Source organism: Roseomonas sp. HF4 (assembly GCF_005222755.1).
Taxonomy (GTDB): domain Bacteria; phylum Pseudomonadota; class Alphaproteobacteria; order Acetobacterales; family Acetobacteraceae; genus Neoroseomonas.
Genome location: NZ_STGD01000006.1, coordinates 1 through 55,248 on the forward strand (window position 1 = coordinate 1; position 55,248 = coordinate 55,248).

The 55,248-nt window shown below is 73.5% G+C and carries 50 protein-coding genes (1 of these 50 only partly in view); 19 read left to right on the forward strand and 31 right to left on the reverse strand.

Annotated features, from left to right (window positions below; translation table 11 throughout):
• The first annotated feature begins 434 nt into the window (after positions 1-434).
• Positions 435-2,405, forward strand: a complete 1,971-nt coding sequence (locus E8M80_RS10800; RefSeq protein WP_137125706.1) for an elongation factor G — start codon at positions 435-437, stop codon at positions 2,403-2,405.
• Positions 2,406-2,417: 12 nt separating this feature from the next.
• On the opposite strand, the gene E8M80_RS10805 is transcribed toward E8M80_RS10800, so the two are convergent.
• Entirely contained in the window at positions 2,418-4,079 is a 1,662-nt protein-coding gene (locus E8M80_RS10805; RefSeq protein ID WP_137125707.1) for an AMP-binding protein, read from the reverse strand.
• A 135-nt stretch (positions 4,080-4,214) separates the two neighbouring features.
• A complete protein-coding gene (locus tag E8M80_RS10810; RefSeq protein WP_170979332.1) occupies positions 4,215-5,870 on the reverse strand; it encodes an AMP-binding protein in 1,656 nt (551 codons plus the stop codon).
• A gap of 119 nt (positions 5,871-5,989) precedes the next feature.
• On the opposite strand from E8M80_RS10810, the gene E8M80_RS10815 reads away from it, so the two are divergent.
• Entirely contained in the window at positions 5,990-7,666 is a 1,677-nt protein-coding gene (locus E8M80_RS10815; protein WP_137125709.1) for a thiamine pyrophosphate-binding protein, read from the forward strand.
• Positions 7,667-7,825: 159 nt separating this feature from the next.
• Here the strand turns inward: E8M80_RS10815 and E8M80_RS10820 are convergent, their stop codons facing one another.
• The 4 genes from E8M80_RS10820 to E8M80_RS10835 are packed head-to-tail and all read right to left on the reverse strand — an operon-like array spanning position 7,826 to position 12,100.
• Positions 7,826-9,001, reverse strand: coding sequence for a Bcr/CflA family multidrug efflux MFS transporter (locus E8M80_RS10820; RefSeq protein ID WP_240789986.1), 1,176 nt, complete (start codon positions 8,999-9,001; stop codon positions 7,826-7,828).
• Positions 9,002-9,032: 31 nt separating this feature from the next.
• Positions 9,033-10,421 carry a M20/M25/M40 family metallo-hydrolase gene (locus E8M80_RS10825; protein ID WP_137125711.1) on the reverse strand — a complete coding sequence of 463 codons (1,389 nt, stop codon included), beginning with the start codon at positions 10,419-10,421 and terminating at the stop codon, positions 9,033-9,035.
• 42 nt (positions 10,422-10,463) lie between these two features.
• Positions 10,464-11,285 carry an enoyl-CoA hydratase gene (locus E8M80_RS10830; RefSeq protein WP_137125712.1) on the reverse strand — a complete coding sequence of 274 codons (822 nt, stop codon included), beginning with the start codon at positions 11,283-11,285 and terminating at the stop codon, positions 10,464-10,466.
• 44 nt (positions 11,286-11,329) lie between these two features.
• Positions 11,330-12,100: an enoyl-CoA hydratase/isomerase family protein gene (locus tag E8M80_RS10835; RefSeq protein ID WP_137125713.1), complete on the reverse strand. Its 771-nt coding sequence runs from the start codon at positions 12,098-12,100 to the stop codon at positions 11,330-11,332.
• A 69-nt stretch (positions 12,101-12,169) separates the two neighbouring features.
• On the opposite strand from E8M80_RS10835, the gene E8M80_RS10840 reads away from it, so the two are divergent.
• Complete coding sequence (locus E8M80_RS10840; RefSeq protein ID WP_137125714.1) at positions 12,170-13,705, forward strand: acyl CoA:acetate/3-ketoacid CoA transferase; 1,536 nt, start codon at positions 12,170-12,172, stop codon at positions 13,703-13,705.
• A gap of 14 nt (positions 13,706-13,719) precedes the next feature.
• Positions 13,720-14,634 carry a branched-chain-amino-acid transaminase gene (ilvE, locus tag E8M80_RS10845; protein WP_137125715.1) on the forward strand — a complete coding sequence of 305 codons (915 nt, stop codon included), beginning with the start codon at positions 13,720-13,722 and terminating at the stop codon, positions 14,632-14,634.
• A 51-nt stretch (positions 14,635-14,685) separates the two neighbouring features.
• Here the strand turns inward: ilvE and E8M80_RS10850 are convergent, their stop codons facing one another.
• Entirely contained in the window at positions 14,686-16,071 is a 1,386-nt protein-coding gene (locus E8M80_RS10850; RefSeq protein ID WP_206035615.1) for a Do family serine endopeptidase, read from the reverse strand.
• 160 nt (positions 16,072-16,231) lie between these two features.
• Here E8M80_RS10850 and E8M80_RS10855 point away from each other — a divergent pair, with 160 nt between their 5' ends.
• Positions 16,232-16,909 (forward strand): response regulator transcription factor, encoded by a 678-nt coding sequence (locus E8M80_RS10855; protein WP_137125717.1) that lies wholly within the window; start codon positions 16,232-16,234, stop codon positions 16,907-16,909.
• Positions 16,902-18,236 (forward strand): HAMP domain-containing sensor histidine kinase, encoded by a 1,335-nt coding sequence (locus E8M80_RS10860; protein WP_137125718.1) that lies wholly within the window; start codon positions 16,902-16,904, stop codon positions 18,234-18,236. Before E8M80_RS10855 ends, E8M80_RS10860 begins: the two co-directional genes overlap by 8 nt.
• A 138-nt stretch (positions 18,237-18,374) precedes the next feature.
• Here the strand turns inward: E8M80_RS10860 and E8M80_RS10865 are convergent, their stop codons facing one another.
• From E8M80_RS10865 to E8M80_RS10880, 4 genes are all read right to left on the reverse strand, one after another.
• On the reverse strand, positions 18,375-19,178 hold the full coding sequence (locus E8M80_RS10865) for a crotonase/enoyl-CoA hydratase family protein (protein ID WP_137125719.1): 804 nt from the start codon (positions 19,176-19,178) through the stop codon (positions 18,375-18,377).
• Positions 19,175-20,185: an acyl-CoA dehydrogenase family protein gene (locus E8M80_RS10870; RefSeq protein WP_137125720.1), complete on the reverse strand. Its 1,011-nt coding sequence runs from the start codon at positions 20,183-20,185 to the stop codon at positions 19,175-19,177. The genes E8M80_RS10865 and E8M80_RS10870 overlap by 4 nt, the downstream gene beginning before the upstream one ends.
• Positions 20,185-21,324, reverse strand: coding sequence for an acyl-CoA dehydrogenase family protein (locus E8M80_RS10875; RefSeq protein ID WP_137125721.1), 1,140 nt, complete (start codon positions 21,322-21,324; stop codon positions 20,185-20,187). The genes E8M80_RS10870 and E8M80_RS10875 overlap by 1 nt, the downstream gene beginning before the upstream one ends.
• A 169-nt stretch (positions 21,325-21,493) precedes the next feature.
• A complete protein-coding gene (locus E8M80_RS10880; protein ID WP_137125722.1) occupies positions 21,494-22,702 on the reverse strand; it encodes a CaiB/BaiF CoA-transferase family protein in 1,209 nt (402 codons plus the stop codon).
• Positions 22,703-22,821: 119 nt separating this feature from the next.
• Here E8M80_RS10880 and E8M80_RS10885 point away from each other — a divergent pair, with 119 nt between their 5' ends.
• A complete protein-coding gene (locus E8M80_RS10885; protein WP_137125723.1) occupies positions 22,822-23,526 on the forward strand; it encodes a lysozyme inhibitor LprI family protein in 705 nt (234 codons plus the stop codon).
• Between the two features lie 48 nt (positions 23,527-23,574).
• Here E8M80_RS10885 and E8M80_RS10890 read toward each other — a convergent pair whose 3' ends face one another.
• Genes E8M80_RS10890 through E8M80_RS10910 form a run of 5 tightly spaced genes read right to left on the reverse strand, consistent with a single transcriptional unit; the run spans position 23,575 to position 28,479 of the window.
• Positions 23,575-25,179, reverse strand: a complete 1,605-nt coding sequence (locus E8M80_RS10890; RefSeq protein ID WP_137125724.1) for an AMP-binding protein — start codon at positions 25,177-25,179, stop codon at positions 23,575-23,577.
• A 5-nt stretch (positions 25,180-25,184) separates the two neighbouring features.
• Positions 25,185-25,520 carry a DUF6285 domain-containing protein gene (locus tag E8M80_RS10895; RefSeq protein WP_137125725.1) on the reverse strand — a complete coding sequence of 112 codons (336 nt, stop codon included), beginning with the start codon at positions 25,518-25,520 and terminating at the stop codon, positions 25,185-25,187.
• Positions 25,510-26,496 carry a phosphotransferase family protein gene (locus tag E8M80_RS10900; RefSeq protein ID WP_137125726.1) on the reverse strand — a complete coding sequence of 329 codons (987 nt, stop codon included), beginning with the start codon at positions 26,494-26,496 and terminating at the stop codon, positions 25,510-25,512. Before E8M80_RS10900 ends, E8M80_RS10895 begins: the two co-directional genes overlap by 11 nt.
• Positions 26,489-27,700, reverse strand: a complete 1,212-nt coding sequence (locus E8M80_RS10905; protein ID WP_137125727.1) for an acyl-CoA dehydrogenase family protein — start codon at positions 27,698-27,700, stop codon at positions 26,489-26,491. The genes E8M80_RS10900 and E8M80_RS10905 overlap by 8 nt, the downstream gene beginning before the upstream one ends.
• A gap of 11 nt (positions 27,701-27,711) precedes the next feature.
• Positions 27,712-28,479 (reverse strand): SDR family NAD(P)-dependent oxidoreductase, encoded by a 768-nt coding sequence (locus E8M80_RS10910; protein WP_137125728.1) that lies wholly within the window; start codon positions 28,477-28,479, stop codon positions 27,712-27,714.
• A gap of 88 nt (positions 28,480-28,567) precedes the next feature.
• Here E8M80_RS10910 and E8M80_RS10915 point away from each other — a divergent pair, with 88 nt between their 5' ends.
• From E8M80_RS10915 to E8M80_RS10935, 5 genes are all read left to right on the forward strand, one after another.
• Positions 28,568-29,311: an SDR family NAD(P)-dependent oxidoreductase gene (locus E8M80_RS10915; protein ID WP_170979333.1), complete on the forward strand. Its 744-nt coding sequence runs from the start codon at positions 28,568-28,570 to the stop codon at positions 29,309-29,311.
• 58 nt (positions 29,312-29,369) lie between these two features.
• Entirely contained in the window at positions 29,370-29,687 is a 318-nt protein-coding gene (locus E8M80_RS10920) for a cytochrome c (protein WP_170979334.1), read from the forward strand.
• 67 nt (positions 29,688-29,754) lie between these two features.
• Positions 29,755-30,816 carry an NAD(P)-dependent oxidoreductase gene (locus E8M80_RS10925; RefSeq protein WP_137125731.1) on the forward strand — a complete coding sequence of 354 codons (1,062 nt, stop codon included), beginning with the start codon at positions 29,755-29,757 and terminating at the stop codon, positions 30,814-30,816.
• 47 nt (positions 30,817-30,863) lie between these two features.
• The gene (locus tag E8M80_RS10930; RefSeq protein ID WP_206035616.1) at positions 30,864-32,030 is read left to right on the forward strand and encodes an MFS transporter; all 1,167 of its coding nucleotides are present in this window, start codon (positions 30,864-30,866) and stop codon (positions 32,028-32,030) included.
• Between the two features lie 64 nt (positions 32,031-32,094).
• Positions 32,095-32,568 carry a DUF1203 domain-containing protein gene (locus tag E8M80_RS10935; protein ID WP_137125733.1) on the forward strand — a complete coding sequence of 158 codons (474 nt, stop codon included), beginning with the start codon at positions 32,095-32,097 and terminating at the stop codon, positions 32,566-32,568.
• A 142-nt stretch (positions 32,569-32,710) separates the two neighbouring features.
• Here the strand turns inward: E8M80_RS10935 and E8M80_RS10940 are convergent, their stop codons facing one another.
• The 11 genes from E8M80_RS10940 to E8M80_RS10985 form a co-directional block, all read right to left on the reverse strand.
• Positions 32,711-33,637 (reverse strand): 3-keto-5-aminohexanoate cleavage protein, encoded by a 927-nt coding sequence (locus tag E8M80_RS10940; RefSeq protein WP_137125734.1) that lies wholly within the window; start codon positions 33,635-33,637, stop codon positions 32,711-32,713.
• Between the two features lie 172 nt (positions 33,638-33,809).
• A complete protein-coding gene (locus E8M80_RS10945; protein ID WP_240789987.1) occupies positions 33,810-34,556 on the reverse strand; it encodes a TlyA family RNA methyltransferase in 747 nt (248 codons plus the stop codon).
• A gap of 13 nt (positions 34,557-34,569) precedes the next feature.
• Complete coding sequence (locus E8M80_RS26595; RefSeq protein WP_240789988.1) at positions 34,570-35,391, reverse strand: hypothetical protein; 822 nt, start codon at positions 35,389-35,391, stop codon at positions 34,570-34,572.
• Positions 35,392-35,580: 189 nt separating this feature from the next.
• Entirely contained in the window at positions 35,581-36,720 is a 1,140-nt protein-coding gene (locus E8M80_RS10950) for a mandelate racemase/muconate lactonizing enzyme family protein (protein ID WP_137125736.1), read from the reverse strand.
• A gap of 4 nt (positions 36,721-36,724) precedes the next feature.
• The gene (dxs, locus tag E8M80_RS10955; protein WP_137125737.1) at positions 36,725-38,644 is read right to left on the reverse strand and encodes a 1-deoxy-D-xylulose-5-phosphate synthase; all 1,920 of its coding nucleotides are present in this window, start codon (positions 38,642-38,644) and stop codon (positions 36,725-36,727) included.
• A complete protein-coding gene (locus E8M80_RS10960) occupies positions 38,645-39,517 on the reverse strand; it encodes a polyprenyl synthetase family protein (protein WP_137125937.1) in 873 nt (290 codons plus the stop codon). It abuts the gene before it with no gap.
• A 43-nt stretch (positions 39,518-39,560) separates the two neighbouring features.
• Positions 39,561-39,818, reverse strand: a complete 258-nt coding sequence (locus tag E8M80_RS10965; RefSeq protein ID WP_137125738.1) for an exodeoxyribonuclease VII small subunit — start codon at positions 39,816-39,818, stop codon at positions 39,561-39,563.
• Positions 39,819-39,853: 35 nt separating this feature from the next.
• Positions 39,854-40,822, reverse strand: a complete 969-nt coding sequence (locus tag E8M80_RS10970; protein ID WP_137125739.1) for a tripartite tricarboxylate transporter substrate binding protein — start codon at positions 40,820-40,822, stop codon at positions 39,854-39,856.
• Between the two features lie 71 nt (positions 40,823-40,893).
• The gene (locus E8M80_RS10975) at positions 40,894-41,634 is read right to left on the reverse strand and encodes an NYN domain-containing protein (RefSeq protein ID WP_137125740.1); all 741 of its coding nucleotides are present in this window, start codon (positions 41,632-41,634) and stop codon (positions 40,894-40,896) included.
• Positions 41,635-41,666: 32 nt separating this feature from the next.
• A complete protein-coding gene (locus E8M80_RS10980) occupies positions 41,667-42,596 on the reverse strand; it encodes a histone deacetylase family protein (protein WP_137125741.1) in 930 nt (309 codons plus the stop codon).
• Positions 42,593-42,829 (reverse strand): sulfurtransferase TusA family protein, encoded by a 237-nt coding sequence (locus tag E8M80_RS10985; protein ID WP_137125742.1) that lies wholly within the window; start codon positions 42,827-42,829, stop codon positions 42,593-42,595. The genes E8M80_RS10980 and E8M80_RS10985 overlap by 4 nt, the downstream gene beginning before the upstream one ends.
• Positions 42,830-42,920: 91 nt before the next feature.
• Here E8M80_RS10985 and E8M80_RS10990 point away from each other — a divergent pair, with 91 nt between their 5' ends.
• From E8M80_RS10990 to E8M80_RS11000, 3 genes are read left to right on the forward strand one after another with little or no spacing between them, the layout of a single operon-like run.
• Positions 42,921-43,811 carry an ROK family protein gene (locus E8M80_RS10990; RefSeq protein WP_137125743.1) on the forward strand — a complete coding sequence of 297 codons (891 nt, stop codon included), beginning with the start codon at positions 42,921-42,923 and terminating at the stop codon, positions 43,809-43,811.
• Positions 43,808-44,212 carry a hypothetical protein gene (locus tag E8M80_RS10995; RefSeq protein ID WP_137125744.1) on the forward strand — a complete coding sequence of 135 codons (405 nt, stop codon included), beginning with the start codon at positions 43,808-43,810 and terminating at the stop codon, positions 44,210-44,212. The genes E8M80_RS10990 and E8M80_RS10995 overlap by 4 nt, the downstream gene beginning before the upstream one ends.
• Entirely contained in the window at positions 44,193-45,458 is a 1,266-nt protein-coding gene (locus E8M80_RS11000) for a DNA polymerase IV (RefSeq protein WP_137125745.1), read from the forward strand. The genes E8M80_RS10995 and E8M80_RS11000 overlap by 20 nt, the downstream gene beginning before the upstream one ends.
• A gap of 194 nt (positions 45,459-45,652) precedes the next feature.
• Here the strand turns inward: E8M80_RS11000 and E8M80_RS11005 are convergent, their stop codons facing one another.
• Positions 45,653-47,275: an ABC-F family ATP-binding cassette domain-containing protein gene (locus tag E8M80_RS11005; RefSeq protein WP_137125746.1), complete on the reverse strand. Its 1,623-nt coding sequence runs from the start codon at positions 47,273-47,275 to the stop codon at positions 45,653-45,655.
• A gap of 113 nt (positions 47,276-47,388) precedes the next feature.
• Between E8M80_RS11005 and E8M80_RS11010 the strand changes: the two genes are divergently transcribed.
• Positions 47,389-48,636 carry an MFS transporter gene (locus E8M80_RS11010; protein WP_137125747.1) on the forward strand — a complete coding sequence of 416 codons (1,248 nt, stop codon included), beginning with the start codon at positions 47,389-47,391 and terminating at the stop codon, positions 48,634-48,636.
• A 159-nt stretch (positions 48,637-48,795) separates the two neighbouring features.
• Here the strand turns inward: E8M80_RS11010 and E8M80_RS11015 are convergent, their stop codons facing one another.
• From E8M80_RS11015 to E8M80_RS25900, 3 genes are all read right to left on the reverse strand, one after another.
• Complete coding sequence (locus tag E8M80_RS11015; RefSeq protein ID WP_170979335.1) at positions 48,796-49,437, reverse strand: M35 family metallo-endopeptidase; 642 nt, start codon at positions 49,435-49,437, stop codon at positions 48,796-48,798.
• 162 nt (positions 49,438-49,599) lie between these two features.
• On the reverse strand, positions 49,600-50,316 hold the full coding sequence (locus E8M80_RS25895; RefSeq protein WP_170979336.1) for a Crp/Fnr family transcriptional regulator: 717 nt from the start codon (positions 50,314-50,316) through the stop codon (positions 49,600-49,602).
• Positions 50,313-52,034 (reverse strand): tetratricopeptide repeat-containing protein, encoded by a 1,722-nt coding sequence (locus E8M80_RS25900; RefSeq protein ID WP_170979337.1) that lies wholly within the window; start codon positions 52,032-52,034, stop codon positions 50,313-50,315. The genes E8M80_RS25895 and E8M80_RS25900 overlap by 4 nt, the downstream gene beginning before the upstream one ends.
• A 145-nt stretch (positions 52,035-52,179) precedes the next feature.
• Between E8M80_RS25900 and E8M80_RS11025 the strand changes: the two genes are divergently transcribed.
• The 3 genes in view from E8M80_RS11025 to ggt are tightly spaced (at most 59 nt apart) and all read left to right on the forward strand, a layout consistent with a single transcriptional unit that may run on beyond the window.
• The gene (locus tag E8M80_RS11025; protein WP_170979338.1) at positions 52,180-53,469 is read left to right on the forward strand and encodes a toll/interleukin-1 receptor domain-containing protein; all 1,290 of its coding nucleotides are present in this window, start codon (positions 52,180-52,182) and stop codon (positions 53,467-53,469) included.
• A 59-nt stretch (positions 53,470-53,528) separates the two neighbouring features.
• Positions 53,529-53,777 carry a hypothetical protein gene (locus tag E8M80_RS11030; RefSeq protein WP_137125750.1) on the forward strand — a complete coding sequence of 83 codons (249 nt, stop codon included), beginning with the start codon at positions 53,529-53,531 and terminating at the stop codon, positions 53,775-53,777.
• A gap of 14 nt (positions 53,778-53,791) precedes the next feature.
• A protein-coding gene (ggt, locus tag E8M80_RS11035; RefSeq protein ID WP_137125751.1) for a gamma-glutamyltransferase crosses the window boundary here: on the forward strand, positions 53,792-55,248 show its 5' portion. It continues 241 nt past the right edge of the window; the window shows 1,457 of its 1,698 coding nt (coding positions 1-1,457); the start codon lies at positions 53,792-53,794; the stop codon falls past the right edge of the window.

A 55,248-nucleotide genomic window follows, 5' to 3' on the forward strand; every position in this document is an offset into this window, starting at 1 on the left:
TTCGCACCACCGCCGAGGCCCACGTAGAAGCCCTGAACGCGCGGGTCCCAGCCCTGCGCGTTCGCGGCCATCGGCAGCGACAGCAGCGTCGCGGCCAGAAGCGTCTTCCTGAAGCTCATGCTCGATTCCTCGTGCTGATCAAAGCATTGCTGTGAAGCAATGCTCTTCGGTTCCTGAAACCGTTGGATCATCGATAAATCATCAGGCCGGTCGGGCGAAACGCTCATGATGCCGCAAATCGGCATATTTAGCGCGCTGTGGCGCCGGAGCAACACCAGGCCATCCCGGCACGGCGCGGCGCACCCCGTCCATCCGCAAAGCTTTTCCTGCGCCGAAGTGCCTCGCCCGTCTAGACTTCGCCCTGGCGGCCCCCCGCCGAGGCCGCCGCGAAACGCGGCCGGACCACGGCCGGACAGCAAGGGAGGCCGACCACAATGCCCGATACCGCGTCGAGACAAGACGGGCGCGCCGCCCCGCGCGCGATCGCCCTCATCGGGCCGCAGGGCAGCGGGAAGTCCTCGCTGTTCGAGGCCCTGCTCACCGCCGCCGGCGCGCCGCCGCCCCGGCGGGCCAACGAGTCCCGCAGCCGCACCATGGGAACCGAGACCCGAATCGGCCATTGCACGATGCAGGGGGAGGCCTGGGCCCTGCTCGATTGCCCGGGCTCGGTCGAATTCGCGCACGAGACCGCAGCGGCGCTCGCCATCGCCGACCTCGCCCTGCTGGTCTGCGAGCCCTCCCCTGCCCGCGCGCCCGCCCTCGCGCCCGCCTTCCGCGCGATCGAGCGGGCCGGGCTACCGGCCATGGTCTTCCTCAACAAGGCCGACACGCTCGGCGACCAGCATGTCCGGGATACGCTCGCCGCGCTGCAGGCGCATTCGCGCCGCCCCCTGGTGCTCCGCCAGGTGCCGATCCGCGAGAACGGGGAGGTCACGGGCTACGTGGACCTGGTCAGCGAGCGCGCCTATCGCTGGCGCCGCGGCGAGCCGTCGGAACTCATCCGCATGCCCGAGCAGGTCCATGCACGCGAGGCCGAGGCCCGCGCCGCGCTGGCCGAGACGCTGGCCGACCACGACGACGCCCTGCTCGAGAAGGTGGTGGAAGACGCCGTTCCCACGCCCGAGGACCTCTATCGCCCGCTGCACGCCGACATCGCCTCCGGCGCGCTCGACCCCGTGCTGTTCGGCGCGGCCGAGAAGCGCCACGGCGTCGCGCGCCTGTGGAAGGCGCTGCGCCACGACGCGCCGGGCCCGGCCGAATCGGCCGCGCGCCGCGGCATCGCGCCGGAGGGCGAGCCGGTCGCGCAGGTCTTCCGCACGATCCATGCGGGGCATGGCGGCAAGCTCTCGCTGGCCCGCCTCTGGCGTGGCGGGCTCAAGGACGGCGCCACGGTCAATGGCCTCAGGATCGGCGGCATCATGCGCTTTCCGGGCGGCGAGCCCACCAAGGACACGGAGGCCGGCTTCGGGGAGGTCGTCGCCCTCGGCCGGCTGGAGGCGGTGCCGAGCGGGGCCACGCTCTCGCCGTCCGGCACTGCGCCCGCCCTGCCCTTCCCGGACCCGCCGCCGCCGGTCTATGCGCTCGCGATCGCGACGGAGGACCGCAAGGACGATGTCCGCCTGTCCGGCGCCTTGCAGCGGCTGACGGAGGAAGACCCCTCGCTCGGCGTCGTGCACGACGCCGAATCGGCGCAGATCCTGCTGACCGGGCAGGGCGACATCCATCTCGGCCACGCGGTGGCACGGCTGGCCGAGGCCCATGGGCTCAAGGTCTCGACCGCGCGGCCGCGGATCGCGTTCAAGGAGACGATCCGCCAGGCGGCGCGCCACCATGCGCGCCACCGCCGCCAGACCGGCGGCCACGGCCAGTTCGCCGACGTGACGCTGGAGGTCGCGCCGCGCCCGCGCGGAGAAGGCTTCGTCTTCGAGGACCGCATCGTCGGCGGCGCCATCCCGCGCAAGTTCATCCCCGCCGTCGGCGAGGCGGCGGAGGAGGCGGCCGGCAAGGGGCCGCTCGGCAATCCCGTGGTGGACATCCAGGTCACGCTGCTCGACGGCGCTTTCCATTCCGTCGATTCCTCCGACATGGCCTTCGCCACCGCGACGCGCATGGCGATGCAGGAGGCGCTCGGGAAGGCGGAGCCCGTGGTGCTCGAGCCCGTGGACCAGGTGACGGTGCTGGTGCCGCAGGATTCCACCGCCGCCGCGCAGCGCCTGCTGAGCGGCCGGCGCGGCCAGATCCTGGGCTATGCGGAAAAGGAGGACTGGCCGGGCTGGGACGAGGTGCAGGCACTGGTGCCCGAGGCCGAGTTGCACGACCTCATCATCGAGCTGCGGTCGCAGACCATGGGGCTCGGCACCTATACGCGGCGCTTCGACCATCTGGCGGAGGCGCGCGGGCGGTAGGGCGCCGCGGGCTCAGCCTTCCAACAGCCGGGCCAGCGCCGCGTCGTCGCGCTTGCCGCCCGGCAGCAGGGGCAGAGCCTCGATCAGGAGGATGCGCGCCGGGCGCATCGCCTCGGGCAGCGCGGCCGCAAGCCGCGCGCGCAGGCGCTCCTGGAGTCCCCCCGGGGCGATGCCCGCGACCGGGACCACGAAGGCGACAAGGACAGCACGGCCGCCGGCCTCGCGCGCGATCACCGCGGCGCCGGCAACCTCCGGACTGCCGCGCAGCACCGTCTCGACCTCGGCGGGCTCGACGCGCCAGCCCTTCACCTTCACCATCCGATCCTTCCGGCCCAGCACGACGAAGGCGCCATCCGGCGCGAGGCGCGCGAGATCTCCGCTGCGGTAGATCCGGAGCGAGGGATCGGACAGGTCGGGCTCAAGCCGCCCCGGCACGAGGCGCCCGTCCTGCCATTCGCCCAGCGCCGCGTGGCGCGCGCGCAGCCAGAGCTCGCCGACCTCGCCCGGTGGGCAGGGGTTGCCGTCCGCATCGACGATCTTCGCCTCGGTACCGGGGTCGAGAAAACCGGCGGCAACGCGGACGGTATCCTGCGCATCGCCCGGCCGCGCGACCCAGGCGGTCCCCGACAATTCTGTCGCGCCGTAGCCGTTGACGATGAGGCATGCCGGCGGAAGCACGGCGCGGAGCGCCTCGACATCGGCATGCAGCAGCGGCTCCCCCGTGCTGCGCAGCACCCGCAGCGTGGCGAGCAGCGACGGTGCATCCGGCAGGCGCGCCAGGAGGCGGAACAGCGACGGCCCCCCGCGCAGCACCGTCACCGGCGGCCCTCGCAAAGCCGCGCGCAGCCCCTGCAGCCCGACGTCGTCGAGCGCGACGAGGCGCAGCGCGCAGCCCGACAGCAGCGCGAACATCGTCCAGAGCCCGGCGATGGTCGCCCCGGACGTGACGAACAGGAAGCGATCGCGCGCCGACAGATGGAGCGCGTCGATCAGCCCGCCCGCCTGATGGAGCAGGCCACGCTGACTGTAGACGACGGCCTTGGGGCGGCCCGTGCTTCCCGACGTGCAGACGACGAAGGCCGGCATGTCCTGCCCCATCCACCCCGAAGGCGGCGGGAAGGGATCGCCGGCCTCCGTCAGCGCCACCTCCGCCGCCAGGAAAGGCAGGCCGCAGGCCGAAGCCGTGTCGCGCATCCCGGCCGCCGCCAGCATCAGCCGCACGCCGGTCAGGCGGATCAGCTCGGCGTTGCGCGCCTCGGGGTAGGAGGCATCGAGCAGCACCGCGATGCGGCCTGCCGCGAGGCAGGCCAGCACCGCGACCGGATAGAGCACGCCGTTCGGCAGCAGGATGCCGACCGGACCCCGCACCTTCGAGCCCCGCAGGAGGGTCGCGAGGCGGGCCGTCGCGCGCCACAATTCGTGGAAGGTGAGCGTGCGCGCATCGTCCTGGCAGGCCACGGCATCGGGCGAGGCGGCGACGACGCGCCGGAGGCTCTCGAGCGCCGGCCGGCCGCGCCCGGCATCCCCGAAGGCCTCATGCGGCACGTGGCAGGGGCCGCGATAATCCCAGGGGAGTTCGGGGGTGGCGAGCCAGCCGCCTGTCGCTGCCGCTCGGGCCAGCGCGCGCTGCATGGCAAGGCTGTGCGCGGCAGGTGCCGCGGCATCTTCGGCCATGCGCCCTCCTTCACGCCGCGGCCAAGTATCGGCAGCACGTGGCAGGGGCGCAATCCGCCGCCGGCTGGGATGCGGTGCGGGCCGGAGGAGCGGCGACCGCCGGCAGCCAGGACACGCTGCCCGGACGCGGGCGGCTCAGGCGGCGCCGATCATCCCGCACAGCGCAGCCTCGTCCCGCTTGCCGCCGGGCAGCAGCGGGATGGCGCCGATGGCGATGATCCGGGCCGGGCGCATATGCGCGGGCAAGACGTGGACGAGGTCCTCGCGCAGGCGCCCCTCGAGCCCCGCATGCGCCGCATCGGCCGGGACGACGAAGCCCACGAGCAGGACGCGCCCGCCGGCCTCGCGCGCGACGACAGCCGCCTGCGCGACCTCCGACGAACGGCGCAGGGCGGCCTCCACCTCGGCGAGTTCCACCCGCATGCCGTTGACCTTCACCATGCGGTCCATGCGCCCGAGCACAACGAAGGCGCCGTCGGGCGTGAGGCGCGCGAGGTCGCCGGTGCGGTAGACCCGGAGCGACGGGTCGGACGGATCGGGCTCGAGCCGGCCGGGCACGAGGCGGCCCTCCTGCCATTCGCCCAGCGCCGCGAAGCGGCTGCGCATCCACAATTCGCCGACCTCGCCCGGCGGGCAGGGCCGGCCATGCCCGTCGACGATCTTCGCCTCGGTGCCGGGATCGAGGATGCCGGCCGCGACCCGAACAGGGTCCTGCGCATCGCCCGGATGGACGAACCAGCCGGTGCCGGACAGCTCCGTCGCGCCATAGGCGTTGTTGATCATGCAGCCGGGCGGCAGGCAGCCACGCATCACCTCCACGTCCGCGTGCAGCAGCGGCTCCCCCGTGCTGCGCAGGATGCGCAGCCCTGCCAGCATCGCGGCCGCATCCGGCAGGCGGGCGACGATGCGCATGAGGGACGGCCCGGCGCGCAGCACGGTGACGGGGCGCGTCGTCAGCGCCTCCCGCAGCGCCGGCACGCCGCCGCGGCCAAGCGCCACCAGGTGCAGCGCCGACCCGCCGAGGATGGTCAGCAGCGTGAACAGCCCCGCCGTCGTGGCGGCGGAGGTCGCCATCAGGAATCGGTCGCGGGACGAGAGGTGGAACTCGTCGATCAGCCCCGCGACCTGATGCAGCACCGTCCGCTGGCTGTGCACCAGCGCCTTGGGCTGCCCCGTGCTGCCCGAGGTGCAGATGATGAAGGCCGGCGCATCCTGCCCGAGCCAGGCCTCCTCCGGCGGGAAGCCAGCTGCGCCCGACGCGAAGGCCGCAGCCGTGCCGATGCAGGGCAGGCCGAAGCCCACGCCCTCGGCAGCGTCCTCGGCCAGGATCAGCCCGGCGCCGACCTGGCGCAGGATCGCCTCGTTCCAGGCGGGCGGCGCGGCCGATTCCAGCAGCAGCCCGACCCGCCCTGCAGCGAGGCAAGCGAGCACCGCCACGGGATAGTCGACCGTGTTGGACAGCAGCAGCCCGATGGGGCCCGCGGTGCCGCTGGCGCGGATCGCCGCGGCCAGGCGGCCGACGGCGGCCCGGAGCGCACGGAAGTCGAGCGCTCGGACGGCATCCTCGCAGGCCGGGGCATCCGGCATCGCGGCGACGATGCGCGCCAGCGTCGCGAGCGCCGGGCGGTCGCGCCCCGCCGCGCCGTAACGCACATAGGGGATGTCGCGCGGGCCGCGGTAGTCCTCCGGCAGGTCCGGCGTCTCGAGCCAGCCATCGCGCAGCGGCGCGCGCGCGAGCGCCGCCTGCATGGCGCGGGTGTGGTCGGGCAACGCCAGGTCGGTCTCGCGCATCGCATCGTCCCCGTTTCCGGCATCGGCCATGTTCCACGCGCGGCAGGCGCGAACAAGGTCCGGCCTTTCCACCCGCCCCCGTCGTGGCACACTCCGCCCGGGACGGAGGAACGCCAGCCATGGACAGCCACTACACGGTCGCCGACCTCGTCGCCGACATCCTGCCGCGGATGGGCGTCTCGACCGTCTTCGGCATCGTCTCGGTGCACAACATCCCGATGCTGGACGCGATCGGCCGGCGCAACGCGCTGCGCTACGTGATGTGCCGGGGCGAGATGGGCGGCGCGCACATGGCCGATGCCTATGCGCGCGTGTCGGGGCATCTCGGCGTGCTGTTCACCAGCACCGGGCCGGGCATGGCGAACGCGATCCCGGGGCTGGTCGAGGCGCGCTTCGCGGGCAGCCCGGTGCTGCACATCACCGGCCAGACGGCGACGCAGCACATCGACCGCGACGCCGGCACAGTGCACGACGTGCCGGGCCAGACGGCGATGCTGGCGGCCGCATGCAAGGCGGCGTATCGCGTGCGCAGCGCGAACGAGGCCTTCGGCGTGCTGGTCCGCGCGGCGGCCGAGGCGCTCTCCGCGCCGCGCGGGCCGGTCAGCGTGGAAATCCCGATCGACCTGCAGCGCGCCGCCATCGCGCGGCCGGCGGGACTCGACGCGCTGGCGCTGCCCATCGCCGCGGCCCTGCCGCCCGGCCCGGCGGAACTCGACGCGGCGGCCGAGATCCTGGCGGCGGCGAAGCGCCCGATGCTCTGGCTCGGGAATGGCGCGAAGCAGGCGGGCGCGGCCGCGCTCAGGCTGATGGACCTCGGCTTCGGGGCGGTCTCCTCCTGGAACGGGCGCGGCATCGTGCCGGAGGACCATCCGATGACCCTGGGCGGCCTGCACGGCAACGGCAGTCCGCGCGTGCAGGAGTTCTACGGCACGGTCGATGCCATGCTGGTCGTCGGATCGCGGCTGCGGGGGCACGAGACCGGGGATTTCTCCCTGAAGCTGCCGAAGACGCTGATCCACGCGGATTGCGACGCGACGGCGAACGGGCGGACCTATCCGAACAGCCTGTTCGTCCATGGCGACGCGGCGCTGGTCATGGAGGGCATTGCCGACCGGCTCGCCGGCACGGCCACCGTCGATCCGGGCTACAGTGCCGACTTCGTGGCGATGCGCGCGCGCGCGCGGGCGGATTATCTCGCGACCCTCGGCCCCTATGGCGGCTTCCCCGAGGCGATCCGCGCCGCCCTGCCGCGCGACGGCGTCTGGGTGCGCGACATCACCATCGCGAACACGACCTGGGGCAACCGCGTCTTTCCGATCTACGACCCGCGGACGGCGGTGCACCCGGTGGGCGCGGCGATCGGGCCGGGGCTGGCGCTCGGCATCGGCGCGGCGATCGCGGCGCAGGGGCGCAAGACCCTGGCCATGGTCGGCGACGGCGGCTTCTCGCTCGGCATGTGCGAGCTGTTCACCGTCGCGCAAGAGAAGCCGGACCTCGTGACCATGGTGATGAACGACGGCGGCTACGGCGTGATCCGCCAGATCCAGGACGCCGTGGCGGATGGCAGGCAATTCGGCCACGACCTGCTGACGCCGGACCTCGCGGGCCTCGCGGCGCTCGCAGGGCTGCCCTTCTTCCGGATCAGCAGCGCGGAGAGCGTGGGCGAGGTGCTGGCGCAGGCGTTGGCCGTGAAGGGGCCGGCCCTGGTGGAGGTGGAGATGCGCGCGATCGGCGCGGTGCCGCCCTATGCGCCCTATGCCAGCATGGGCAAGCACGCGGAACGGGCGCGGCAGTAAGGGCGGGGGGAGAAGGGAACTTCTCCCCCCGCGCCCCCCTCAACCTTCTTTGCCATCTGGCGCCGGGCCTCTGAGGACGGGTGCCAGAAGACACGGAAGGGAGGGGATTTGGGGGAGGTTCACCTCCCCCGACCTGCCATCACAGGCGGACCACCCGCGTCATGCAGCCAGCACCCGCCGCACCGCCCACCCCGCAACGCCGCAGGCCGCGATCACCGCGGCCATCGGCAGTGCCGTGCCGTCCTGCAGCAGGCCGAGCAGCCCGCCCACCACCGCGCCGATCCCGAATTGCAGCGTGCCGATCAGCGCCGAGGCATTGCCCGCGATCCGCCCATGCGGCCCCATCGCCAGCGCGACCGTCAGCGGCAGCACCGCGCCGATCGAGGCGACATAGAGGAACAGCGTCGCGACGATGCCCTGGAAGCCGCCGAGACCGGTCGCCGTGGTGACCACCAGCGCGAGGCCCGCGGCGCCGGCGCCGGCCAGCGCGAAGGGCAGCAGCCGCGCGGGCTCGACCCGCTGCGCGAGGCGCGAGGCGACCTGGCCCGCCCCGATGATGCCGATCGCGTTCGCGCCGAAATAGAACCCGAAATGCCCGGGCTGCACGCCATGCAGGTCCATGAACACGAAGGGCGCGCCGACGATGTAGGCGAACATGCCGCCGATCACGAAGGCGCCGGCCAGCGCATGCCCCATGAAGCGCCTGTCGCCGAGCAGCCCCGCCCAGATGCGGAGCGTCGCGCCGATGCCGTCCCGCCGTCGGCGGTCGCGCGGCAGCGTTTCCGGCAGGAACAGCGCCACGACCACGAGCAGCGCCGCGCCATAGAGCGCCAGCACGACGAAGATGCCGCGCCAGCCGAAGACCGGCAGCAGCGCCCCGCCCACCAGCGGCGCCAGGATGGGCGCCACGCCCATCACCAGCATCAGGGAGGCCATCAGCCGCACCGCGCCGCGTTCGTCCGTCACGTCGCGCACCACCGCGCGCGCGATGACCATCCCCGAGCAGCCGCCCAGCGCCTGCGCCAGGCGCGCGGCCATCAGCGATTCGATGCTGGGCGCGAGCGCGCAGAGCGCCGAGGCGAGCGCAAACAGCCCGAGCCCCGCGAACAGCGGCAGCCGGCGACCGAACCGGTCGGCGAGCGGCCCGTAGAACACCTGCCCCGCCGCCATGCCGAGGAAGTACACGGCCAGCGTCGCCTGCACCGCGCCGGGACTGGCATCCAGCGATGCACCAAGCGCCGGGAAGGCGGGCAGGTACATGTCGACCGAGAACGGCCCCATGGCCGCCATCGCGCCCAGCACCAGCGCGAGCGTGCGGTGGCTCGGCGTGCTCACGCCGCGCGGGCCGCCCCGTCGGGCCCCGGCCTCATCCGCGCGCCAGCGCGTCGAGCAGCCGGATATGCGCGTCGATGCCGCGCTCGAAGCAGGCGAGGTCGAATTTCTCGTTCGGGCTGTGCACCTGGTCATCCGCCAGCCCGAAGCCGACCAGCAGGCTGTCCATGCCGAGGATCTGCTTCATGTGCGACACGACGGGGATGGAGCCGCCGCAGCCGGCCAGCACCGGCGCCCGACCGAAGGCGGCTTCCAGCGTGCCGCGCGCGGCCGCGACATGGCGGCTGTCGGACGGCACCTCGATGCCCTCGCTCATCGAGAAGACCTGGATCTTCACCTGCGCGTCCTCGGGCAGCCGCGCCACGATGAAGTCCCGGAAGCCGGCCAGGATCTTGGCCGGCGACTGCCCCGGCACGAGGCGGAAGGAGACCTTCGCATGCGCCTCGCCGGGGATGACTGTTTTGGAGCCATCCCCCGTGTAGCCGCCCCAGATGCCGTTGATGTCGGCGGTCGGCCGCGCCCAGAGCCTTTCCAGCGCGCCGCGGCCCATCTCCCCGGCCGGGACCGACAGGCCGACGCCGGACAGGAAGGCGGCTTCGTCGAAGCCGAGCGCATCCCATTGCGCGCGCAGCGCCGGCGGCAGCTCGGGCACGTCCTCGTAGAAGCCGGGGATCAGGATCTCGCCGGCCTCGTCCCGCAGGTCGCCCAGGATGCGCGCCAGCAGGTTGATCGGGTTGAGCGCCGAGCCGCCGAACAGGCCCGAATGGAGGTCCCTGTCCGCGGCGCGGATATCGACCTGCGTGTACAGCATCCCGCGCAGCCGCGTCGTGATGGCCGGCGTCCGCGCATCCCACATGTTGGTGTCCGAGACGACCGCGACATCCGCCCGCAATTCCTCCGCATGGGCCTCGAGGAATTCCGGCAAGTTGCGCGACCCGATCTCCTCCTCGCCCTCCACCAGCACGGTCACGCGGCAGGGCGGGCCGCCCGCCGCCTCGTGCCAGAAGCGCAGCGCCTCGAGCCAGGTCATGGTCTGGCCCTTGTCGTCCACCGCGCCGCGCGCGACCACGCGCGGGCCGTTCGGGCCCTCGGCCAGCACGGGCTCGAAGGGCGGGCTGGTCCAGAGCTCGAGCGGCTCGGGCGGCTGCACGTCGTAGTGGCCGTAGAACAGCAGGTGCGGCCCGGTGCCGGTCGGCCCGGGATGCTGCGCGACAACGACGGGATGCCCCGCGGTGCCCCGGACGTTCGCGGTGAAGCCGACCTCGCGCAGCCGCGCCGCGACCCATTCCGCGGCGCGGCGGCAATCCGGCGCGTGCTGCGGCTGCGCGGAGACGGAGGGGATGCGCAGCAGCTCGAACCAGCGCGCGCGGGACGCCTCGCGCGCGGATGCCGCGCGGGCCAGGACGGCCTCGACCTCGTTCATGCGTCCCTCATCCGGCCGTGGCCACCATGCTGCGTCGTCACGTCAACGGTCTTCCCAGACGGGCCTGCGCTTCGCGACGAAGGCGCCGATGCCCTCGGCCGCGTCATGCGCCATGAGGTTGTCGGTCATGACGCAGGCGGCTTCGCGATAGGCCTCGGCCAGCGGCAGGTCCACCTGGCGGTAGAAGGCGCGCTTGCCGAGCCGGACCGTGAGCGCGGACCGCGCCGCGATGCTCCGCGCGAGGCCGAGCGCCGTCGCCATCACCTGCCCCGCCGGCACGACCCGGTTCACGAGCCCGATGCGATGGGCCTCGATGGCCGGCACCATCTCGCCCAGCAGCAGCATCTCCATCGCCGCCTTGCGCGGCACGGTGCGGGCCAGCGGCACGGCGGGGGTCGAGCAGAACAGCCCGATATCGACGCCCGGTGTCGCGAAGCGCGCCTCCTCCGACGCCACGGCCAGGTCGCAGGTCGCGACCAGTTGGCAGCCCGCCGCCGTCGCCACGCCGTGGACGGCGGCGATCACGGGCTGCGGCAACGCGGTGATCGCCTGCATGACGCGCGCGCAGGTGTCCATCGCGCGGTCGTAGAAGCCGCGCCCGCCGTCGGCATCCGCGCGATGCGCCACGATTTCCTTGAGGTCGTGGCCGGCGCTGAAGACCGGCCCCTCGGCCGCCAGAACGAGGCAGCGCACGCGGGCATCCTCGCCGATCGCGGCGAAGGCGGTCTCGAGCGTCTCGAGCATCTGGAGCGACAGGGCATTGCGGGCCCCAGGTCGGTTCAGCGTCAGCACCGTCACGCCGTCCGCGCCGTCCTGGCGCAGCAGCAGGGGCGCATCGCCTGCCGGGTCCTTCGCCGCGCTCATGGCCTCGTCCTCCTGTCCGCGTGCCGCATCCTAGCGCGGCCGGACTACCGCTTGAAGGCAGCCTCGCGCTTCTCGGCGAAGGCGCGGATGCCCTCCAGGTGGTCGCCCGCCGCGAAGCAGAGCACGTTCATCTCGTTCTCATAGGCGAGGCCGGCCTGGAGCGGCGCCTGCATCGCCATGCGCACCGACGCCTTCACGCTCTGTGTCGCCACCGGGCTGAACCCCGCGATGCGCCGGGCGACGGCGCGAGCGACCTCCTCGTGCCCGGCATCCTCGGCCAGGATCTCGACCATACCGAGCGCACGCGCTTCCTCCGCCCCCACATTCTCCCCGGTCAGCAGCAGGCGCATCGCCTGGCCGTACCCGATGAGCCGGGGCAGCATCTGGCTGGCGCCCCCGCCGCCGACCCAGCCGCGCGTGACCTCGGGGAAGCCGGCCTTGAGGCTCATGCCCGCCACGCGGATGTCGGCGGCCAGCGCCATCTCGAACCCGCCGCCGAGCGCCCAGCCCTTCATCGCGACCACCACGGGCTTGCGCATGTTCCGCACGCTCGTGCTGTATTCCACCCGGTTGCGGAACGCCCAGGTGTCGGGATAGGCGGCCAGGGCGTTCAGGTCCGTGCCGGAACAGAAGGCGCGGTCCCCGGCTCCGCGCAGCAGCAGGCAGCGCACCGCCGGATCGGAATCGACCGCCGCGGCATGGGCGGCAATGGCGGCGGCCATCTCCGGCGTCACGGCATTGTGCTTGGCGGGGCGGTCCAGGACCAGTTCCGCCACGCCGTCCTCGCCCTTCAGCAGGTGCACCTGGCCGTCCATCGCGTTCCTCCCCTTGCCGCGCCGCCGCGCCCCGCTAGCCTAGGGCGGGCAAGGAATCGAGGAAACGCCATGCGCCGTGCCACGGCCGAGGAAGCCGCCGCGCTGGTCCGCGACGGCGACACGCTGCTGATCGGCGGCTCGGGCGGCGGCCATGCGGTGCCGGATGCGCTGCTCGCCGCGCTCGGCCGGCGCTTCCGCGACAGCGGCGCGCCGCGCGCCATCACCGCGCTGCATCCGGTGGGCGTGGGGGACGGCGCGGATCGCGGGCTCGGGCACCTCGCGCAGCGCGGCATGCTGAAGCGCAACGTCGCCGGGTCCTACGTCAACAGCCCGCCGGTCGCCGCCATGGCGCTCGCCGACGAGATCGAGGCCTGGTCCCTGCCCCAGGGCGCGCTGTCGCAACTGATGCGGGAGATGGCCGCCGGCCGCCCGGGGCTGATGACGAAGACCGGCCTGCACACCTTCGTCGACCCGCGCATGGGCGGCGGCGCGCAATCCCCCTCGGCGACCGAGGCGCTGGTCGAGGTCGTGCAGTTCCGCGGCGAGGAATACCTGTTCTACAAGCCCTTCCACGTCGACGTCGCCTTCCTGCGCGGCACGACGGCGGACGAGGACGGCAACGTCTCCATGGAAAAGGAGGCCGTGACGCTCGAGATGCTGTCCGAGGCGCAGGCGACGAAGCGCTGCGGCGGCCTCGTGGTGGTGCAGGTCGAACGCATCGCGCGGTCCGGCTCCATCCACCCCAAGATGGTCAAGATCCCGGGCATCCTGGTCGACCTCGTGGTCGTCGAGCCCGGCCAGTGGCAGACCTTCGAGACCTTCTATTCACCGGCCTATTCCGGGGAGTTCCGCATCCCGGTGGACGACATCCCCCGCCTCGGCCCCGGGCCGCGCCGCGTCGTCGCGCGGCGCGGCGCCCTGGAATTGTTCCGCGGCGCGATCTGCAACCTCGGCTCGGGCATCTTCACCGGAATCGGGAATGTCGCGGCCGAGGAAGGCGTCCTCGACGCCGTGTGCCTGACCAACGAACAGGGCAACATCGGAGGCGCGCCCGCCTCGGGCGGCGAGGCGGGCGCCGCGATGAACCCGCAGGCCCAGGTCGACCAGCCCTACCAGTTCGACTTCTACGACGGCGGCGGGCTCGACCTCGCCTTCCTCTCCTTCGCCGAATTCGACGCCGAGGGGAACGTCAACGTCTCCCGCTTCGGCAACAAGCTGATCGGCCCCGGCGGCTTCATCAATATCAGCCAGGGGGCGCGAACCTGCATCTTCGGCGGCACGCTGACCGCGGGCGGCAAGCCCAAGGCGGTCGCGCAGGTCGAGCAGGTCACCTTCTCCGGCCGCTATGCGCGCGACCGCGGGCAGCAGGTGCTCTACGTGACCGACCGCGCGGTGTTCCGCCTCGGCGCCGAGGGCCCGGTGCTGGTCGAGATCGCGCCCGGCCTCGACGTGGCGCGCGACATCCTGCCCGCGATGGGCTTCCGCCCCGCCGTCGCGCCGGACCTCCGCGTGATGGACGCGCGGATCTTCGCCAATGCGCCGATGAACCTGGCCGCGGTCCTCGCGGCGAAGCCACCCCGGCCTTCCTCCCCCCGCCTCGCCTGAAGGATCCCACGCCGATGCCCTGGACCGCCCACACCATCATCCACAACGGCCGCGCGATCCCCTTCGAGGATGCGAAGGTGCATGCCCTGTCGGTCGGGATCGCCTATGGCGCCGCGGTCTTCGAGGGCATCCGCGCCTACATGAACCCGGCGACAGGCACGCTCTCGGTCTTCCGGCTGGAGGAGCACCTGGTGCGGCTCGACCAGGGCATGAAGTTCATGCGCTTCGACGGGGCGCCGTCGCGGGACGTGATGCACCAGGCGGTGCTCGACGCCGTGCGGCTCAACGCGCCCGACGACGATTGCTACATCCGCCTGCAGGTGCAGATCGAGGAGCGCGGCAGCATGGCCAGCACCGGCGGCGTCGGCTGGGTCTGCGCCGCCATCCCGCGCGAGCGGTCGCCCAAGCGGGAAAGCGGCGTCGCCGCCGGCGTCTCCTCCTGGACGCGCATCGCCGACAACACGATGCCCGCGCGCATCAAGGCGACGGCGAACTACCACGCCGGCCGCATCGCGACCCTGCAGGCCAAGGCGGACGGCTACGACACGCCCATCATCCTGACGCGGGACGGCAAGGTCAGCGAGACGGCCGGCGCCTGCCTGTTCCTGGTGCGCGACGGCGTCGTCATCACCCCGTCGCGCGAGAACGACATCCTGGAATCCGTGACGCGCGACACGGTGCTGACGCTCGCCGCCGAGCACGGGATGCCGACGCAGGAACGCCGCGCCGACCGCACGGAGCTCTACGTGGCGGACGAGGTCTTCGTCTGCGGCACCGGCCAGGAACTCATGCCGGTCACGAGCGTGGACCGCCTGCCCGTCGGCGACGGTCGGCCGGGGCCGGTCACGATGCAGCTGCAGGCGGCCTACGAGGCCGTGGTCCGAGGCACGACGAACGCGCACGCGGCCTGGCGCACGCCGGTCGCGTGACGGCGGCGAGGGGCCTTTCGGCCCCTCGCGTTTTCGGGCGACCGCGCGTGGTCAGCCCGCCTGGACCGGCAGGGCCACGAAGCGGCGCCCGCCGTCGCGCTCCACCTGCAGCGCGACGGCGCCACGCCCGGCCGCGCGGGCGGCCTCGACCGCCGCGACCACGTCCTGCGGCGCGCGCACTTCGCGGTCGCCGGCGCGCAGCACGACGTCGCCCTCGCGCAGGCCGCGCTCGGCCGCCGGGCTGCCCGGCGCGACGCCGCTCACGACGACGCCGCCGCCGGCGGGGTTCGGCGCCAGGCTGATGCCGAGCGAGGGCCGCTCAGGCTTGCCCGCCGCGGCGCGGTTGGACGGGTGGCTGCCGAGCGCCACCGCCTGCTCCATCGTCGCGCCCTCGCGCAGCAGCGCGAGCCGCGCCGTGCCGCCCGGGGCCACCGCCGCGACACCCATGGCGAGGTCGCGCGGTCCCTCGACCGCGCGGCCGTCGATCGCGGTGATGACATCGCCCGCGCGCAGCCCGGCGCGTTCGGCCGGGCTGCCGGGCTCGACGCCGGACACCAGCGCGCCCTTGGCCTCGGCCACGCGCAGCGCGGCGGCCAGGTCGGCATCCATCCGCTGCAGCGAGACGCCGAGCCAGCCGCGCTGCACCGAGCCATGTTCGCGCAGCTGCGCCACCACCTGCGTCACGATCTTCGACGGCACGGCGAAGCCGATGCCGATGTTGCCACCGGAGGGCGAATAGATCGCGGTGTTCACGCCGACGACCTCACCCGCCGCGTTGAACAGCGGACCGCCGGAATTGCCCGGATTGATCGACGCATCGGTCTGGATGAAGTCGTCATAGGGCCCGGCGCCGATCTGCCGCCCGCGCGCCGAGACGATGCCCGCCGTCACGCTGCCGCCGAGGCCGAAGGGGTTGCCCATGGCCATGACCCAGTCGCCGACGCGCGCGCGGTCGCTGTCGCCGAAGCCGAGGGCGGGCAGGGCCGCGCCGGATTCGACCTTGAGCAGCGCGATGTCGGTCGCGGCATCGGCACCGACCACGCGCGCCACCAGGTCGCGGCCGTCATGCAGGCCGACCGTGACGCGCTCGGCGCCCGCGACGACGTGTGCGTTGGTGACGATGTAGCCGTCCGCGTCCACGACGAAACCCGAGCCCTGGCCCGCACGGCGCTGGCCCGGCTGGCCCGGCAGGCCGCGGCCGAAGGGGGGCCTGCCGGGGGCCTCGGCCGCGGCGCCTTCGCGCGCGGTCACGCGGACCACGGCGGGGGCCACGCGCTCCACCACGTCGGCGAAGGACGGGCCGGGCAGGCGCGGGGCCGCGACGGGCGGCTGGGTCTGCGCGGTGCCCGGCAGGGCGGTCAGCGCGGTGGTGCCGAGCGCGGCGGCGAGCAGCCCCGCGGCAAGGGCGGTGCGGCGGATGGTCCTGGGCAGGGTCATGGCGGTCTCCGGAAGGCTGCGCCCCGCCATTGCGGCGGGGCCTTCCGGTGCAGGAAGCGACATCCCCCCTGCCCGCCCCCTGTCGCGCCCCTTACCGATCCGTATGTTGAGGGCGCCCCGCCCGGGGCGGCATGGACGCACCATGATGGAGGCGGCGCGCGTGAGGATCCTGCTGGTCGAGGACGATGCCGAGACCGCCGCCTATGTCGCGCGCGGGCTGGAGGAGGCCGGCCACGTCGTCGACCGCGCCGCGGACGGCCAGGACGGGCTGTTCCTCGCGACCGGCGGCGGCCACGACGTGCTGGTCGTGGACCGGATGCTGCCGAAGCTCGATGGCCTTTCCATGGTGCGGGCGGTCCGCGCCGCAGGCATCGCCACGCCCGCGATCTTCCTAACGGCGCGCGCCGGCGTCGGCGACCGCGTCGAGGGGCTGGAAGCCGGCGGCGACGACTACCTGGCCAAGCCCTTCGCCTTCGCCGAACTGCTGGCCCGCATCAACGCGCTGGCGCGCCGCCCGCCCTTGCAGCAGGAGGTGACGGTGCTGCGCGTCGCCGACCTCGAGATGGACCTGATCCGCCGCACCGTCACGCGCGCCGGCCAGCGCATCGAGTTGCAGCCGCGCGAGTTCCGCCTGCTGGAATTCCTGATGCGCCGCGAAGGCCAGGTCGTGACGCGCACCATGCTGCTGGAAGGCGTCTGGGACTTCCATTTCGACCCCAGGACCAGCGTGGTCGAGACCCATGTCAGCCGGCTGCGCGCCAAGCTCGACCGCGGCTTCGGGCGGGACCTGATCCACACCGTCCGCGGCGCCGGCTACGTCATCCGCGCCGATGGCTGAACCGCATCCGCGCTGGGCCTTCGCGCGCACCACGGCGTTCCGCGTCACGCTCTGGCACCTGCTGCTGACGCTGGCCGGCACGGCGCTGACCGGCGGCGTCGCCTGGTGGACCACCGCCGGCTACGCCGCCCGCCAGGCGGCGCAGGAGATCGAGCGCGGCATGGGCGTGCTGCTGCAGTCGGGCGCGCTGTCGGGCCCGCGCGGCATCGCGCTGTCGATCGAGGCGCGCCTCGCCGCCGATCGCAGCGGCACGGAGTTCTACCTCCTTGCCGCGCCGGACGGGCAGCGCGTGGCGGGCAACCTCTCCGGGGTCCCGCGCGACGCCGGCTGGCGGGAGGCGACGGTGCGGCAGCCCGACGGCAGCGACGCTCCGGTCCTGGTGCTGGCCGCACCGCTGCCGGGTGGCGGCGCGCTGGTGGTGGGGCGGGATCTCTCGGCCGTGCGCGCGCTGGAACAAAGGCTGCTCGGCGCGGCGCTCTGGGTGGGCGGCGTCGTGCTGCTGCTCGGCCTCGGCGGGGGGCTGCTGATCGGGCGGAGCGTCGCGCGGCGCGCGGCGGGGATGGAACGCGCGCTGGCGGCCGTCGAGGCCGGCGACCTCGCGCAGCGGCTGGCGGAGCGCGCGGGCGGCGACGAGTTCGACCGCCTCGCGCGGCGTATCAACGCGACGCTCGACCGGCTGCAGGCGCTGATGGCGGCGCTGCGCGAGGTGACCGACGACATCGCGCATGACCTGCGCACGCCACTGACGCGGCTGCGCCAGCGCCTGGAAGCCGCGGCGCGCGCGCCGGCGGCCGAGGCCATCGCCGCAGCCCAGGCCGAGGCGGACGCGCTACTCGACATCTTCGCCGCGCTGCTGCGCATCGCGCAGGTGGAGGCCGGCACCCAGCGCGCGGGCTTCGCGCCGCTCGACCTGTCCGCCATTGCGCAGTCGGTCGCCGAGGTCTATGCCCCCGCGGCCGAGGAGCGCGGCCAGGTGCTGGACGTGTCCATCATGCCCGGCGTGGCCTTCACCGGCGACGCCGCGCTGCTCACGCAGATGCTGGCCAACCTGGTCGAGAACGCCGTGCGGCACGGGCGGGCCGGCGGGCGCGTCGCGCTGTCGCTGACGCCGCGGGACATCGTGGTCGAGGACGACGGCCCCGGCATCCCGGAAGCCGAGCGCGAGCGTGTCTTCCGCCGCTTCCACCGGCTCGATGCCGCGCGCGCGACGCCGGGCAGCGGGCTCGGCCTCGCGCTGGTGCGCGCGGTGGCGGGGCTGCACGGGATCACGGTCGCGCTGGAGGATGCGGGGTCCGGGCTGCGGGTGCGGCTGGGGCTGGCGGCGTAGGGCGGGGGAGGGGAACCTCCCCCGAACCCCCTCCCTTCCTTGTCATTCGGTTCCCGTCCTGCGCGGTCGGGCGCCAGGTGCCAAACAAGGTTGAGGGGGGTTCGGGGGGAGAAGTTCCCTTCTCCCCCCAACTTGGTGTCACCGCCCCTCGAAGGACGGCGCCCGCTTCTCCAGCATCGAATCGACCGCCTCCCGGTGGTCACGCGTGCCGTGCGCCAGCGCCTGGTAGGCAGCCGACATCTCCAGCAGCGTCGACAGGCGCATGTGCTGGCTCTCGCGCAGGAGGCGCTTGGTCAGCCGCACCGCCTGGGGCGGGTTGACGGCGATGCGCGCGGCCATGTCCTTCGCCGCAGCCAGCAGCTGGTCGGGCGCCACGACCTTCGAAACGAGGCCGCAGGCCAGCGCCTCCGCAGGGCCGATCGCATCGCCCGTGAGCGACATCTCGAGTGCCTTCGACATGCCGACCACCTTCGGCAGCAGGTAGGCGCCGCCGTCGCCTGGCACGATGCCGACCTTGACGAAGGATTCCGCGAAGCGCGCGGTCTCGCTCGCGATGCGGATGTCGCACATGCAGGCGAGGTCGAGCCCCGCGCCGATGGCCGGTCCGTTCACGGCCGCGATGGTCGGGATGTCCATCTCGTACAGCGCGAGCGGGATCATCTGGATCCCCCGCCGGTAGGATTCGCGGATCTGCGCGCCCGTGTCGCCGCCGGTGATGCCGGTCTTGTCGCGCATGCCCTTGAGGTCGCCGCCGGCGCAGAAGGCGCTGCCGGCGCCGGTCACGATCACGACGCGGATCGAATCGTCGCGGTTGAGCGCGCGGCAGGCCTCGGCGACCTCGGCGCATTCCGCGGCGGTCGAGATGGCGTTGCGCTTCTCGGGCCGGTTGAGCGTGAGGGTGACGACATGGCCGTCGCGCTCGGTCTTGAGGAAGTCGGTCATGCGGCAGGTTCCTGGTCGCGGGAGGTGAGGAAGCCCCAGAGCGGCCCCTGCGCGCCCTGGACGATGGTGCCGATGCGTGCGGCCCAGAAGCGTTCGCTGCCGCCTTCCTCCCGCCACGACCAGAGCCGGCGCGTCAGGTGGTGCAGCGCATGCTCCTCCGTGATGCCCATGGCGGCGAGCACCTGGTGCGCGACGGCGGCGCCCTTCGCCGCGGCCTCGCCGCCCGCGACCTTGGCGCAGCCGATCTCGAAGGCGGCCTCCGCCAGGCCCCGGGCATCGGCGGCGCGCGCGGCGGCGGCGGCGGCGACCGAGGCGGCGGACGCCTCCGCCGCGAAGACCGCGAGCTGCTGCTGCACCGCCTGGAAGGCGCCGATCGGCCGGCCGAACTGCTTCCGGGTGCGGGCGTGCTCGACGGCGAGCGCGAGCGCCGCCTGCAGCGCGCCGGCGATCTGGGCGCTGCGGATCACGGCGGTCAGCGCGCGCGCGGCGTCGTGGCCCCAGACATTCGGCAGCGTGCCCTCGGCGATGGGCACGCCAGCCGGCGCCGGTGTATCGCGCGGTTCGCGCGCGATGTTCGCGGCCTCGGTCCAGCGCAGCGACCCCGCCGCGTGCAGCGCGACCCGCGCGCCGTCCACGAGCGCGACATGCGCGGCGTGCCGGCCCCAGGGCACGGGCGCGCCGGCGGCCGCGAAGGTCAGCACGCCGTCGGGCGGCGCGATGCCGGCGGCAGCGAGCAGGGCCGCGGCACCGATCCCCTCCGCGAGCGGCACCGGGGCCCCGGCATGGCCCAGCGCTTCCAGCAGCGGGACCACATCGGCCAGGCCGAGCCCCGCGCCGCCCTGCGCTTCCGGCACCAGCGCGGTGGCAAGGCCGAGCCCGTCCAGCGCGGACCACGCCGCGTCCGGGAAGGCGCCGGCTTCGAGCGCACGGAGCGTCGCGACGTCGGCCACGCCCGACAGCGCGCGCGCGACCTGGTCCGCGAGCTCCGCGCCGATGGTCGCGTCCATCAGCGCAGCCCCAGCTCGCGGGCGATGATGCCGCGCATGATCTCCCGCGTGCCGCCGCGCAGCGAGAAGGTGGGGGTGATCTGCGTGAGGTAGGCGTGCATGCGGCGCATCTCCTCCGGCATCGCGTCGGTGTCCATCAGCGCGCGCATCGCGCCGGGCAGCGCCTGCTCGAAATCATTGCCGAGGTCCTTGACCAGCGCGGCCTGGCGCACCGGGTCTGCGCCGTCCTGCAGCATGCCGGCGACCGCGGTCGACATCGCGCGCAGCGTCCAGAGCCGCGCGACCTCCCGCCCCAGGGCGGGCGCGGCGGCGGCGTCCTCGCGCAGCGCGTCCCGCCCCGCCTCCAGCAGCGGGTGGGAGGAGAGGTAGCGGTCCGGTCCGCTGCGCTCGAAGGCGAGTTCGCTGGTCGCCTGGGCCCAGCCGGCGCCTTCCTGGCCGACCAGCGCGTCCTCCGGCAGCAGCACGTCGTCGAAGGTGATCTCGTTGAAGCCCTGCTCCCCCACCAGGTCGCGGATGGGGCGGATCGTCACGCCCGGCGCCTTCAGGTCCACCAGCACCTGCGACAGCCCCTGGTGCTTCGACCCGCCCTCCGGCGCCGGCGAAGTGCGCACCAGCGCGATCATCCAGTCGCAGAGATGGCCGAAGGTCGTCCAGATCTTGCGGCCATTGAGCTTCCAGCCGCCGTCCACGCGGTCCGCCCGCGTGCGCAGGCTCGCGAGGTCCGATCCGGAATCGGGCTCCGACAGGCCGATGCAGAAGGCGAAGTCGCCGCTCGCGATCCGCGGCAGGAATTTCTCCCGCTGGGCCTCCGTGCCGAGGCGCAGGATCAGCGGGCCCGATTGCCGGTCGCCGATCCAGTGCGCGCCGACCGGCGCGCCGGCGGCCAGCATCTCCTCCAGCACGATATTGCGCTCGAGGAAGCTGCGTTCCGCGCCGCCGTAATGCTTCGGCCAGCACATGCCGATCCAGCCGCGCGCGCCGACGGCGCGGGAGAAGTCGCGGTCGAAGCCCATCCAGGACCGCGCCCGCACTTCCGGCGTCCAGCCCGGCGCATGCCCGGCGAGGAAGGCGCGGACCTCGGCGCGCAGCACGGCGGCGCCGGGCGGCGGGTCGCGGAGGTCGAAGCGGAGGGTGGTCATGGGGTTCCTCCTCGGAAGGGCGGGGGGAAGGGAAGTTCCTCCCGCACCCCCCAGCCTTCTGTGTCATTCGGAGACCGACAGCAGCGGTCTGCGCCAGATGGCAAAGAAGGTTGAGGGAGGCTCGGGGGGAGAAGTTCCCTTCTCCCCCCGATCTTGGCTGGCCGGCGCATCACACCACCCCCGCTTTGCGCGCCGCCATGATCTCCTCCGCCGTCATGCCGGCGAAGTCGGCCAGCACGTCGTCGGTATCGCCGCCCGGGGCGGGAATGCCGTGCCGGTAGGTCGGCGGCGTCGCCGAGAGATGGAGCGGCGAGCCCACCACGCGCACCGTCCCCGCCGCATGGTGCGGGACCTCGCGGATCATGCCGCGCGCGGCGATGTGCGGGTCGGCCTCGACATCCGCCGCAGTGTTCATCGGGCCGCTCGTGATCTTCGCGGCCTCCAGTCGTGCCAGCCATTCAGCGCGCGGGCGCGTTCGCAGCAGCGTGCGCATTCGGTCGAGCAGCGCGGCGCGATGCTCGACGCGGTCGCGCGCGCGCTTGAAGCGCGGGTCCTCGGCCCATTCCGGATGGCCGAGCGCCTCGGCCAGGCGTACGAATTCGCGGTCGTTCAGCACGCCGATCACGAAGCGCGCATCCGAACCTTCGAAAACGCCGTAGGGCACGGCCACGGGGCTGTCGTTGCCCGTGCGCGGCAGCAGCTGCCCGGCGTTCAGCCAGGACGCCATCGGCGCCTGCATCAGCGACGCCATGGTCTCAAACAGGTTCACGTCGATGCGCTGGCCCTCGCCCGTCGCCTCGCGGTGGCGCAGCGCGGCGAGGATGGCGATGGCGGCGGCGAAGCCCGTGAACATGTCCGCGACCGGCACGCCGACGCGCTGGGGGCCGCCGCCTGGCGTGCCGTCGGCCTCGCCGGTCACCTCCATCAGCCCAGCCATGGCCTGCGCCACGAAGTCGTAGCCCGAGCGCCCGGCATAAGGCCCGTCCTGCCCGAAGCCCGTGATCGAGCAGTAGATGAGCCGCGGATTGACCGCGCGCAGGTCATCGTAGCCGAGGCCGTAGCGTGCCAGCGTGCCGGGGCGGAAATTCTCCAGCAGCACGTCGGCGCCGGCCGCCATGCGCTTCAGGATCGCCGCGCCCTCCGGCTTCGCGAAATCCACCGAGACCGAGCGCTTGTTGCGGTTGAGCGAGACGAAATAGGTGCTGTCGTCCCCGCCCGGCACGAAGGGCGGGCCGAGCGCGCGCAGGTCGTCGCCGTCGCCGCGGCGCTCGACCTTCGCGATCTCGGCGCCGAGGTCGCCCAGCGTCTGCGCGCAGAGCGGCCCCGCCACCACCCGCGTCAGGTCCACCACGCGCAGCCCATGCAGCGCCCCGGCCATGTTTCCTCCTGCAATCGACGCCGCGCAGGGTGGCGCAGGATGGCCCGCGCGGAAAGCCCGGGCGTGGCGGGTGACCTTGGTCCTGGACGGGTGGGCCGGCCGTGTGCTGGCCTGCCGGCATGATGCGCTACATCCTGCCTCTCCTCGTCCTCGCATGGCCAGCCTTCGCGCAGCAGGCGGCTGGCCCGTCCTTCGACTGCACGCGGGCGCGGGCCTGGGACGAGCGCACCATCTGCGCCTTCGCCGACCTCGCGGCGCTCGACCGGCAGATCGCGGAGGCGTGGCGCAGCCTCATGGAGCGCCTGCCCGCAGAGGAGCGCACGCGGGTGCAGGGCGAGCAGCGCGCCTGGCTGGCCGAACGGCGCGGCTGCGAGGGGCCGGTGGCGCGCGAGGCCCTCTCCTGCCTGCGCCGGACGCTGCGCGCCCGCGCGCGCGACCTGACGGCGCTGGCCGCGGCGGGCACGGGGTCTTCCGCATCCTCCGCCGCGTCGCCCCTGGCGAAGCCGCCACCGGCCGACGCCGCGCCGGCCACGGCGCTGCGTGCGGCGGATTGTGCCCGCCCCGCCGGCTGGGCGGCGACGCGGATCTGCGCCGTGCCGGGCATGCCCGCACTGGACGCGGCCGTGGTCCGGGACGTCGCGGCGGCGCGCACGCGCTTCGCGGCGCAACCCGCGGTGCTGGCCGGGATCGAGGCCGCGGTCGCGCGCTACCTGGCTGAGCGCGAGGCCTGCACCGGCGCGGCCGGCCGCGTTCCGGTCGATTGCCTGCAGGAGACGATGGAGGACATGCGCGCGGCGTTGCGGCAGCGGATGACGCGACCCTAGAGCACGTTCCGCCGCGGCGGACCCGGCGACGGCCGCGCGAGGGACGCGCTACCGCAGCCCGCGCCGCAGCTCGAACTTCTGGATCTTGCCCGTCGCCGTCTTCGGGAGCGGCCCGAAGGTGACATGCCGCGGCGCCTTGAAATGCGCGAGCGTCGTGCGGCAATGGGCGATGATCCCGGCTTCGGTCGTGGCGGCACCGGGCTTGAGCGTGACGAAGGCGTGCGGCACTTCGCCCCATTTCGGATCGGGATGCGCGACGACGGCGGCCTCCATCACGTCGGGGTGGCGGTACAGCGCCTCCTCGACCTCGAGGCTGCTGATGTTCTCGCCGCCCGAGATCACGATGTCCTTGGCGCGGTCCTTCACCTCGATGTAGCCGTCCGGGTGCAGCACGCCGAGGTCGCCGGTGCGGAACCAGCCATCCACGAAGGCGGCGGCATTGGCGCGTGGGTTGCGGAGATACCCCTTCATCACAGTGTTGCCGCGCAGCGCGATCTCGCCCAGCGTTGCGCCGTCCGGCGGCACGCGCGCGCCGGTCTCCTGGTCGAGCACCGTCGCATCCTCCAGCGTCGGCAGCGGCACCCCCTGGCGCGCCATGAAGGCGGCCTTGTCCGGCAGGGCGAGGTTCGCGAGTTCCGGCTGCCAGGCACAGAGCAGCGACGGCCCATAGCATTCCGTCAGGCCATACAGGTGCGTGACGTCGAAGCCGAGCCCGTCCATCGCCGCGATCACCGGCGATGGCGGCGCGGCGCCGCCGGTGGCGATGCCGACGCGATGCGCGAAGGCACGCTTTTCGTCGGCCGGCGCATGGATCAGCATGGTCAGCACCACCGGCGCGGCGCAGAGATGCGTCACGCCGTGCTCCGCGATCAGCGCGAAGATGCGCGCGGGCTCGACGCGGCGCAGGCAGACATGCGTGCCCCCCTGCAGCGTCACGGCCCAGGTGTAGGTCCAGCCGTTGCAGTGAAACATCGGCAGCGTCCAGAGATAGACGCTGGTCGGCGCCAGCCCGAAGGCCAGCGCATTGCCGCAGGCGTTGAGATACGCGCCGCGATGGTGCACCACGACGCCCTTCGGGTCCCCCGTGGTGCCCGAGGTGTAGGACAGCGAGATCGCGGCCCATTCGTCCGCCGGCGGCTCCACCGGGAAGGCGGCATCGCCGGTGGCGAGGAAGTCCTCGTAGGGCATGGCGTCGATCGCGGGCCCGCCGGGGCCTTCCGGATCGTCCACGAGCACGACGCGCAGCGGGCTGGCGGCGCCCTCCAGCGCGGCGGCGGCGAGTGCGGCGAACTCCCGGTCCAGCAGCAGCACCCGCGCCCCCGAATGCCCGAGGATGAAGCGCACCGTCGCCGCGTCCAGCCGCGTGTTGATCGGGCACAGCACCGCATGGGCCATCGGCACGGCCATGTGGGCCTCGAGCATCTCGGGGATGTTCGGCAGCAGCGCCGCCACCGCCTCGCCCGGCGCGACGCCCGCGCGGCGCAGCGCGGAGGCGAGGCGCCGGCTGCGGTCGAGGTACTGCGCGTAGGTCACGCGCCGCGCGCCATGGACGATAGCGGTGCGCCCCGGCCAGATGCGCGCCGCGCGCGCCAGGAAGGAGACCGGCGAGAGCGGGACGTGGTTGGCGGCGGATTTCGGGAGGTCGTCGTCCATCGTCCTCATGCCTTGCCGAGCGCCCGCGGCGCGCTGACGGTGCAGCGTGCGCGCGTGATGTCGTCGAGCAGCGCCGCGGCCTCCGCATGGCCGGCGGTTCCCGGATCGAAGCGGCCTTCGCGGATGGCGGCCGCGAAGGCGCACGGGCCGCCGGCCATCCGGGCCAGGGCGTCGTCCTCCCAGGCCGGCTCAGCGGCGGCGCGCGTGGCGATCGCGATGGCGTTCGCCACCATGCGCACGGCCAGCGCCTTCCCGGGCGGCAGGGCGGGCAACAACTCGTTCAGCAGCACCTCGCGCGCGGTCGCCAGCAGGTCGGGCGGGAGCGGTTCCTCAGCGAGCATCGCGGGCCTCCACCATGCGCAGGATCTCCCATTCCAGGCCCGGGACCATATGGCCGGTCAGCGCCAGTTCCAGGTTGCGCTCGACACCCGAGATGTGGCGCTCCGCCTGGTCGACAGCGATCGAGGCCCAGCGGACATGGGCGGCGAGTTCCCACCAGCGCACGCGCGCATCCTCCACCTGCCCGTAGCCGTCGTAGAGCGCGGCACGCGGGCCGATGCCGCCGGCCTCCTGCGCGTCGTTGCCGAAGCGCCAGCATTTCGCGCAGAGCCAGCCGAGATCCGCATGCGGGTCCGACCAGACGGAGAATTCCCAATCGAGCACCGCCGTCACGCCGTGGTCGTCCAGCATGATGTTGCCGGTGCGGAAGTCGTTGTGGACCAGTACGGGGGGCACCGGCGGCGGCGCGGTGCGTTCCAGGTGGCGCAGCCCCCATTCCAGCGCCGGGCGTGGGGTGCGCTGGCGGTCGAGCGCCGCGCGCTGGTCCGCCACGAAGGCGCCGCACGGATCGGCAGGCGGTTCGCCGAGGAAGGCAAGGGCCGCGCGCGGCGGCGTGATCGCATGGATGCGCGCCAGTTCCCGCCCGAGCGCGCGCACGCAGGCCTCCCGCCCGCCGCCGAGCGTGTCGCTCCGCACCACGCGGTGTGCGGCGGCCGTGCCGGCGACGCGGCGCATGACGAAGAAGGGCGCGCCCGTCACGCCGGCGTCCCCGCACAGGAACAGCGGCTCGGGCACCGTCACGCCGGCGGCATGCGCCGCACGGAGCAGGGCGAATTCCTGCGCGCGGCCGTGGCTGACCGCGAGCGTCGCCGCATTGTCCGTGCGCAGCACCCAGGCGCGCCCGCCGCTGACATCCAGCGCCCAGTTCTGCTGGATCGCGCCGCCCGAGAGCAGCGCCATGCCCTCGATCGCCAGCGCCGCGTCGCCGGATGCCGCGCGCAGCCACGCCGTCAGGCGGGCGCGGCGCGCCTCATCCATGCCCGGCCTTGCCCCAGCGGAAGAAGCCGTCGCCCTCGGCGCGCAGCAGGTTCGCCAGCACCATGCGGTGCACTTCCGACGCGCCATCCACCAGCCGCGCCTGGCGGGCGTAACGGTAGATCCACTCGATCACCGTGTCCTTGGAATAACCGCGCGCACCGAGCAGCTGCAGCGCCGTGTCCACCGATTTCTGCAAGGCGTCGGCGACCACGATCTTGGCCATCGACACCTCCCTCCGCGCGAAGGAACCCTGGTCCAGCGCCCAGGCCGCGCGCATGGTCAGCAGGCGGCCGATCTCGATCTCCATCGCCGCCTGGCCGACCAGGCCCTGCACGCTCTCGCGGTCGACCAGCTTCTGGCCGAAGGAATCGCGCTGCTTGATACGCTCCATCGCGATCTCGAGGCAGCGGCGCGCGAGGCCCGTCCAGCGCATGCAATGCGTCAGCCGCGCGACGCCAAGGCGCATCTGCGTGAGCTTCAGCCCGTCGCCGACGCCCATCAGGCGCTGGGAATCGGGGACTTCCAGGCCGTCGAAGGCCAGCTCGCAATGCCCGCCATGTTCCTCGGGCCCCATGATCGGGATGCGGCGGACGATGTTCCAGCCGGGCGTGTCGGCCTTGAACAGGAAGGCGGACAGGCCCTTGCGCTCGTCGTCCGACGTGCGGGCGATGATGATGAAGATCTGCGCATTGCCCGCACCGGTGATGAACCACTTTCGCCCCGTAATGCGCCAGCGGTCGTTGCCGACGCGATCGGCCTTCGTATAGGTCAGCCCGGGGTCGGACCCGCAGCCGTCAGGTTCCGTCATGGCGAAGGCGGATTGCACGTCGCCGCGCACGATCGGCAGCAGCCATTCCTCCTTCATCGCCTCGGGCAGCACGCGATCCAGGATCATCATGTTGCCGTCGTCCGGCGCGGCGGAATTGAACACCACGGGGCCGAAGATCGAGCGGTTCATCTCCTCGTAGCAGGCGGCCATGCCGATGCGCGGCAGGCCCTGGCCGCCGACCGCCCTCGGCATCTGCAAGGCCCAGAGCCCTTCCGCCTTCGCGGCCGCGCGCAGCCGCGCCAGCACCTCGGGCGCGATGTTCTCGTGCTCGTCGTAGTTGGCGCGGTCGGATTCCAGCGGGATCAGCCGCTCGTCCACGAAGCGGCGGATGCGGGTGCGAAAATCCTCGATCTCCGGCGGCAGCACGAAGTCCATGGTGGCGGTTCCTACAGCGGATTGACCGAATGCCCGCCATCCACCGTGACCGTCGCGCCCGTCATGTGCGCGCCGGCGGCGGAGGCGAGGAGCAGCAGCGGCCCGGTCAGGTCGTCCGGGTTGCCCAGGCGCCGCTGCGGGATGCGCCTGATCATCGCCTGGCCGGGTTCGGAGGCGAAGAAGTCGCGGTTGATGTCCGTGGCGACGTAGCCGGGCGCGATGGCGTTCACGCGGATGCCGAAGCGCGCCAGTTCCACCGCCATCTGGCGCGTGAGGTGCAGCAGCCCGGCCTTGGCGGCCGTGTAGCCCGCGACACCCGGAATGATGCGCTCGCCCAGCACCGAGGCGATGTTGACGATGCAGCCCGGCTGCTTCGCCGCGGCCAGGCGCTTCGCCGCCTCCTGCCCCACCAGGAAGCAGCCGCGCAGGTTCACGGCCATCACGGCGTCCCAGTCCTCGATGCCCTGTTGCAGGAAGGGCTTCGTCACCGCGATGCCGGCGTTGTTCACCAGAATGTCGCAGGGCCCGCCGAGCGCGGCCTCGGCCGCGTCGAAGGCCGGGGCGATGGTGGCGGGGTCCGTCACGTCGAGCGGCACGGCCACCGCGCGCGGCCCGAGTTCGGCGGCCAGCGCCGTGATCGCCTCCATCCGCCGCGCACCGAGCGCCACCGCCGCACCCGCGCCCTGCAGCACCCGCGCGAAATGCGCGCCCAGCACGCCCGAGGCGCCGGTCACGAAGGCGCGCCGCCCCTGCAGCGAGAACAGCCCGGCGATGTCCATGCGATCCTCCCGTCGCCCGGAGGGGTGCCACCCGTTGCGCCCGCCCGCAAGCCCCGCGATGCTGCACCGCCGCAGCAGGAGACCGGGCATGACCACAGGAGCCGTCCTGGTGACGGGCGCGCAGCAGGGGATCGGCGCCGCCGCCGTGCGCGCCTTCGCCGCCGCGGGTTACGACGTGGCCGTCAACTGGCTCGACGACGAGGCGGCGGCCGAGGCCGTCGCGGCCGATGCCCGCGCCGCCGGCCGCCGCGCCGTGCTGGTGCGTGGCGATGTCGGCACGGCGGCGTCCTGCGCCGCGCTGGTCCAGGCCGCGATCGAGGGCCTCGGCCGGCTCGACGTGCTGGTGAACAATGCCGGCATCTTCCCGCGCGTCTCCTTCCTCGACATGACCGAGGCCGAGTGGGACCGCGTGCTGGACGTGAACCTCAAGGGCAGCGCCTTCTGCGCCCAGGCGGCGGCGCGGCACATGGTGGCCACGGGGACGAAGGGGGTGATCCTGAACCTCTCCTCCTCCTCCGTGCGCGGCGCGGTGCTCGGGGTGCATTATTCCGCGACCAAGACGGGCGTCATCGGCATCACGCGGTCGATGGCGCTGGCACTCGCACCGCATGGCATCCGGGTGAACGCCATCGCACCCGGCCTGACGGATACCGCGCAGCCGCGCTACGGCAACACGGACGACGAACTGGCCGAGATGGCGAAGGCGATGCCGCTCGGCCGCATGGGCCGGCCGGAGGAGATCGCGGGGCTGATGACCTATCTTGCTTCCGACGCTGCGGAATGGATCACGGGTCAGGTCTATCACATCAACGGCGGCGTCTATCTTGCCTGAACGCTGGACCGCGGCGGTCCGGCGCGGCAGCATCGCCTGGATGGCATTGGAGGTTCGGATGCGCGGTGCTGCGGCTCTGGTGGTGATGATGGCAGCCGCGCTGCCGGCGATGGCGCAGCCCGAGCCGGGCGATCCGCGCGCGGGCCAGCGCCTGGCCGCCACCTGGTGCGCGAGCTGCCACCAGATCGCACCGGGCGGCCCCGGACCGGCCAACGACGTCGCGCCCGCCTTCCGCTCGATCGCGCAGATGGCGTCCACGACCTCGATGTCGCTGCGCGTCTTCCTGCAAACCCCGCACCCGAACATGCCGGACTACCGCCTGTCGCGGGACCAGATGGACGACCTCGTCGCGTATATCCTGACGCTGAAGCCCTGACGCGCCGTCTGGCGCGCCCCCGTTTCCCGCGCTACGCAGGCGCCAAGTCCAAGGGGGAAGACGCCACGTGTCCGTCGATCGTTTCCGGCTCGCCTACCTGATCAGGGTGCCGCACCAGTCTTTCCTCGACACCGCGGCGCTGGACCCGCGGCTGGAGGTCATCCGCATGACGCTGGATGACGGCGAGGACGCCGCGCTCAAGGTCCTCGAGACCTGCCAGGGCTACTACGTGAAGGCGTCCCGCGACGAATTGCCGCGCCCCTTCCACGTGAACGACACGCTGCTCGCGCGCCTGCCGAACCTGCTGATGGCGGCGTCCCAGGGCGCCGGCTACGACACCATCGACCCCGCCGCCTGCACGCGGGCCGGCGTGCTGCTGGTCAACCAGGCCGGCGGCAACGCGGAAGCGGTGGCGGAACACGCGGTCGGCATGATGCTCGCGCTGATGAAGCGCTTCCCCGAATGCCACGCCGCGATGCGCGAAGGCCGCGCGCACCGGCGCGAAGAATTCATGGGCCGCAACCTCTACGGCAAGACCGTGGGGCTGGTCGGTATCGGCAATGTCGGCACGCGCACGGCGGCGATCCTGAACGCCGCCTTCCATTGTCGCGTGCTGGCCTACGACCCCTATGTGGACGCGGCGACGGTCGCGGACCGCGGCGCCGAGAAGATCGACGACCTCGGCGCCATGCTGGCGCAATGCGACGTTGTCTCCCTGCATTGCCCGCTGACGCCCGAGAGCCGCGCCATGATGGCCGCCGACAGCTTCGCCGCCATGAAGAAGGGCGCGGTGCTGGTGACGACCGCGCGCGGCTCGATCCACGACGAGGGCGCGCTGCTCTCGGCGCTGCAGACCGGGCACCTCGCGGCCGCCGGCCTCGATGTCTGGGAACAGGAACCGCCGCCGGCCGACCATCTGCTGCTGCGCCACCCGGCGGTGATCTGCACGCAGCACACGGCCGGCGTCACGCACGAAAGCCGCGCGATGATCACGCGCATCGCGGCCGAGGCCTTCTCCGCCTTCGCCGCCGGCCGCTTCCCGCCGCGCATCATCAACCCCGAGGTCAAGGCGCGCGTGGCGGAACGCTACCGCGCGGCGCTCGGGCGCGACATCGCGGACCAGCCATGACCTGATCCGGCTTGGCGGCGGCGCGCGGCCGGCCGAGGATGGCGTCGATGACCGCCGCCCCCAGCCGCGCGCTGACCGTCGCCGTGCTCGGCACGACGCAAACGCTCTCCTGGGCGTCGTCCTACTACCTGCCGGCGATCCTGGCGGCGCCGATCGCGGCCGAGTTCGGCCTTTCCCGCGCCGCCATCTTCGGCGTCTTCTCGGGCGCGCTGCTGCTCACCGCCGTGCTCGGCCCCTGGGCCGGGCGGCGGATCGACGAGCGCGGCGGTCGGGACGTGCTCGCGGCCTCGAACCTGGTCTTTGCCGCCGGCCTGCTGCTGATGGGCCTGGCGCCGGGGCCGCTGGTGTTCTGCGCGGCCTGGGCCATCGTCGGCGTCGCCATGGCGATGGGCCTCTACGACGCCGCCTTTGCGACGCTGGCGGGCCTCTATGGCCGCGATGCGCGCAGCAGCATCACCGGCATCACGCTGATCGCAGGCTTCGCGAGCACCGTCGGCTGGCCCGCCACCGCTTTGATGGACGCCGAATGGGGCTGGCGCGGCGCCTGCGTCGGCTGGTCGGCGTTGCATCTCGGCCTCGGCCTGCCGCTCAACCGCCTGCTGATCCCGCGTGCGCCGCCACCGGCCAAGGCCGCCGCCGCGACCGGCTCCGAGGACAGCGCCGCCGCACCGCGCCTGCGCGACATGGCGCTGCTCGCCTTCGTGCTGGCGACGGCGGGGTTCAGCGCCTCGGCGCTCGGCGCGCACCTGCCGGGCGTGCTGCAGGCGGCGGGTGCCACGGCGACAGCCGCCGTCGCGGCGGGCGCGCTGCTGGGCCCGGCGCAGGTCGGTGCGCGCATCCTGGAATTCGGCCTGCTGCGGAAGGTGAGCCCGCTGGTCTCGGCGCGGATCGCGGCGGCGGCGCATCCGATTGCCGTCGTCGCGCTGGTCGCCGGTGGCGCACCCATGGCGGCGGTCTTCGTGCTGATCCACGGCGCGGGCAACGGCATGCTGACCATCACGCGCGGCACGTTGCCGCTCGCGCTATTCGGACCCGAGGGCTACGGGCGGCGGCAGGGCCTCATCACCGCCCCGGCCCGCGCGGCACAGGCGCTGGCGCCGTTCTTCTTTGGCCTGCTGGTGGACGAGGCCGGCGCGCAGGCGCTCTGGCTGACGGCCGCTCTCGGCGCCGCGGCCGTCGCCGCCCTCTTCGCCCTGCGGTTGCGCGGCGCCTGACCGCGGGGCGTGCGAGCGCAAGGGGCGGAGGGCGCGGCGCCGCGCCACCTGCCACAAGCGCCGCATGACACGTTTCCGTTGCGTCCCGATGGACCCCGCCGCCGCTGCCCGCTTCCGCGCCACGCATCGCGACGATCGCGGCGGGGCGGTGCATGTCCGCCCGGTCGATGGGCCGGGCTTTCCCTGCCGCGCCTGCCTGCGCCTCGGCCACCCGGGCGAGACAATGCTGCTCGCGTCGTGGGACCTGCCGCTGCCGCAGGGGCCCTACTGGACGCCATCGCCGGTCTTCCTGCACGCAGGGGATTGCGCCGGCGCGCCGGTGGAGGATGCGCTGCCCGAGACGGTCACGGCGAACGCGATCGTCTCGCTCCGCCACTACGATGCGGCGGGGATGTGCCTCTATGACCTCGGCGTGGTGGTAGCGGGCGGGGCGGCGGAAGCGGCGCTGCGGGCGCGGTTCGGCGACCCGCGCGTGGCGTATGTGAACATCCATACGGCGCGGCCGGGGTGCTGGCTGACGCGGGTGGAGCGGGGCTGACGGATCGAGGGGGCGCCGCCCCCTCGAACACCCCCGCCAAAGGCCGAAGGGCCTTTGGAAACCAATACGCGTCATGGGTTCCGAGGGTCTCAGGCCCTCGGCGGGGAGGGTCCGGGAGGGGCGGCGCCCCTCCCGCGCGGCCTCAGAACCCGACCAGGTCCCCGCCCTTCAGCTTCAGCATCTCGCGCGCCTCGGCCGGCGTCGCGATCTCGAGACTCAGCTCCTCGAGGATCCGCCGGATCTTCGTCACCTGCTCGGCATTCGACGTCGCGGCCTTGCCCTTGCCGATCCAGAGGCTGTCCTCGAGGCCCACGCGCACATTGCCGCCGAGCATCCCGGCCATGGTGACGAACGGCATCTGGTGGCGGCCCGCCGCCAGCACCGACCAGACATAGTCCTTGCCGAACAGCCGGTCGGCGGTCTCCTTCATGAACATCAGGTTCCGCGGTTCGGCGCCGATGCCGCCCAGGATGCCGAAGATCGTCTGCGTGAACAGCGGCGGCTCCACCACCTTGCGGTCGAGCATGTGCGCCAGGTTGTAGAGGTGCCCCACGTCGTAGCATTCGAACTCGAAGCGCGTGCCATGCGCCTTGCCAAGGCGCTCCACCACCTGCTCGATGTCCTGGAAGGTGTTGCGGAAGATGTAGTTCGTGGTGCCTTCCAGGTAGGGCTTCTCCCAGTCGTGCTTGAAGTGCTTCACCCGCGCGGCCGAGGGCGCGATGTTGAAATTCATCGAGCCCATGTTGAGGCTGCACATCTCGGGCTTGGCCAGCAGCGGCGCCGCCAGGCGTTCATCGAGCGACATGCCGAGCCCGCCGCCGGTCGTGATGTTGATGACCGCGTCGGTGGACTGCTTGATCACCGGCAGGAACTGCATGAACACGGCGGGGTCGGGCGTCGGGCGGCCGTCGATCGGGTCGCGCGCGTGCAGGTGGATGATGGAGGCGCCGGCCTCGGCCGCGGCGATGGACTGCTCGGCGATCTGCTGCGGCGTGATCGGCAGGTGGTCCGACATCGACGGCGTGTGGATCGCCCCGGTGACGGCGCAGGTGATGATGACCTTGGACATGGCGGTTCCTCCGTGACGGGGCGATCCTGCACGGGCCGGCGCGATGCTGGAAGGGCGGCGGCCTCATGGCAGGCGCACGAAGCCCCCGACGCGCGGCCCGAAGGGCCGGGGCCGCGACTGCGGCCCGTCCGGCGTCCGGGGGGCACGAAGGCGGCACCTTCGCGCGCCCATATCAGTCGCGGACGGCGGCGATCAGGAATTCCCTGTTCCCTTCCGGGCCGGTGATCGGGCTCGGCACGATGCCGAGCACGCGCCAGCCCGGCAGCCCCGCCCACCAGTCGCAGATCGTGGCGCAGACCTCCTCGTGCACGGCGGGGTCGCGCACCACGCCGCCCTTGCCGACGCGCGCGGGCCCGGCCTCGAATTGCGGCTTGATCAGCGCGACGGCGAAGGCGCCCGGCGCGGCAAGCCCGAGCGCCGCCGGCAGCACCGTGCGCAACCCGATGAAGGATGCGTCGCAGACGACGACGCCGGGCGGCTCGGGCACCTGGCCCGCGGTCAGGTGGCGGGCGTTCACGCGCTCCAGCACCACCACGCGCGGGTCGTTGCGGAGCGACCAGTCGAGCTGCCCATGCCCGACATCCACCGCGTAGACCCGCGTCGCACCGCGGGTCAGCAGCACATGCGTGAAGCCGCCGGTCGAGGCGCCGATGTCGAGCCCGACGCGCCCGGCCGGGTCCAGCCCGAAATGGTCCAGCGCATGGGCGAGCTTCACGCCGCCGCGGCTGACCCAGGGATGTGGCTCGCCGCGCAGCGACAGCGCCTGGCCCTCGGCCACAGTGTCGCCCGCCTTGTCGATGCGGCGTTCGCCGGAGAACACCTTGCCGGCCAGGATCAGCGCCTGCGCGCGGCTGCGGGATTCCGCAAGGCCACGTTCCACCAGGGCAATGTCGGCGCGCTGCCTTGGCGCGCGGATCATGCAGCCCGGGCGCTCATTGCACCGCGTGGCGGACCCGGCGGCTGCGGAGCGCAGTCTCGGCGATGACCGCGGCCTCGATCGGGCTGCCGGTATAGCCGTCGAGGTCGAGGTCCGCGGGGTCCTCCGGGTGCAGCCCCGCCATGCCGCCGCCCAGCACCAGGATGCCGGCATTGCAGGAGGCCCGGCGGATGTCCCGCGCGGTGGCGCGGATACCGGCCCGGTCCATTCCCGGCCCGAGGCTGATCCAGGCCACGTCGAAGGCCCGGTCATGGGCGGAATCGCAGGCCTCGTCGGCATCGTCCCTGCCGGAGTCGCAGACCTGCCAGCCGGCGCGGTCGAAGAAGCGGAGCGCCACGCCGTGCTCCACGCTCGGCGCCTGCCGCGCACCCGTGAGCGCGAGCGCGCTGAACAGCCCGCCGCGCAGGGACCGGGCGCCCGGCCCCGAATCGTCGAGCGACTGCACGCACATTCGCAGGCGCCACACCCGGGCCAGCCGCTCCGCCTCGTCGCCTGGACCGTGGCCCCGGCGCAGGCCGAGCGCGGCGGGCAGGATGATGTCGCGGCAGACCGGTCGGAACATCTGGCCACCGGGATTGAGATCGGCGAGCGCCGCGACAGCCTCGGTCAGCGGCAATTCACCGAGCCGGCCGGCCAGCGCGGCCGCGTCGCTGCGCCAGGTGCCCACGGGCGGCGTCCCGAAGCGGGCCAGGAGCGCGGGCACCAGCAGGCGCGCCGCGACGTCGCGGATCAGGTCGGCACGGCGGTCGGACGGCAGGGTGTCTGCGGTGTCGCGGGCTGCGCCGGAATGTCGGAACGGCTGGTCCAGTGGCGACATTCTTGTCCTCCCCTCCGCGACGACCGCGGCATCGGCACGAATAAGCACGGGAGGATGGCCCACCAAAACCGCGCAGGGAACGGGCGACCCTTCCCGGGGGAAGGCTAGCCGCCGCCACGGACGTCGAACAGCCCAAAACGTCAGGCGACGGTGAGTCCGCGAATGACGTGATCGCGAGGCGCCGGCGCCTCAGGCGCGGAAGCGCGCCAGCGCCGCGCGGTCGACCGCGATGCCGAGGCCCGGCCCCTGCGGCACCGCGACGCGCCCGCCGCGCGGGATGATCGGCGCCTCGAGCAGCGCATCGCGCACGGGATGCGGCGAGCGGTCGAGTTCCAGCAGCGGCGCACGCGGAAACAGGCCCGGCGGGTTGTCGGGAATCACGGCCAGCAGGTGCAGGGACGCCGCCAGCGCGACTCCCGTGCCCCAGACATGCGGGTTCACGCGCATGCCGAAGGCGCTCGCCATGTCGGCGATCTTCTTGAGTTCCGAGATCCCGCCGCAGGCCGCCACGTCGGGCTGCAGGATGTCGGCCGCGCGCCGCGCGATCATGTCGCGGAAGCCCCACCGGGCGAAGCAGGCCTCGCCGCCGGCCACCGGGATCGGCTGCCGCGCCTTGACCTCGAGGTAGCCGTCGATGTCCTCGGGCGGCACCGGTTCCTCGAACCAGCCGATGTCGCAGGCGGCCACCGCGTTGCCGTAGGCGATGGCGGCCGGCGCGTCGTAGGCGTGGTTGCAGTCCACCAACAGGCCGACCTCCGGGCCGATGGCGGCACGGAAGCCCCGGGTCAGCGCGATGTCCTCGGCCAGCCCCCAGCCGGTCTTGAGCTTGAGCGTGCGGAAGCCCTCGGCCAGGCGCTGCCCGGCCTCCTCCGCCAGGTAGGCGAGGTGGTCATCGCGCTCGCGCCGATAGAAGCCGGTGGCATAGGCCTCGACCTCGGTGCGCAGCGGCCCGCCGAGCAGCCGGTGCACCGGCAGGCCGAGCGCCTTGCCGGCGATGTCCCAGAGCGCGATGTCGATGGCGCTGATCGCCTCGACCACGATGCCGCGCTGGCCGTGGTCGCGCAGGCGGTTGTAGAGCGTCTGCCAGATGGCCTCGCGCGCCATGGCGTCCTGGCCGAGCAGCAGCGGCGCCAGCCAGGCGACCACCGGGGCGGTCAGTTCGGGCGGGCCGAAGGCCTCGCCCCAGCCGGTGATGCCGTCCTCCGTCGTCACCTCCACCAGCATGGCGCCGCGCCGGCGATACCAGGCCTGGGAATAGGCGAAGGGCTCCGCCAGATCAGCCATCAGCACATGCGGCACGACGCCGCGGATGGTGGTGGCGCCGGCCATGGCGTCAGGCCCGCGCGGGCAGCGCCTTGTCCTTCTGGCCGAGTGCGGCGAGCGCGGTCGCGACGATCTGCGTCGCGTTCAGCCCCGCCTCCTCGTACTGCTTGCGCGGCGCGTCGTGGTCGATGAAGCGGTCGGGCAGGCACATCGGGCGGATCTTCAGCCCGCCATCGAGCAGCCCGCGCGTCGCGAGATGGTGCATCACCAGACCGCCGAAGCCGAGGATGGACCCCTCCTCGATCGTGATCAGCACCTCATGCTCACGCGCCAACCGCTCGACCAGCGCGGCGTCGAGCGGCTTGGCGAAGCGGGCGTCGGCCACCGTGCAGGACAGGCCATGGGTCGCCAGTTCGTCCGCCGCCTTCAGGCATTCGGGCAGCCGCGCGCCGTAGGACAGGATGGCGATGGAAGTGCCCTCCCGCAGCACGCGCCCGCGCCCGATCTCGAGCACGCTGCCGCGCGCGGGCAGCGCCAGCCCGAAGCCTTCCCCGCGCGGATAGCGGAAGGCCGAGGGCCCGTCGTCGATGGCGGCGGCCGTCGCGACCATGTGCATCAGCTCGACCTCGTCGGCGGCTGCCATCAGCACCATGCCCGGCAGGCAGCCGAGATAGGCGATGTCGAAGATGCCGGCATGGGTCGCGCCATCGGCGCCGACCAGACCCGCGCGGTCCATCGCGAAGCGCACCGGCAGGGACTGCAGCGCCACGTCGTGCATGATCTGGTCGTAGGCGCGCTGCAGGAAGGTCGAATAGATCGCCGCGAAGGGCTTCATCCCCTCGGTCGCCATGCCGGCGCAGAAGGTGACCGCGTGCTGTTCCGCGATGCCGACATCGAAGCAGCGGCGCGGGAACTTCTTCGCGAAGGCGTCCATGCCCGTGCCGGCGGGCATGGCGGCATTGACGGCGACGATGCGGTCATCCGCCTCGGCCTCGGCGATCAGCGCATTGGCGAAGACCTTGGTGAAGGACGGCGGGCCGGGCGGCGCCTTGGCCTGCTCCCCGGTCACGACGTTGAACTTCACCACGCCATGGTACTTGTCGGCCGAGGCTTCCGCCGGCGCGTAGCCCTTGCCCTTCTGCGTCACGACATGCAGCAGGATGGGGCCGGCGTGGTCGGTGTCGCGCAGGTTGCGCAGCACAGGCAGGAGGTGGTCGAGGTCGTGCCCGTCGACCGGGCCCACGTAGTAGAAGCCCAGTTCCTCGAACAGCGTGCCGCCGGTCAGCAGTCCGCGCGCGTATTCGTCGGCGCGGCGCGCCGCGCGCTCGAGCGGCGCGGGGAAGCGCTTGGCCACGCGCGCCATCAGGTCGCGCAGGCTGAGGAACGGGCGGGACGAGACGACGCGCGACAGGTAGGCCGACATGGCGCCCACGGGCGGCGCGATCGACATGTCGTTGTCGTTCAGGATGACGATGAGGTTCGCCTTCGAGGCGCCGGCGTTGTTCATGGCCTCGTAGGCCATGCCCGCGCTCATCGCCCCGTCGCCGATCACGGCGATGACGTGCCGGTCGTCGCCCTTGAGGTCGCGCGCCACCGCCATGCCGAGCCCGGCCGAGATCGACGTGCTGGAATGCGCCGCGCCGAAGGGGTCGTATTCCGATTCCGACCGCCGCGTGAAGCCCGACAGCCCGCCGCCCTGGCGCAGGGTGCGGATCCGGTCGCGCCGCCCGGTCAGGATCTTGTGCGGATAGGCCTGGTGCCCGACGTCCCAGATCAGCCGGTCGGCCGGCGTGTCGAACACCGAATGGATCGCGACGGTCAGCTCGACCACGCCGAGCGAGGCGCCGAGATGCCCGCCGGTGCCCGAGACGGCGTCGATCGTCTCCGCCCGCAATTCCTCGGCCAGCCGCTTGAGCTGGTCGCCCGAGAAGTTGCGCAGGTCGGCCGGCACGGTGACGCGGTCGAGCAGGGGGGTGGCCGGGCGGTTCATTCAGGTTCTCCGCGCGATCGCGTATTGCGCGACCGCCCGCAACAGATCGGCCCGGTCCCCCAGGACGTCCAGATGTCCGGCCGCCTGCGCGGCCAATCGTTCCGCATGAGCACGGGCGCGCGGAATGCCGAGCAACCCGACCAGCGTGGCCTTGCCGGCCTCGGCGTCCTTGCCGGTGCGCTTGCCGGCCTCCTCGGCCGACACGGTCGCGTCGAGCAGGTCGTCGGCGATCTGGAAGGCGGCGCCGACATCGCGCCCATAGGCCGCGAAGCCGTGTCGCAGCTGCCCCGGCGCCTTGCCGAGGATGGCGCCGGCCTCGGCCGAGAACTCGATCAGCTTGCCGGTCTTGAGCAGCTGCAGGCGGCCGATCTCGGCTTCCTCCAGCGGCTCGCCGGCCTGCTCGGCCAGCATGTCGAGCATCTGCCCGCCGCACATCCCCCGCGGCCCCGCCGCGCGGGCCAGGCAGCGGCAGAGCTCGGCCCGCACCGCCGGGTCGGGGTGCGTGTCGGGCTCGGCCAGCACGTAGAAGGCGTTCGCCTGCAGCGCGTCCCCGGCCAGCACGGCCGTCGCCTCGTCGAAGGCCTTGTGGACCGTGGGCTTGCCGCGGCGCAGGTCGTCGTCGTCCATGCAGGGCAGGTCGTCATGCACGAGCGAATAGGCGTGCAGCATCTCGATCGCGGCGGCGACGCGCAGCGCCGCGTCGCGCGCCACGCCGAACTGCCTGGCCCCTTCCAGCACCAGGAAGCCGCGCAGGCGCTTGCCGCCGCCGATGGCGGCGTGGCGCATCGCCTCGAACAGCCGCGCCTCCGGCCCCTGGGCGGGCGGGATCAGCATGTCGAGCGCCTCGTCGATCTCGGCCGCCGCCTCGGCCATGGCGGCGCGCAGCGCGTCGGCGGAGGCGATCACGACATCCATCCTATTCGACATCGCGCAGCGCCAGGCCGGCCGGCCCCTCGACGATGGCCTGCACCTTCTGCTCGGCCTCGGCGAGCTTGCGCTCGCAATGCGCGCGCAGCGCCGCGCCGCGCTGGTAGGCGGCGACCGAGGCCTCGAGCGCCCCCTGCCCGCTTTCCAGCGCCTTCACGATGCCCTCGAGCTCGGCCAGCGCCTGCTCGAAGGTCAGGGTGTCGATGTCGGGGGGCGCGTCGCCCTCCGCGGTGCGGGTCCTGGCCATGTCAGGCGACCTTAACAGTCAATCGCGTCCCGAATCTATTGCGGCTCGATGCCGGCGGCGCGGATCGCGCGGGTCCACTTGGCGGTCTCGGCGCGGACGAAGGCCGCCGCCTCCTCCGGCGTCGAGGCGCGCATCGTCATGCCGAGCCCGGCGGCCAGGCGCGCGCGCAGCTCGGGCGCGGCCACGGCGGCCGCCACCGCGCGGTTCAGCAGCGCGATGCGGTCGGCCGGCGTGCCGGCCGGGGCGAACAGGCAGAACCAGGCGATCACCTCGTAGTCCGGCAGGTTGCCGGCCTCCCGCACCGTCGGCGCGTCGGGCACGGTCGCCGAGCGCTCGGCCGAGGTGACCGCCAGGATCCGCAGCGCGCCGGCCTGCGCCTGCGGCACGATCACGGCCTGGTCGGCGATGAACAGGTCGACCCGTCCGGCCAGCAGGTCCTGCACCGCGAGCGGCGAGGACCGGTAGGGCACGCCCAGCATCCGGACATTCGCCTGCGTCGCGAGCGCGGCCGCCGCCACCTGCTGGGAGGAGGAGGCGGTGGCGTAGGTGATGCCCTCGGGCCGCGCGCGGGCGGCGGCGATCAGGTCGGCGAGCGTCCGGTACGGGCTGTCCGCCTTGACCGCGACCAGCAGCGGCACCGTGGCGATGGTCGAGATGGGCGCGAAGCCGCCCTCCATGTCGAAGGGCACGTTGCGGAACAGCGCGCGCGCCGCGGCATTGGTGGAATTGGTGCCGACTAGGAGCGTGTTGCCGTCCGGTGCGGCGCGGGCCACCGCCTCGGCGCCGATCAGGCCGTTGGCGCCGGCCCGGTTCTCGACCACCACGGGCTGGCCCAGCGTCTCGCGCATCTTCTCGGCGAGCAGGCGGCCGACCGTATCGGTGGCGGAACCTGGCGCGAAGGGGACGATGGCGCGGATGGGGGCGGTGGGCCAGGCGGGCTGGGCGATGGCGGTGGCGGGCAGCAGGGCGGCGGCCGGCAGGGCCAGCAGGGTGCGGCGGTTCATGGGGGATCCTCCCGGGCGGTTCGCGGCCAGATAGGGCGGGGCGCGGGCGCCGTCCAGCGGCCGGCGGGCCGTCAGGCGCCCGCGCGCGTGTCCCGGATGAACAGCGCCTTCGAGGCGCCGTCCCCGCGCGGGCGCTCCTCGACCTCGAACATCGGCAGGGCGCGGACCAGGCCGCTGAGCTTCGCGAAGCCCCAGCTGCGGGAATCGAAATCCGGCTGCTGCTTGGCGATGCTGCTGCCGACCGCGCCGAGCGACGCCCAGCCGGTATCGTCCGAGGCATCCTCGACCGCCTTGCGCACCAGCGCGACCAGGCGGCGGTCCTCCTTCGGCGCCGGCGCGGCCCTGCCGGGCGCCCGCGCGGTCCCGGCGTCGAGCAGTTCCGTATGCACGAAGCGGTCGCAGGCGGCGACGAAGGCCTTCGGCGTCTTCTTCTCCCCGAAGCCGATCACGAGTAGGCCGTTCTCCCGGATGCGCCGGGCCAGGCCCGTGAAGTCGCTGTCGCTCGAGACGATGCAGAACCCGTCGAGGCCGCGCGTGTGCAGCAGGTCCATCGCATCGATGATCATCGCGCTGTCGGTCGCGTTCTTGCCCTTCGTGTTCGCGAATTGCTGCATCGGCTGGATGGCGTGCTCGACCAGCATCGCCTTCCAGCCGCCGAGCTGCGGCGTCGTCCAATCGCCATAGGCGCGCTTCACGCTGGCCACCCCGTACTTCGCCACCTCGGCCAGCAGGCCGGGCAGCACCTTGGGGTTCGCATTGTCCGCGTCGATCAGCACGGCCAGCCGTGCGGTCCCTGGCGCCTCGCTGGCCATGCCGGCCCTCCCGTCCCTGCCCGGCCGATGCCTCAGGCCCGCATCAGCGCGCGAACATGCGCCGCCGCCGATCGCCCCAGCGCCTCCAGGTCATACCCACCCTCCAGCAACGACACGACCCGCCCGCCGCAGCAGCGGTCCGCGACGCCACACAGCGCCTCGGTCAGCCAGGCGAAATCCGCCTCCCGCACGCGCAGCTGCGCCAGCGGATCCGCCGCATGCGCGTCGAACCCGGCCGAGATCACGAGCAGGTCGGGTGCGAAGGCCTCGAGCGCCGGGATCAGCGTCTCCGCCCAGGCGGCGCGGAAGGCCGCGCCGTCGGCCCCCGGCGGCAGGGTCGCGTTGAGGATGTTGCCCACCCCCGTCTCGGTCACGTCCCCCGTGCCGGGATAGAGCGGCCATTGGTGGGACGACGCGTAGAACAGCGACGCGTCGGCCTCGAAGCAGGCCTGCGTGCCGTTGCCGTGGTGGACGTCGAAATCCACCACCGCGACGCGCGCCGCGCCGTGTTCCGCCTGCGCATGCCGCGCCGCGACGGCGGCATTGGCGAACAGGCAGAAGCCCATCGGGCGGCCCGGCTCGCAGTGGTGGCCGGGCGGGCGCGTCGCGCAGAAGGCACGGCGGAACTCGCCCTTCATCACCGCATCGACCGCCGCCACCGCCGCGCCCGCGGCGCGCAGCGCGGCATCGGCGCTGCCCCAGGACATTATGGTGTCGCCATCGAGCGGCACGCGCTCGTCCGGTTCCGGCCGGATCGCCAGAATGGCCGAGACGTAGTTCTCGGGATGCACCCGCAGCAGCTGCTCGACCGTCGCGAGCGGCGCCTGGTCGCGGATCAGCTCGGCGAATTCCCCGGCATCGAGCGCCTTCAGCACGGCGCGCAGCCGGTCCGGGCATTCCGGGTGGTGCGGGCCGGGGTCGTGGCGCAGGCAGTCGCGGTGCGTCAGCAGCAGGACGCTCACGCCGGCTCGTCCTTCTTGCGGATGACGAAGCGGTAGGCGCCGGCTTCCTCCCCGAAGGCGACCAGCGCGTGGCCGGTTTCCTTGCAGAAGGCCCGGAAATCCGCGACCGAGGCGGGGTCGGTGGTCAGCACCGTCAGCCGTGCCCCGGCGGTAAGCCCCCGCAGCGCCTTGTTCGCCTTCAGCACCGGCAGCGGGCAGGTCAGCCCCTTCACGTCCAGCAGCGTCTCGCTCATGGCCGTGAGTCCAGCACCCCGCGCGGGCCGCGTCCAGCGTCGCGGCGATCCCGGGGTTGCGGCGCGGGCGGCGGCCGACCACCCTTGGCGGATGAAGCTCGGCATCGACCTCGGCGGCACCAAGATCGAGATCGTGGCGCTGGACCGCGACGGCGCCGTGCGGCTGCGCCGCCGCGTCCCGACGCCGACCGACTATCCCGCCATGGTCGAGGCCATCGCCGGCCTGGTCGCCGAGGCGGAGCGCGAGACCGGCGAGCGCGGCACCGTCGGCGTCGGCATCCCGGGCAGCCTCAGCCCCGCCACGGGCCTGGTGCGCAACGCCAATTCCCAGGCGCTGAACGGCCATCCGCTCGATGTCGACCTCGCCGCCGCGCTGGGGCGCGAGGTGCGCGTCACGAACGACGCCAACTGCCTCGCCATGAGCGAGGCGGCGGACGGCGCGGGCGCGGGCTACCGCATGGTCTTCGCGGCCATCCTCGGCACCGGCGTCGGCGGCGGCCTGGTCGCCTCCGGCCGCATCCTGGACGGGCCGAACCGGACGGGCGGCGAATGGGGCCATGCGCCGCTGCCCTGGATGACGGCGGATGAATTCCCCGGCCCCGCCTGCTTCTGCGGCCGGCGCGGCTGCATCGAGACCTTCCTCTGTGGCCCGGCGCTCGCGCGCGATGCCGATGGCCCCGGCGCGCGCGACGCCGGCGACCTGCCCGCCCGCGCCGCGGCGGGGGAGGCGCGGGCCGCCGCCGCGCTGGCCCGCTATGCCGACCGCCTGGCGCGCGCGCTGTCCATGATCACCACCATCCTCGACCCCGACGTGATCGTCTTGGGCGGCGGCGTGTCCAACATGGCGCTCCTGTACGAGGAGGTGCCGCGGCTGATGGCGCGCCGCGCCCTCGGCGATGTCGCGCGCACGCCGATCGTGCAGGCGCGGCACGGGGATTCCTCCGGCGTCTTCGGCGCGGCCCGGCTCTGGGACCAGGAATGACGCCGCTCCGGGCCGGGCTGGTCTACGCCGCGCTCGCCTTCCTGGCCGGCATGGCGCTCGGGCCGGTGCGCGAACTCGCGCTCGCGCCGCGCATCGGCGGGCTGCCCGCCGCGCTGGCGGAGGCGACGGCGATGGCGGCGCTGCTCTGGGTGATGGCGCGCGCGGTGATGGCGCGGCTCGCGCCGCCGCCCTCGGCCAGCCGCCGCGCCGTGGTCGCGGCGGTCGCGCTGGCCGTCGTGCTGGCGCTGGAGGCCGCGCTCGGCGCTGTCTTCGAGGCGACGGGCCTGGCCGCCACCCGCGCGCCGCGCGGCGGCGCCGAGCGCGCGGTCGGGCTCGCGCTGCTCGCCTGGCTCGCCGTCCTGCCCTTCCTGGTGCGCCGCCATGCCCGCGCTCTGCCGTGATTGCCTGCATGCGACGGAGCAGGCCTTCGGGCGCTGCCCCGCCTGCGGATCACGGCGCTGCGTCGCACATCCGGACCTGTTCCGCCTGACCGTCGCGCATGTCGACTGCGACGCCTTCTACGCGAGCGTCGAGAAGCGCGACCGGCCCGACCTGCTGGCGAAGCCGGTCATCGTCGGCGGCGGCAGGCGCGGCGTGGTCGCGGCCTGCTGCTACCTGGCGCGCACCCGCGGCGTGCGGTCCGCCATGCCGATGTTCAAGGCGCTGGCGGCCTGCCCGGATGCGGTGGTGATCCGCCCGGACATCGCGAAATACGTCACCGAGGGACGGCGCATCCGCGCGCTGATGGAGGCGTTGACACCCCTCGTGCAGCCGCTGTCGATCGACGAGGCGGTGCTCGACCTCACGGGCACGGAGGCGCTGCACGGCGCGCCGCCGGCAGTGGTGCTGGCGCGCTTCGCCCTGGCGGTGGAGCGGGAGGTCGGCGTCACCGTCTCGATCGGGCTGGCCGCCAACCGGCTGATGGCCAAGCTCGCCGCCGAGCGCGACAAGCCGCGCGGCTTCGCGGTCATCGGCGCGGCGGAGGCGGCCCCATGGCTCGCGCCGCAGCCCGTGTCGCTGCTGCCGGGCGTCGGGCCCGCGCTCGCCAAGCGGCTGCAGGCGGCGGGGTTCGCGACGCTCGGGCAGCTCGCCGCACTGCCGGCGCGCGACGCCGCGCAACGCTTCGGGGAGGACGGCCCCGGCCTCGTTGCCCGCGCGCGCGGGGAGGACAACCGCGCCGTCACGCCAGACCGCGAGACCAAGTCCATCAGCGCCGAGACCACCTTCGAGGCCGACATCGCCGGGCGCGAGGCGCTCGAGGCGCCGCTCTGGCGGCTCTGCGAGAAACTCGCCCGCCGGCTGCGCGAGAAGGACCTGGCCGCCGCCGGCATCACGCTCAAGCTCAAGACCGCGGGTTTCGCCACGCGCACCCGCGCCGCGCGCCTGCCGCAGCCGACCCGCCTACCCGAGACGCTGTTCGCCGCGGCGCGCTCGCTGCTGGCGCGTGAGGCAGACGGCACGGCCTTCCGCCTGATCGGCATCGGCGCGCAGCCGCTGGCGCCGGCGGCGGAGGCCGACCGCGGCGACCTCGCGGATCCCGAGGCGCCCCGGCGCGCGGCACGCTGGGCGGCGGTCGAGCGGTTGCGCGCGAAGTTCGGCGACGACGCGGTGGTGAAGGGGCGCGGGATGAAGAAGCCGGGCGGCTGATCTCCGCCGGGGAAGGGGATCGCGCGTTGCTGGCCGAAAAGTGGGGGGGAGGGGAACCTCCCCCGCCCCCCTCCCTTCTTTGGCACTTGGCGCTCGTACCGGAGAGCGGGGCGCCAGGTGTCAAAAAAGGTTGTGGGGGGTCCGGGGGGAGAAGTTCCCTTCTCTCCCCGCCCTTTTCCCAAGCGCGCGCCCCGTCAGGCGCGCAGCCCCGGCGCCTCCTGCCCCGTGCGCGCGACGTATTCGGTGTAGCCGCCGTCGTAGTCGCGGATGCCGTCGGGCGTCAGCTCCAGCACGCGGTTCGACAGCGCGGCCAGGAAGTGGCGGTCGTGCGAGACGAACAGCATCGTGCCCTCGTACTGCGCGAGTGCGGCGACCAGCATTTCCTTCGTGCCCATGTCGAGGTGGTTGGTGGGCTCGTCGAGCACCAGGAAGTTGGGTGGGTCGAACAGCATCCCCGCCATCACCAGCCGCGCCTTCTCCCCGCCCGAGAGCACGCGGCAGCGCTTCTCGACATCGTCGCCGGGGAAGCCGAAGCAGCCCGCCAGCGCGCGGAGCGAGCCCTGTGAGGCGCGCGGGAAGCGGTCCTCGAGCCACCGGTAGACCGTGCTCTCCCCGTCCAGCAGGTCCATCGCATGCTGCGCGAAATAGCCGAGGCGGACGCTGCCGCCCAACGTCGCCGTCCCGCTGTCGGGTGCGGTCGCGCCGGCCACCAGCTTCAGCAGCGTGGACTTGCCCGCGCCGTTCACGCCAAGGACGCAGCAGCGTTCCCGCCGGCGCACCAGCAGGTCGATCCCGTCATGCACCATGCGGCTGCCGTAGCGTTTCGTGACGCCGCGCAGCTGCGCCACGTCGTCGCCCGAGCGCGGCGCCGGCAGGAAATCGAAGGCCAGCGTCTGGCGGCGCCGCGGCGGCTCGACGCGGTCGATCTTCTCGAGCTTCTTGACCCGGCTCTGCACCTGGGCAGCGTGCGACGCGCGCGCCTTGAAGCGCTCGATGAAGGCGATCTCCTTGGCCAGCATCGCCTGCTGGCGCTCGAACTGCGCCTGCTGCTGCTGCTCGGCGAGCGCGCGCTGGCGTTCGTAGAAGGCGTAGTCGCCCGCGTAGGTCGTCAGCGTGCCGCCATCGATCTCGATCACCCGGTTGACGACGCGGTTCATGAACTCCCGGTCGTGCGAGGTCATCAGCAGCGCGCCCTCGAACCCCGCGAGGAAGCCCTCCAGCCAGATCAGGCTCTCGAGGTCGAGGTGGTTGCTGGGTTCGTCCAGCAGCATGACGTCGGGGCGCATCAGCAGGATCCGGGCCAGCGCCACGCGCATCTTCCAGCCGCCCGAGAGCCTGCCGACATCGCCCTCCATCATCTCCTGGCTGAAGCCGAGCCCGGCCAGCACCTCCCGCGCACGGCTGTCGAGCGCATAGCCGCCGAGGTCCTCGAAGCGCGCCAGCACCTCCCCGAAGCGCTCGACGATCGCGTCGAGGTCGTCCGCGCGGCCGGGGTCGGCCATCGCCGCCTCAAGCTCGCGCAGCTCGGCGGCGACGGCGCTGACATCGCCCGCGCCGTCCATCACCTCGGCGACCGCGCTGCGGCCCGCCATCTCCCCCACATCCTGGCCGAACAGGCCGACCCGCACGCCGCGGTCCACCACAACCAGGCCCTCATCCGGCGGCTCCCGGCCCGTGATCATGCGGAACAGCGTGGACTTGCCGGCGCCGTTCGGGCCGACGAGCCCGGTCTTCTCCCCCCTCTGGAGGGCGGCGGAGGCCTCGATGAAGAGGATCTGCCGGCCGTTCTGCTTGCTGACATTGTCGAGACGGATCATCGCTGCAGGGGGCCCGGTGCGGTTGGGGCGGCGCTTATGGCACGGCGCGCCGGCCACGGCACGGGGCCGTTCCACCCTTGCCGGCGGGCGGCACTTCCGGCACGACCGAACCCATGAACCGCAAGGCGATCGCCTGGGCCACCTTCGACTGGGCGAACAGCGCCTTCCCGACGGTCGTATCGACCTTCGTGATCGCGGCCTACTTCACCCAGGGCATCGCCCCCGACCCGGCCACCGGCCAGGCGCAATGGGGCTGGATGCAGACGCTGGCGGCGATCGGCATCGCCATCCTCTCGCCGCTGCTGGGCGCCATCGCCGACCGCGGCGGCCACCGGCGCGCCTTGCTGGCGGCGGCGACTTTCTGCACCGCCGTCTTCACGGCGCTCGTCTGGTATGCCGAGCCCGACCCATCCTGGACGCTCTGGGCGCTCGGCTGCGTCATGCTGGCCACCATCGCCTTCGAGGTCGGCACGGTCTTCTACAATTCCATGCTGCCGGAGGTGACGACGCCCGACCATATCGGGCGCGTCTCGGGCCTCGCCTGGGGGCTCGGCTATGCGGGGGGGCTCGCCTGCCTCAGCTTGGCGCTCGTGCTGCTGATCCAGCCGAACCCGGCGCTGTTCGGCCTCGACCGCGACGCCTCCGAGCATGTCCGCGCGACGGCGCTGCTGGTCGCGGCCTGGACGGTGCTGTTTGCCTGGCCGGTCATCCTGGTGGTGCCGGACCCGCCGGGGGAACGCGTGCCGATGGGCCGCGCCGTCGCCGAATGCGTGGCCGAGACGCGCTTCCTGCTGCGCGGTCTGCCGAAGCGGCCGGACATGCTGCGCTTCCTCGTCGCGCGGCTGTTCTACACGGATGGCCTCAACACGCTGTTCGCCTTCGGCGCGATCTACGCCGCCGGCGTCCACGGCATGACCTTCGAGGAGATCCTGCTCTTCGGCATCGCGCTCAACGTGACGGCGGGCGGCGGCGCGGCGGCCTTCGGGCTGTTCGAGGACCGGTTGGGCTCGAAGCGCACGGTGCTGATCGCGCTGGTGGCCATGATCGGTCTTGGCGCCGCACTGCTGCTGGCCGAGAGCAAGTCCTGGTTCTGGGCGCTCGCCATGGCGCTCGGCATCTTCATGGGGCCGGCGCAGGCGGCGTCGCGCACGCTGATGGCGCGCATGGCGCCGGTCGACCAGTGCACGGCGCATTTCGGGCTGTTCGCGCTGTCCGGCCGCATCACGGGCTTCCTCGGCCCGGCGGCGCTGGCCGTGGTCACCACCGCGACCGGCAGCCAGGCGGCGGGGATGGCCACGGTGCTGGTCTTCCTCGGCGCGGGCGCCGCCATCCTGGCGACGGTGCGGCCCGTGCGCGGCTGACGCGCGCGCCTCATACCAAGTGCACGAAGTTCCGACTTTCGGCCCGAAGGGCCGAGGCCGCGACTGCGGTCCGCCGGTTGTCCGGCGAAGCCAAGGGCCGCGGATGCGGCCCGCCCGGCGTCTGAGGGGCACGAAGGTGGAGCCTTCGTGCGCCAGGCATCAGCGCGGCAGGGTCTCGACGAAGTATTCGAAGTTGTCGGCGTTCTCGGCGGCGCGCATCGCGTCGTCCTTCGCCAGCACCAGCGCGCCGTTCGGCCGGTAGGCATGGTCGCGCGTATTGGCCGCGAGATGCGTCGCCTCGTGGATCAGGATGCCCCAGCGGCTGTCCGTGCCCTCCATCCGGGCACGGAAGAAGGGCGGGCAGAGCCCGAGCACCAGGTCGCGTTCCCGCGCATAGGCGAACCGCCCGCCCGGGCAGGCCGCAGGGTCGTTGCAGCGGATCTCGACGCCCTCGATGTCGGCGAGGCGCGCTTCGGTCTGCTCCAGCGTGATCAGCACGCCCTTGCGGCCCGCGGTGCCGAACCAGCGGGCGATGTGCGGGTGGCCGGGCTCCTCGCGCACCAGGCGCACCGCCTCGGCGATGCGCAGCCGCGCCTCGACCAGCGCCGCGTCGATCACCGGCCGGTGGTGCTCGGGGGAACAGGCGGGGCCGGCGATATCGGCGGGGCCGCGCTCGAGCGGCGGCGGCTTCTCGGCCGGTCCCTCGACCTGGTGCACGCGCGCATGCGGCGCAAGCGGCGGCGGCTTCGCGCCAGGCAGGTCGGCGAGCGCGGGGAGCGCCGCCAGCAGAAAGGCGGCCATGAGCGGGGCGCACCGCATGGCCCTGGGCAGACGTATCATGCCGCGCATCATGCCCTGCCGCCCGGGCGCCGCGCCAGGAATCGCTTCACGCCGGGCGCCCGCCGACGTTCACGCCTCGCGCGGCCCCGCCATATCTCAAGCCTCGCGCGGCCCCGCCGTGTCTCAAGCCTCGCGCGGCCCCGCCGCGACGGCCGCCATCCCCGCCTCGTCCAGCACGAAGAGGAACGCCTTCTCGGTGTCGTAGGCGACGAGGTTCGCCGCCCGCCACGCATTCAGGATCGAGATGATGCTGCGCGTGGTGGCGCCGAGCAGGTCGGCCAGGTCCCCCTGCCGGAACCGCGCGGCGAGGCGCACGCCCTTCTCGGTCTTCACGCTGTCCGCCTTCAACAGGTACATCACCTGCCGCGCGAGCCGCACCTCGAGCGGTGCGAAGGTCGCATCCTGCAGCAGTCCGAAGGTGCGCCGCAGCCGCACCGACAGCAGCCGCGCGAGCGCGAGGCCGAGCGCCGGCTCGCCCTGCGCGACCTCGAGGAAGGCAGCAGCCGGGATCCGCGCGAGCTTCACCTCGCCGATCACGACCGCGTCCGCGCTGCGCGGGGAGCCGTCCAGCACGCCGATCTCCCCGAAGGCGTCGCCGGTGCGGAACACCTCGACCATCAGGCGCTTGGCGGCGTTGTCCGGGGCACCGACGCGCACGCGCCCGCGCCCTTCCAGAACCGCATAGACGGCATCCGGCGGGTCGCCCTGGGAGAACAGCGGCGCGCCGTCAGCGGGTGCCAGCCGCCGCGCGCCCTCCGCCAACCGCGCGAGCGCCACGGGCGGCAAGTCGCGCAGTAGGTGGACCTGGCCGAGCTCCTCGGCAAGACGTGTGTCGCTCATGCCATCTCCTCCTGGGCCCAGGCGCGGCGCAGCGCATAGAGCGGCAGCGCGCCGAAGCCCTTGGCAGTCGGGATCAGCCCGGCATAGTCGCAGGCCAGCGGCGCGCCGCGCGGCAGCAGCGCCACCTCGCACGCGAAGGCCTCGGTCGCGAAGATGCGCCCGGGCGGCGTGACGGGCTCGATGCGCGCCGCACGCGTCATGGCGCGGCCGGAGAACTTCTCGACCCGCTGCACGGCGTCCTGCACCGGCAGCATCGGCCCGAAATCCAGCGCGAAGCGGGGGTGGATCGGCGGCTCCTGCGCCTCCAGCGCGGCGCGCATGTCGAAGGCACAGGCCGCGGCGGCCGGGACCTCGTCGAAGGCGATCTGCACGGCATCCCCCCAGGCATTGCGGTAGCGCGCGGGGTGCCGGTCCAATGCCTGGCCCATCGCCCGCAGCGGCCCCTCGTAGAAGGCGGCGAGCCCGGCATCGTCCAGCGCCGAGAAGCGCGGCAGGTCGCCGAACAGCACCGCCATGGGCCGGCGCCGGGCCTCCGGCGCGCCATTGCCCGTGCCGTTGCGCGGCCAGGGCCAGCCGATCTGGATCGACCGCCCCCCGGCCTCGGTCCAGGATTGCACGTCGGCGCCCGTGCCGGCGGCCCCGCGCGCCGGCCTGCCGTCCCACGCCGCCACCTGCACGGCCTCCCCGTCGCGGTGCCGGGCGTGCAGCCGCGCGAGGCCCATGGCGCGCCGCGCCGCCATCGCGAGGTGCAGGTCGTCGTCCGGGAAGGGTCGTTCGTCGAGTTGCACCACGCGCACGCGCGGCAGCACGGTGCGGAAGCGCGCCACCCATTGCGCGCCCGCCGGGGCGACCGAGTCCGATTCGTACAGCACGGGGTCGCAGGGCAGCACGCAGGTCGGCGTGATGCCGGCGCGCAGCAGCGCCTCCACCGCCAGGATGTCGAGCCCGGCGGCCAGCCCGCCGAAGGCCGCGCCGACATTGGCGCCGGCGATGGCGGCGTCGAGCCCGGCGGCCATCTCCGCCTCCTCCGCCGCGCCGTCCTGGCCGGGCTTCGGCATGTGGCCCGTGTAGTGCAGCACCGCCGGGATCCGCAGCACGTCCACCATCGCCGGCGACAGGCCGAGCGCCACCGCCTCCCGCCGCATCTGCCGCCGGGTGGTGGCGCGCGCCGAAAGGTCGTTGCCGGCCCGCGCCTCCGCTTCCAGCAGCGCCGTGCGCGCCTCGTTCGCGCGGCCGGCGAGCAGCAGCGCCTCGGCCCGCGTGGCCGCGGCCCAGTAGTCGCCGCCGTCGCGATGCGTCTCGAGCACGCGGCCGGCGATGGCGGCCGCCGCCTCGCGCTCCCCGGCCAGCAGGCGCAGCGCCGCCGCGTTCACCCCGTGCCAGCCGGCGCCACCGCGACGCCAGAGCAGGTCGTAGCGCCGCGCCGCCTCCCGCAGCAGCGGGCCCCGGACGGCGACCGGCTGCTCGAAGGCGCGGTCCTTCAGAAGCCGCGCGCCCAGCGCGGCGACCTCGGGGTCCGCCACCGCCTCGAGCCGCAGGCGATGGAACAGGTCGAGCGCCATGACCGTCGCGCCGGTCCGCGCGATGGTCAGGGTCGCGCGGTAGCGCAGCGCCACGTCGTCGGGACGCTCGGCAAGCGCCACCATCGCGCGGTCATGGGCGGAAAACAGGAGGCCCTCGGCCTCGAGTGCCAGGACTTCCGAAAGCGGGTCGGACATCGGGCCTCGGCCGCGGGACAGTCGGTCATCCTACGGAGGCCGGGCGGCCGCCGCAACGTGGCGCGCATCCGGGGTTCGCGACCGCAGCCGCGCGATGGCGCTGCGGCGCGTGCTGTGCCAGAAACGAACGTCCCGGACGCCGCCGATGCCTCATGACGTTTTCCTGAGCTACGCGTCTGCCGACCGTGCTGCCGCCGACGCGGTCTGCGCGGCACTGGAATCGCGCGGCATCGCCTGCTGGATGGCGCCGCGCGACGTGTCCGCCGGCGCCGACTGGGGCGAGGCCATCCTGACCGCGATCGGCCGCGCGCATGCCATGGTGCTCGTGCTGTCCCGCCATACGGCGGCCTCCGTGCATGTCAGGAACGAGGTCGTGACCGCGGTCTCGCAGTCCCTCGCGCTGGTGCCGGTGCGGATCGAGGATTGCCAGCCCGGCGGGGCGCTCAGGCTACATCTCGCGGGGTCGCACTGGCTGAACGTCTTCCCGCCCCCGATCGAGCAGCACGTCGATGCGCTGGCGGCCGGCGTGCGAATCGCGCTGGCCGCCGACGCGACGATCGAGATCCCGCGTGGCCAAGCGGCGGCGATGGTCGCCGCGGCGCGCGCGGCCGCGGCTGGAGGGCGGCTGCCGGTGGCGGCGCCCACGCCGCCGCCGGCACGCGCGCCCGCCGGCACCGCGCCGCGCCGCGTGGAGCCGGCGGCCAGCACGGCCGGCCGGCCGCCAGCCGACCCGGCGCCGCACCTGCCCCGGCCGCGCCGCAGCCTCGGCCTCGCGGTCGCGATCGGGTTGGTGCTGATGCTGGCCGTGCTCGGCGCCGTGGCCTGGGTCTATGAACCGCGGCTGCGCTCATGGCTCGACATCGGCGCGACGGCGGCGCGGGGCGACGCGCCCGGATCCGCGGGCGCAGGCGTCGCGGCCGCGCGCGAGGCACCGGTCCCGGCCGCCGCGCCGCCGCCGGCCGCAGGGGCGGATCCCGCCCCCGCGCCACGCGCCGGCTTTGGGCTGCCGGGCGCGCTCACGGGGCTCGGCCTGCCCGGCCTGCCGTTGCCCGGTGCTTCCCCGGCACCCGCCGGCGCGCCCGTCCCGCAGGCACCCGGCCCCGCCCCCGTGATGCCCGGCCCGGTCGGCACCACGCCGACGCCGGCCGCCATCCCCGCCGCCCGGCTCTCCAATGGCGCGGACGCGACCATCACGCAGCTCTATGTCGGGCGGCTCGAGGAGGGCATCGGACGGCAGGACTGGCTCGGCCAGGCGCAGATCACCCCCGGCAACGCCGTGCTGCTGCGCGCGCCGCCCGGCCAGGGTTGCCTGTTCAACATCCGTGTCGTCTATGTTGGCGGCAGGACCGAGGACCGTCCGGGGGTCGACCTTTGCACCGCAGCCGAATTGCGCTTCGAGGGAAGCAAGGGCTCGGCGTCGGGCTCGCGGCCCTGATCGCGCTGTCGTCGGCGCCGGCCCTTGCGCAGGACCCGCGGCCACGGCCCTTCATGCTCATGAACCAGGGGCCCGGCACCATCGTCGCGGTCGAGATCTCCCCCGCCGGGGAATCGCGCTTCGGGCCATCCCTGATCGGCCGTGTCGAATTGCCGGCCGGCAATGCCCTGCACCTCACGCCGCCGCGCGACATGCCCTGCCGCTGCGACCTGCGCATCCGCTGGTCGGGCGGCGCGGTCGAGAGCCGGGCCGGGGAGGATCTCTGCGCCCCGCAACGGCTCATTCGCCTGTCGACGCCAGCCAACTGAACGGGACCGCCGCCATGACGCAGGACTGGACCGCGCGCGCCGGCACGCGCTTCGCGTGCGAGAAGCGCCCTGCCACGGGCACGCGGGGCATGGTGGTCACGAACCACCCGCTCGCCTCCGCCGCCGGGGCCGAGATGCTGGCCGCCGGCGGCAACGCCGTGGACGGCGCAATCGCCGCCCTGTTCGCGCTGACCGTGGTCGAGCCGATGATGGTCGGGCTGCTCGGCGGCGGCACGGCCCATCTGCGCCTGCCGGACGGCACCCACACCGTCATCGACGGCATGGCGACCGTCGCCGCCGCGGCGCGGCCCGACATGTTCACGCCCGCGCAGCCGGACAGCCCGCGCAGCCTCGAGGCCGTCGGCCGCGCCAATGCCGTGGGCGGGCTTTCGGTCGCCACGCCCGGCAACCTGCTGGCCTGGTGCGAGACGCTGGCCCGCTTCGGCACCTTCCCGCTGGCCGATGTGATGGCGCCGGCGATCCGCCACGCCGAACGCGGCTTCCGCGCCACGCCCTACCTGGCCGAATGCGCGGCCGAGGCGGCGCCCGACCTGGCGCGTGACCCCGCCATCGCCGCGCTCTATCTGCCCGGCGGCGCCGTGCTGAAGCCCGGCCACCGCGTCGTGCAGGCGGAATACGCCGAGACGCTCAAGGCAGTGGCGAAGGAAGGCGCGGCGGCGCTGTCCGGCGCGCTCGGCGCCGCGGTGGCGGAGGGCATCGTACGCGCCGGCGGCATCGTCACCGCCGAGGACCTCCGCGCCTACCGCACCGTCGAGCGCGCGCCGCTGCGCGGCCCCTATCGCGACGTCGAGGTGGTGCTGCCGCCGCCGCCCGCATCCTCCGGCGTGCATGTGCTGCAGATGCTGAACATCCTGTCGGGCCACGACCTCGGCGCCATGGGCTTCGGCAGCGCCGACACTCTGCACCTGCTGGCCGAATGCCTGAAGATCGCCTTCGCCGACCGCGCCGCGGCCTCGGGTGACCCCGCCTTCGTGGCCGTGCCGGTCGAACGCCTGACGTCGATGAACTACGCCGACCAGCGCCGCGCGATGCTCGACATGGCGCGCGCCCAGGCCTGGGGCGCCGGCATCCCGGCCGCCGAGAGCCCGAACACCACGCACATCACGGTGGCCGATTCGGACGGCCGGATCGTCTGCTCGACGCAGACCATCAATTCCGCATTCGGCGCGCGCTTCCTGGTGGGCGGCACGGGCATGATCCCGAACAACTACCTGGCCACCTTCGATCCGCGGCCGGGGCGCGCGCTGTCCATCGCGCCGGGCAAGCGCGTCACCACCTCGATGGCGCCGATGATCGTGCTGCGCGGCGGCAAGCCGGCCTACGCGCTCGGCATGCCGGGCGGCCTGCGAATCTTCGGGTCCGTCATGCAGGCCATGCTGAACCTGGTGGACCACGGCATGTCGCTGCAGGAGGCGGTGGAGGCACCGCGCCTCTGGACGCAGGGCGAGGC

Coding starts and splice junctions, on each gene's coding strand:
- E8M80_RS10800 (WP_137125706.1), top strand. CDS start 435: ATGCCCGATACCGCGTCGAGACAAGACGGGCGCGCCGCCCCGCGCGCG.
- E8M80_RS10805 (WP_137125707.1), bottom strand. CDS start 4,079: ATGGCCGAAGATGCCGCGGCACCTGCCGCGCACAGCCTTGCCATGCAG.
- E8M80_RS10810 (WP_170979332.1), bottom strand. CDS start 5,870: ATGCGCGAGACCGACCTGGCGTTGCCCGACCACACCCGCGCCATGCAG.
- E8M80_RS10815 (WP_137125709.1), top strand. CDS start 5,990: ATGGACAGCCACTACACGGTCGCCGACCTCGTCGCCGACATCCTGCCG.
- E8M80_RS10825 (WP_137125711.1), bottom strand. CDS start 10,421: ATGAACGAGGTCGAGGCCGTCCTGGCCCGCGCGGCATCCGCGCGCGAG.
- E8M80_RS10830 (WP_137125712.1), bottom strand. CDS start 11,285: ATGAGCGCGGCGAAGGACCCGGCAGGCGATGCGCCCCTGCTGCTGCGC.
- E8M80_RS10835 (WP_137125713.1), bottom strand. CDS start 12,100: ATGGACGGCCAGGTGCACCTGCTGAAGGGCGAGGACGGCGTGGCGGAA.
- E8M80_RS10840 (WP_137125714.1), top strand. CDS start 12,170: ATGCGCCGTGCCACGGCCGAGGAAGCCGCCGCGCTGGTCCGCGACGGC.
- ilvE (WP_137125715.1), top strand. CDS start 13,720: ATGCCCTGGACCGCCCACACCATCATCCACAACGGCCGCGCGATCCCC.
- E8M80_RS10850 (WP_206035615.1), bottom strand. CDS start 16,071: ATGACCCTGCCCAGGACCATCCGCCGCACCGCCCTTGCCGCGGGGCTG.
- E8M80_RS10860 (WP_137125718.1), top strand. CDS start 16,902: ATGGCTGAACCGCATCCGCGCTGGGCCTTCGCGCGCACCACGGCGTTC.
- E8M80_RS10865 (WP_137125719.1), bottom strand. CDS start 19,178: ATGACCGACTTCCTCAAGACCGAGCGCGACGGCCATGTCGTCACCCTC.
- E8M80_RS10870 (WP_137125720.1), bottom strand. CDS start 20,185: ATGGACGCGACCATCGGCGCGGAGCTCGCGGACCAGGTCGCGCGCGCG.
- E8M80_RS10875 (WP_137125721.1), bottom strand. CDS start 21,324: ATGACCACCCTCCGCTTCGACCTCCGCGACCCGCCGCCCGGCGCCGCC.
- E8M80_RS10880 (WP_137125722.1), bottom strand. CDS start 22,702: ATGGCCGGGGCGCTGCATGGGCTGCGCGTGGTGGACCTGACGCGGGTG.
- E8M80_RS10885 (WP_137125723.1), top strand. CDS start 22,822: ATGATGCGCTACATCCTGCCTCTCCTCGTCCTCGCATGGCCAGCCTTC.
- E8M80_RS10890 (WP_137125724.1), bottom strand. CDS start 25,179: ATGGACGACGACCTCCCGAAATCCGCCGCCAACCACGTCCCGCTCTCG.
- E8M80_RS10895 (WP_137125725.1), bottom strand. CDS start 25,520: ATGCTCGCTGAGGAACCGCTCCCGCCCGACCTGCTGGCGACCGCGCGC.
- E8M80_RS10900 (WP_137125726.1), bottom strand. CDS start 26,496: ATGGATGAGGCGCGCCGCGCCCGCCTGACGGCGTGGCTGCGCGCGGCA.
- E8M80_RS10905 (WP_137125727.1), bottom strand. CDS start 27,700: ATGGACTTCGTGCTGCCGCCGGAGATCGAGGATTTTCGCACCCGCATC.
- E8M80_RS10910 (WP_137125728.1), bottom strand. CDS start 28,479: ATGGACATCGCCGGGCTGTTCTCGCTGCAGGGGCGGCGCGCCTTCGTG.
- E8M80_RS10915 (WP_170979333.1), top strand. CDS start 28,568: ATGACCACAGGAGCCGTCCTGGTGACGGGCGCGCAGCAGGGGATCGGC.
- E8M80_RS10920 (WP_170979334.1), top strand. CDS start 29,370: ATGCGCGGTGCTGCGGCTCTGGTGGTGATGATGGCAGCCGCGCTGCCG.
- E8M80_RS10930 (WP_206035616.1), top strand. CDS start 30,864: ATGACCGCCGCCCCCAGCCGCGCGCTGACCGTCGCCGTGCTCGGCACG.
- E8M80_RS10935 (WP_137125733.1), top strand. CDS start 32,095: ATGACACGTTTCCGTTGCGTCCCGATGGACCCCGCCGCCGCTGCCCGC.
- E8M80_RS10940 (WP_137125734.1), bottom strand. CDS start 33,637: ATGTCCAAGGTCATCATCACCTGCGCCGTCACCGGGGCGATCCACACG.
- E8M80_RS10945 (WP_240789987.1), bottom strand. CDS start 34,556: ATGATCCGCGCGCCAAGGCAGCGCGCCGACATTGCCCTGGTGGAACGT.
- E8M80_RS26595 (WP_240789988.1), bottom strand. CDS start 35,391: ATGTCGCCACTGGACCAGCCGTTCCGACATTCCGGCGCAGCCCGCGAC.
- E8M80_RS10950 (WP_137125736.1), bottom strand. CDS start 36,720: ATGGCCGGCGCCACCACCATCCGCGGCGTCGTGCCGCATGTGCTGATG.
- dxs (WP_137125737.1), bottom strand. CDS start 38,644: ATGAACCGCCCGGCCACCCCCCTGCTCGACCGCGTCACCGTGCCGGCC.
- E8M80_RS10960 (WP_137125937.1), bottom strand. CDS start 39,517: ATGGCCGAGGCGGCGGCCGAGATCGACGAGGCGCTCGACATGCTGATC.
- E8M80_RS10965 (WP_137125738.1), bottom strand. CDS start 39,818: ATGGCCAGGACCCGCACCGCGGAGGGCGACGCGCCCCCCGACATCGAC.
- E8M80_RS10970 (WP_137125739.1), bottom strand. CDS start 40,822: ATGAACCGCCGCACCCTGCTGGCCCTGCCGGCCGCCGCCCTGCTGCCC.
- E8M80_RS10975 (WP_137125740.1), bottom strand. CDS start 41,634: ATGGCCAGCGAGGCGCCAGGGACCGCACGGCTGGCCGTGCTGATCGAC.
- E8M80_RS10985 (WP_137125742.1), bottom strand. CDS start 42,829: ATGAGCGAGACGCTGCTGGACGTGAAGGGGCTGACCTGCCCGCTGCCG.
- E8M80_RS10990 (WP_137125743.1), top strand. CDS start 42,921: ATGAAGCTCGGCATCGACCTCGGCGGCACCAAGATCGAGATCGTGGCG.
- E8M80_RS10995 (WP_137125744.1), top strand. CDS start 43,808: ATGACGCCGCTCCGGGCCGGGCTGGTCTACGCCGCGCTCGCCTTCCTG.
- E8M80_RS11000 (WP_137125745.1), top strand. CDS start 44,193: ATGCCCGCGCTCTGCCGTGATTGCCTGCATGCGACGGAGCAGGCCTTC.
- E8M80_RS11005 (WP_137125746.1), bottom strand. CDS start 47,275: ATGATCCGTCTCGACAATGTCAGCAAGCAGAACGGCCGGCAGATCCTC.
- E8M80_RS11010 (WP_137125747.1), top strand. CDS start 47,389: ATGAACCGCAAGGCGATCGCCTGGGCCACCTTCGACTGGGCGAACAGC.
- E8M80_RS11015 (WP_170979335.1), bottom strand. CDS start 49,437: ATGGCCGCCTTTCTGCTGGCGGCGCTCCCCGCGCTCGCCGACCTGCCT.
- E8M80_RS25895 (WP_170979336.1), bottom strand. CDS start 50,316: ATGAGCGACACACGTCTTGCCGAGGAGCTCGGCCAGGTCCACCTACTG.
- E8M80_RS25900 (WP_170979337.1), bottom strand. CDS start 52,034: ATGTCCGACCCGCTTTCGGAAGTCCTGGCACTCGAGGCCGAGGGCCTC.
- E8M80_RS11025 (WP_170979338.1), top strand. CDS start 52,180: ATGCCTCATGACGTTTTCCTGAGCTACGCGTCTGCCGACCGTGCTGCC.
- E8M80_RS11030 (WP_137125750.1), top strand. CDS start 53,529: ATGAACCAGGGGCCCGGCACCATCGTCGCGGTCGAGATCTCCCCCGCC.